Annotated in this window: 56 protein-coding genes and 1 pseudogene (1 of these 57 running past the window's edge); 25 read left to right on the top strand and 32 right to left on the bottom strand. The window is 41.2% G+C overall.

The window, feature by feature from the left end:
• A protein-coding gene (locus CWC04_RS13255; protein ID WP_138685639.1) for a choice-of-anchor I family protein crosses the window boundary here: on the bottom strand, positions 1–1,468 show its 5' portion. 326 nt of this gene lie to the left of the window's left edge; the window shows 1,468 of its 1,794 coding nt (coding positions 1–1,468); its start codon is at positions 1,466–1,468; its stop codon lies beyond the left edge, outside the window.
• An 86-nt stretch (positions 1,469–1,554) separates the two neighbouring features.
• Complete coding sequence (locus tag CWC04_RS13250) at positions 1,555–2,766, bottom strand: acyltransferase family protein (protein ID WP_138685638.1); 1,212 nt, start codon at positions 2,764–2,766, stop codon at positions 1,555–1,557.
• Positions 2,767–2,907: 141 nt separating this feature from the next.
• Here CWC04_RS13250 and CWC04_RS13245 point away from each other — a divergent pair, with 141 nt between their 5' ends.
• Positions 2,908–3,750: a LytR/AlgR family response regulator transcription factor gene (locus CWC04_RS13245; protein WP_138685637.1), complete on the top strand. Its 843-nt coding sequence runs from the start codon at positions 2,908–2,910 to the stop codon at positions 3,748–3,750.
• Positions 3,751–3,778: 28 nt separating this feature from the next.
• Here the strand turns inward: CWC04_RS13245 and glmU are convergent, their stop codons facing one another.
• The 20 genes from glmU to rpmH all read right to left on the bottom strand — a co-directional run bounded on the left by glmU (position 3,779) and on the right by rpmH (position 22,624).
• Entirely contained in the window at positions 3,779–5,137 is a 1,359-nt protein-coding gene (gene glmU, locus CWC04_RS13240; RefSeq protein WP_138685636.1) for a bifunctional UDP-N-acetylglucosamine diphosphorylase/glucosamine-1-phosphate N-acetyltransferase GlmU, read from the bottom strand.
• A gap of 248 nt (positions 5,138–5,385) precedes the next feature.
• Positions 5,386–5,808 carry a F0F1 ATP synthase subunit epsilon gene (locus tag CWC04_RS13235; RefSeq protein ID WP_004588077.1) on the bottom strand — a complete coding sequence of 141 codons (423 nt, stop codon included), beginning with the start codon at positions 5,806–5,808 and terminating at the stop codon, positions 5,386–5,388.
• A 13-nt stretch (positions 5,809–5,821) separates the two neighbouring features.
• A complete protein-coding gene (gene atpD / locus CWC04_RS13230) occupies positions 5,822–7,207 on the bottom strand; it encodes a F0F1 ATP synthase subunit beta (RefSeq protein ID WP_004588076.1) in 1,386 nt (461 codons plus the stop codon).
• A gap of 33 nt (positions 7,208–7,240) precedes the next feature.
• On the bottom strand, positions 7,241–8,101 hold the full coding sequence (gene atpG / locus CWC04_RS13225) for a F0F1 ATP synthase subunit gamma (protein ID WP_004588075.1): 861 nt from the start codon (positions 8,099–8,101) through the stop codon (positions 7,241–7,243).
• 60 nt (positions 8,102–8,161) lie between these two features.
• Entirely contained in the window at positions 8,162–9,703 is a 1,542-nt protein-coding gene (atpA, locus tag CWC04_RS13220) for a F0F1 ATP synthase subunit alpha (protein WP_004588074.1), read from the bottom strand.
• Between the two features lie 14 nt (positions 9,704–9,717).
• Positions 9,718–10,251 carry a F0F1 ATP synthase subunit delta gene (gene atpH / locus CWC04_RS13215; protein ID WP_004588073.1) on the bottom strand — a complete coding sequence of 178 codons (534 nt, stop codon included), beginning with the start codon at positions 10,249–10,251 and terminating at the stop codon, positions 9,718–9,720.
• 16 nt (positions 10,252–10,267) lie between these two features.
• Complete coding sequence (atpF, locus tag CWC04_RS13210; RefSeq protein WP_004588072.1) at positions 10,268–10,738, bottom strand: F0F1 ATP synthase subunit B; 471 nt, start codon at positions 10,736–10,738, stop codon at positions 10,268–10,270.
• Between the two features lie 42 nt (positions 10,739–10,780).
• On the bottom strand, positions 10,781–11,014 hold the full coding sequence (gene atpE / locus CWC04_RS13205) for a F0F1 ATP synthase subunit C (RefSeq protein WP_004588071.1): 234 nt from the start codon (positions 11,012–11,014) through the stop codon (positions 10,781–10,783).
• A gap of 51 nt (positions 11,015–11,065) precedes the next feature.
• A complete protein-coding gene (gene atpB / locus CWC04_RS13200; RefSeq protein WP_138685635.1) occupies positions 11,066–11,923 on the bottom strand; it encodes a F0F1 ATP synthase subunit A in 858 nt (285 codons plus the stop codon).
• A gap of 15 nt (positions 11,924–11,938) precedes the next feature.
• Entirely contained in the window at positions 11,939–12,319 is a 381-nt protein-coding gene (locus CWC04_RS13195; RefSeq protein WP_024032126.1) for an ATP synthase subunit I, read from the bottom strand.
• A 142-nt stretch (positions 12,320–12,461) separates the two neighbouring features.
• Positions 12,462–13,388 carry a ParB/RepB/Spo0J family partition protein gene (locus CWC04_RS13190; protein WP_004588068.1) on the bottom strand — a complete coding sequence of 309 codons (927 nt, stop codon included), beginning with the start codon at positions 13,386–13,388 and terminating at the stop codon, positions 12,462–12,464.
• Positions 13,389–13,408: 20 nt separating this feature from the next.
• Positions 13,409–14,194 (bottom strand): ParA family protein, encoded by a 786-nt coding sequence (locus tag CWC04_RS13185; protein ID WP_004588067.1) that lies wholly within the window; start codon positions 14,192–14,194, stop codon positions 13,409–13,411.
• Positions 14,195–14,208: 14 nt separating this feature from the next.
• Positions 14,209–14,829: a 16S rRNA (guanine(527)-N(7))-methyltransferase RsmG gene (rsmG, locus tag CWC04_RS13180; RefSeq protein ID WP_004588066.1), complete on the bottom strand. Its 621-nt coding sequence runs from the start codon at positions 14,827–14,829 to the stop codon at positions 14,209–14,211.
• Between the two features lie 15 nt (positions 14,830–14,844).
• Positions 14,845–16,734, bottom strand: a complete 1,890-nt coding sequence (gene mnmG, locus CWC04_RS13175; RefSeq protein ID WP_054983815.1) for a tRNA uridine-5-carboxymethylaminomethyl(34) synthesis enzyme MnmG — start codon at positions 16,732–16,734, stop codon at positions 14,845–14,847.
• Between the two features lie 426 nt (positions 16,735–17,160).
• On the bottom strand, positions 17,161–17,610 hold the full coding sequence (gene mioC, locus CWC04_RS13170; protein ID WP_138685634.1) for an FMN-binding protein MioC: 450 nt from the start codon (positions 17,608–17,610) through the stop codon (positions 17,161–17,163).
• A gap of 902 nt (positions 17,611–18,512) precedes the next feature.
• Positions 18,513–19,877, bottom strand: a complete 1,365-nt coding sequence (gene mnmE, locus CWC04_RS13165) for a tRNA uridine-5-carboxymethylaminomethyl(34) synthesis GTPase MnmE (protein ID WP_004588063.1) — start codon at positions 19,875–19,877, stop codon at positions 18,513–18,515.
• 135 nt (positions 19,878–20,012) lie between these two features.
• The gene (gene yidC / locus CWC04_RS13160) at positions 20,013–21,647 is read right to left on the bottom strand and encodes a membrane protein insertase YidC (protein ID WP_024032130.1); all 1,635 of its coding nucleotides are present in this window, start codon (positions 21,645–21,647) and stop codon (positions 20,013–20,015) included.
• A gap of 8 nt (positions 21,648–21,655) precedes the next feature.
• A complete protein-coding gene (gene yidD, locus CWC04_RS13155) occupies positions 21,656–21,931 on the bottom strand; it encodes a membrane protein insertion efficiency factor YidD (protein ID WP_004588061.1) in 276 nt (91 codons plus the stop codon).
• A 125-nt stretch (positions 21,932–22,056) separates the two neighbouring features.
• Positions 22,057–22,482 carry a ribonuclease P protein component gene (gene rnpA, locus CWC04_RS13150; RefSeq protein WP_029772813.1) on the bottom strand — a complete coding sequence of 142 codons (426 nt, stop codon included), beginning with the start codon at positions 22,480–22,482 and terminating at the stop codon, positions 22,057–22,059.
• Between the two features lie 7 nt (positions 22,483–22,489).
• On the bottom strand, positions 22,490–22,624 hold the full coding sequence (gene rpmH, locus CWC04_RS13145; RefSeq protein WP_004335215.1) for a 50S ribosomal protein L34: 135 nt from the start codon (positions 22,622–22,624) through the stop codon (positions 22,490–22,492).
• Positions 22,625–23,240: 616 nt separating this feature from the next.
• Here rpmH and dnaA point away from each other — a divergent pair.
• The 8 genes from dnaA (at position 23,241) to CWC04_RS13100 (ending at position 33,897) form a co-directional block, all read left to right on the top strand.
• On the top strand, positions 23,241–24,632 hold the full coding sequence (gene dnaA / locus CWC04_RS13140; RefSeq protein WP_004588059.1) for a chromosomal replication initiator protein DnaA: 1,392 nt from the start codon (positions 23,241–23,243) through the stop codon (positions 24,630–24,632).
• A 13-nt stretch (positions 24,633–24,645) separates the two neighbouring features.
• A complete protein-coding gene (dnaN, locus tag CWC04_RS13135) occupies positions 24,646–25,749 on the top strand; it encodes a DNA polymerase III subunit beta (protein ID WP_029772814.1) in 1,104 nt (367 codons plus the stop codon).
• A 14-nt stretch (positions 25,750–25,763) separates the two neighbouring features.
• Complete coding sequence (gene recF, locus CWC04_RS13130; protein WP_024032132.1) at positions 25,764–26,858, top strand: DNA replication/repair protein RecF; 1,095 nt, start codon at positions 25,764–25,766, stop codon at positions 26,856–26,858.
• A 12-nt stretch (positions 26,859–26,870) separates the two neighbouring features.
• Positions 26,871–29,297 (top strand): DNA topoisomerase (ATP-hydrolyzing) subunit B, encoded by a 2,427-nt coding sequence (gene gyrB, locus CWC04_RS13125; RefSeq protein WP_138685633.1) that lies wholly within the window; start codon positions 26,871–26,873, stop codon positions 29,295–29,297.
• Positions 29,298–29,437: 140 nt separating this feature from the next.
• Positions 29,438–30,340: a glycine--tRNA ligase subunit alpha gene (gene glyQ / locus CWC04_RS13120; RefSeq protein ID WP_004588055.1), complete on the top strand. Its 903-nt coding sequence runs from the start codon at positions 29,438–29,440 to the stop codon at positions 30,338–30,340.
• Between the two features lie 2 nt (positions 30,341–30,342).
• Entirely contained in the window at positions 30,343–32,412 is a 2,070-nt protein-coding gene (gene glyS / locus CWC04_RS13115) for a glycine--tRNA ligase subunit beta (RefSeq protein WP_004588054.1), read from the top strand.
• A 72-nt stretch (positions 32,413–32,484) separates the two neighbouring features.
• On the top strand, positions 32,485–32,934 hold the full coding sequence (locus CWC04_RS13110; RefSeq protein ID WP_138685632.1) for an early set domain-containing protein: 450 nt from the start codon (positions 32,485–32,487) through the stop codon (positions 32,932–32,934).
• Between the two features lie 438 nt (positions 32,935–33,372).
• Positions 33,373–33,897, top strand: coding sequence for an REP-associated tyrosine transposase (locus CWC04_RS13100; protein ID WP_138685640.1), 525 nt, complete (start codon positions 33,373–33,375; stop codon positions 33,895–33,897).
• 123 nt (positions 33,898–34,020) lie between these two features.
• Here CWC04_RS13100 and tusA read toward each other — a convergent pair whose 3' ends face one another.
• From tusA to fadB, 3 genes are all read right to left on the bottom strand, one after another.
• Complete coding sequence (gene tusA / locus CWC04_RS13095) at positions 34,021–34,260, bottom strand: sulfurtransferase TusA (protein ID WP_004588051.1); 240 nt, start codon at positions 34,258–34,260, stop codon at positions 34,021–34,023.
• Positions 34,261–34,509: 249 nt separating this feature from the next.
• Complete coding sequence (fadA, locus tag CWC04_RS13090; protein WP_004588050.1) at positions 34,510–35,679, bottom strand: acetyl-CoA C-acyltransferase FadA; 1,170 nt, start codon at positions 35,677–35,679, stop codon at positions 34,510–34,512.
• Between the two features lie 4 nt (positions 35,680–35,683).
• Positions 35,684–37,843, bottom strand: a complete 2,160-nt coding sequence (gene fadB / locus CWC04_RS13085; protein ID WP_138685631.1) for a fatty acid oxidation complex subunit alpha FadB — start codon at positions 37,841–37,843, stop codon at positions 35,684–35,686.
• Between the two features lie 295 nt (positions 37,844–38,138).
• Here fadB and CWC04_RS13080 point away from each other — a divergent pair, with 295 nt between their 5' ends.
• The 8 genes from CWC04_RS13080 to CWC04_RS13045 all read left to right on the top strand — a co-directional run bounded on the left by CWC04_RS13080 (position 38,139) and on the right by CWC04_RS13045 (position 45,839).
• Positions 38,139–40,025 (top strand): transglycosylase SLT domain-containing protein, encoded by a 1,887-nt coding sequence (locus CWC04_RS13080; protein ID WP_138685630.1) that lies wholly within the window; start codon positions 38,139–38,141, stop codon positions 40,023–40,025.
• Positions 40,026–40,209: 184 nt separating this feature from the next.
• Positions 40,210–41,532: a Xaa-Pro dipeptidase gene (pepQ, locus tag CWC04_RS13075; protein ID WP_004588047.1), complete on the top strand. Its 1,323-nt coding sequence runs from the start codon at positions 40,210–40,212 to the stop codon at positions 41,530–41,532.
• A gap of 86 nt (positions 41,533–41,618) precedes the next feature.
• A complete protein-coding gene (locus tag CWC04_RS13070) occupies positions 41,619–42,233 on the top strand; it encodes a YigZ family protein (protein ID WP_024032141.1) in 615 nt (204 codons plus the stop codon).
• A 50-nt stretch (positions 42,234–42,283) separates the two neighbouring features.
• Entirely contained in the window at positions 42,284–43,735 is a 1,452-nt protein-coding gene (locus CWC04_RS13065; RefSeq protein ID WP_004588045.1) for a TrkH family potassium uptake protein, read from the top strand.
• Between the two features lie 29 nt (positions 43,736–43,764).
• Positions 43,765–44,427 carry a PilZ domain-containing protein gene (locus tag CWC04_RS13060; protein ID WP_004588044.1) on the top strand — a complete coding sequence of 221 codons (663 nt, stop codon included), beginning with the start codon at positions 43,765–43,767 and terminating at the stop codon, positions 44,425–44,427.
• 463 nt (positions 44,428–44,890) lie between these two features.
• Complete coding sequence (locus CWC04_RS13055) at positions 44,891–45,103, top strand: EF-hand domain-containing protein (protein ID WP_004588043.1); 213 nt, start codon at positions 44,891–44,893, stop codon at positions 45,101–45,103.
• A gap of 129 nt (positions 45,104–45,232) precedes the next feature.
• Entirely contained in the window at positions 45,233–45,445 is a 213-nt protein-coding gene (locus tag CWC04_RS13050) for an EF-hand domain-containing protein (RefSeq protein ID WP_004588042.1), read from the top strand.
• Positions 45,446–45,623: 178 nt separating this feature from the next.
• Complete coding sequence (locus CWC04_RS13045; protein ID WP_138685629.1) at positions 45,624–45,839, top strand: EF-hand domain-containing protein; 216 nt, start codon at positions 45,624–45,626, stop codon at positions 45,837–45,839.
• An 86-nt stretch (positions 45,840–45,925) separates the two neighbouring features.
• Here the strand turns inward: CWC04_RS13045 and trkA are convergent, their stop codons facing one another.
• The 4 genes from trkA to def form a co-directional block, all read right to left on the bottom strand.
• Complete coding sequence (trkA, locus tag CWC04_RS13040) at positions 45,926–47,302, bottom strand: Trk system potassium transporter TrkA (RefSeq protein WP_004588040.1); 1,377 nt, start codon at positions 47,300–47,302, stop codon at positions 45,926–45,928.
• Between the two features lie 75 nt (positions 47,303–47,377).
• Positions 47,378–48,673, bottom strand: coding sequence for a 16S rRNA (cytosine(967)-C(5))-methyltransferase RsmB (gene rsmB / locus CWC04_RS13035; RefSeq protein ID WP_138685628.1), 1,296 nt, complete (start codon positions 48,671–48,673; stop codon positions 47,378–47,380).
• Entirely contained in the window at positions 48,666–49,619 is a 954-nt protein-coding gene (gene fmt / locus CWC04_RS13030) for a methionyl-tRNA formyltransferase (protein WP_138685627.1), read from the bottom strand. Before fmt ends, rsmB begins: the two co-directional genes overlap by 8 nt.
• Positions 49,620–49,640: 21 nt before the next feature.
• Positions 49,641–50,147 carry a peptide deformylase gene (def, locus tag CWC04_RS13025; protein ID WP_004588037.1) on the bottom strand — a complete coding sequence of 169 codons (507 nt, stop codon included), beginning with the start codon at positions 50,145–50,147 and terminating at the stop codon, positions 49,641–49,643.
• A gap of 119 nt (positions 50,148–50,266) precedes the next feature.
• On the opposite strand from def, the gene CWC04_RS13020 reads away from it, so the two are divergent.
• The 6 genes from CWC04_RS13020 (at position 50,267) to hemF (ending at position 55,196) form a co-directional block, all read left to right on the top strand.
• Complete coding sequence (locus CWC04_RS13020; protein WP_138685626.1) at positions 50,267–51,388, top strand: LysM peptidoglycan-binding domain-containing protein; 1,122 nt, start codon at positions 50,267–50,269, stop codon at positions 51,386–51,388.
• Between the two features lie 31 nt (positions 51,389–51,419).
• The gene (gene dprA / locus CWC04_RS13015; protein WP_004588035.1) at positions 51,420–52,511 is read left to right on the top strand and encodes a DNA-processing protein DprA; all 1,092 of its coding nucleotides are present in this window, start codon (positions 51,420–51,422) and stop codon (positions 52,509–52,511) included.
• Position 52,512: 1 nt separating this feature from the next.
• Positions 52,513–52,986, top strand: coding sequence for a DUF494 family protein (locus CWC04_RS13010; RefSeq protein ID WP_004588034.1), 474 nt, complete (start codon positions 52,513–52,515; stop codon positions 52,984–52,986).
• Positions 52,987–53,083: 97 nt separating this feature from the next.
• Positions 53,084–53,659 (top strand): DNA topoisomerase family protein, encoded by a 576-nt coding sequence (locus CWC04_RS13005; RefSeq protein ID WP_004588033.1) that lies wholly within the window; start codon positions 53,084–53,086, stop codon positions 53,657–53,659.
• Positions 53,660–53,680: 21 nt separating this feature from the next.
• Positions 53,681–54,244 (top strand): L-threonylcarbamoyladenylate synthase type 1 TsaC, encoded by a 564-nt coding sequence (tsaC, locus tag CWC04_RS13000; protein ID WP_004588032.1) that lies wholly within the window; start codon positions 53,681–53,683, stop codon positions 54,242–54,244.
• Between the two features lies 1 nt (position 54,245).
• Positions 54,246–55,196, top strand: a complete 951-nt coding sequence (gene hemF / locus CWC04_RS12995; protein ID WP_138685625.1) for an oxygen-dependent coproporphyrinogen oxidase — start codon at positions 54,246–54,248, stop codon at positions 55,194–55,196.
• A 93-nt stretch (positions 55,197–55,289) separates the two neighbouring features.
• Here the strand turns inward: hemF and CWC04_RS12990 are convergent, their stop codons facing one another.
• A complete protein-coding gene (locus CWC04_RS12990; RefSeq protein WP_138685624.1) occupies positions 55,290–55,727 on the bottom strand; it encodes a group II truncated hemoglobin in 438 nt (145 codons plus the stop codon).
• Positions 55,728–55,780: 53 nt separating this feature from the next.
• Between CWC04_RS12990 and aroE the strand changes: the two genes are divergently transcribed.
• Entirely contained in the window at positions 55,781–56,605 is an 825-nt protein-coding gene (gene aroE / locus CWC04_RS12985) for a shikimate dehydrogenase (RefSeq protein ID WP_138685623.1), read from the top strand.
• Positions 56,602–56,862: a DUF1488 family protein gene (locus tag CWC04_RS12980; protein ID WP_024031321.1), complete on the top strand. Its 261-nt coding sequence runs from the start codon at positions 56,602–56,604 to the stop codon at positions 56,860–56,862. Before aroE ends, CWC04_RS12980 begins: the two co-directional genes overlap by 4 nt.
• On the opposite strand, the gene CWC04_RS12975 is transcribed toward CWC04_RS12980, so the two are convergent.
• Positions 56,845–57,381 carry a gamma carbonic anhydrase family protein gene (locus CWC04_RS12975; protein WP_138685622.1) on the bottom strand — a complete coding sequence of 179 codons (537 nt, stop codon included), beginning with the start codon at positions 57,379–57,381 and terminating at the stop codon, positions 56,845–56,847. The genes CWC04_RS12980 and CWC04_RS12975 overlap by 18 nt on opposite strands.
• Before the next feature lie 108 nt (positions 57,382–57,489).
• Positions 57,490–57,671 (bottom strand): annotated as a pseudogene (locus CWC04_RS19755) (hypothetical protein); the annotation flags it as partial.

The raw sequence follows: 57,671 nt of genomic DNA, 5'->3' as shown, positions 1-57,671 counted from the left end.
TTTCATCTTCATTGTTATTAAAGGCTTCACCATGAACCGACGCGGTAATACGACCTATGTCATCGCCTGAGTCAAATACCACCAGCCCATTACTGTCCCAAATAGTAAATGAGCGTGCACCATAGGCATAAAGCGATTCGTATTGACCGTCGTCATTCGTATCACCTTTTACAGTGCTTACCTTCAAGCGGCCTATATCGTCATCGTCGTTATTTAAGTAGTCAAAATTAGCTGCAAGCGTTAAATCTTCAACGCGGCTTTCATCTATATAGGCAAGACAGCCATCATCTTCATCGTAATCTAGGCCGCCCTTTGCTGTGCAGTCTGCTTCATCTGTTACATCAAAGAAGTACTCGCGTGCATCACCTTCATTTGCCGATACTATAAAATTTGCGCCTTTCCAGCTAAAGCTTGAGATTGTATCTGGCTGATACATACCGTAAAGCCCTGGGTACGATTTAAAATTAACACCGCCGTCTTTATCTGATGCATCTATTTGTAAATCTGACCAGTCTTTAAAGCCTAGCGCTTTTAGCTCTACGCTATTATCTTCTAGGTTAATAATAGCGAGACCGTTATTTTCTTGAATTGATACGTAGGCATATTTGTTATCTTTAGAAATGCTGACGTACTCAGGCTCTAAATCCATAGCTACTGTCGTATTTATTACATTTCCGTTAATAGTGCGCCCTGTAGGGTTAGCAAACACAAATCCATCAGATTCAAGTTCAGCTTGCTGACTATTGTAAGTAGTAAAGCCAATATTAGTTGCCGTATCGGCTACTACACCTTCTACTATATTAATTATGCTTACAGAGCCTTCTGGGTCGATACTGTAATCGCCATTAGGTTCACCTTCATTGGCTACAACTACTTTTGTACCGTCGTGGTTAAAAGTCACCATGTCTGGTAAAAAGCCCGCTGGTACATTTTTTATGAATGCGGGTGCATCGCCGCTTATGTCGTAAAATGCAATTTGTCCCGCTTCGCCCACATTTTTAGCAGCCATAGCCACAGCTAGCATTTGGTTGTTTTCATCTATTGCTATGCTGTTGGCATCGCCTGGGGTGTTGTCGTTTAAGGTAAGGGTAATGGTTGATGTTAGGTTAGTTGCACTCACTATCCCTTCGTTATCTTGAACAAGGGCCGCCGTATCAAAGGTGTCGGCGGGTATAATATTAACAACGGCTTCATCACCAGAGCTGTTAATGGCGTAAATCCACTTTTTAGATGCTTGATATGCGACTATTTCGGCTGCACCTTCGGGGCTTTGGGCATTAAGTACAGCGCGGCCTACTAAACTTATATTTAACGCAGAGTTTGCATTGGTGCCGTTAGTACCATTTTGACCCGCTGTGCCTTGCTCCCCTTGGATACCTTGCGTGCCGTCTTGGCCGTCACCTCCATCTAGTGAGCAACCCGTTAATATTGATATGAGTGAAAGTGCTATAAGTGACCTTTTTAACATTGTTATTTTCCTTAGTGTGGTATTGAACAAAATAACAACACACAGGTATGACAAAGCTATGGCACTTTTAATAAAGCTTTTTTAACTTAAAAAACGAGTTTAAATGCTAAGGGGCACACAAGAATAAGGCTTACTGTATAACCTAATAATTTATAAGGCTGGGAATAGCTATTTTGAGTTTTAACACCTATTAAAGGCCTTAATATATCAATACGTGTCACTATTAATGTAATAACCACGCAAATACACCATGTACCAATAACAACCAAGAGTGGTTCAATAAAAGAACCTACCTCTAAAGGCTGCAAAACAAAACATAGGATTATGAGTACACTTTGGTGCAATAAATAAAAAGGAAACACCCAGCTATTAAATGTTTTTAAGTAATTAGTTTTAAAGTTTAAAAAATGCTGTGCGAGTGCAAGCATGGTAAGCACTCCCAGTACTCTTTGAATATTGTATATAGTAGTAAAGATATAACTAGGTAAATCAAATACGTTTTGGTAAGCCATTAATATGTATATACACAGCAGGGTAAAGCTTACACATAACACCCAAAAATAGTGTTTTAGGCTCGCCCAAAAATAATTATGTTTGGCTGACAAATACCCTATAAATAGAAATATAAAGCCGTTAGCCTCCCTTACAGCATCTCCTTCTAAGTAGTTATGTGTAAGCAACATGGCTATGACTAATAAGCTTACCAGTAATGGCTGGCTCACTTTACCTAGCTTGAATAAAGGCGTAAAAAAAGGGAGCTTCATGAATAGTGAAAATAAAATAATGATAAGCATGAACTGCCAAAGAGAGCGTAAATACCATAAATGATTTACGTCTACGTGCGGCCATACCCCAGACTGGTAATTAGCGAACATCTCATTATTAATATCTATAAACGCTAAGTAGAACTGCCAATACGTTATGTCTATTACGCTTTTTTGCGACATTTCTGCATACAACTGAAAGGGAACTATTAACCATAACCCCACCAGCAATGGTAGTAATATAAAAATAGAGCGATTTAAAACAAATAACGCATTTGATTTAACACCTCTCACTTTATCGAGCATAAAGCGAAGTGCTACTCCAGATATAAACCAAATCAGTAGCATTCTCCAAGGAGCAAACACCAACAAAAAATACTCTACGTAGTGAGATATATAAGTGCTTTTAAAGTGAAAGCCCCAGTTTTCGCTGTACAACATGCCAATGTGATAAAAAATAAGTACAGCAAACGCAATGACTCTCAGCCAATCAAGAAAGTAATGACGGTTTGTTACGTGTAATTGTTTATTCATGCTAAAACCAATGTATACCTATTGGTACTAGTAAAACTTAAACGACTCGCAAAAACTATTCATAAGTGCTTATATTACAGGCAATAGTGATAAACGGTGGTATTTAGGGATAAACTCACCACATAAATATAAGCACATACTATGAACCTACAACACTTTCAGCGTTTTCAAACCTTATACGCATCAGTATTACTGTGTGCTTACGTATTAATTAATAATACCGTAAATGCTACAACCCAAATTATGGAGGTAAAAAGATCAGGAGATTTAACATTTTTAATTTGGGAGCCATTTGTATGGGAGTATTCAAGCGCGCTAGGATCTTTGCTTATGTTTCCGGCTTTAATTTGGTTTTTGAATAACACACCTTTTAAATGGCATAAAATACCTACTTCATTGGGTATGTATGTTGGCGCTTCAATTATATTTAGCATGTTACATATTGCTATTATGGTAGGCAGTCGCAAGCTTGTATATTTAGCTTGGGGTCGCTCTTATGATTTTGGTTTGAGTTGGTTTGAATTAATATACGAATATCAAAAGGATGCTATAAGCTTTATATTTTTTATTACGCTCATAAAAGTATATCAATATGTCGTTCAGCAATTAATTGGGGAGGCATCTTCTATAGAAGAAAGCGAGCAACAAGCAACACCCACTCTAAATCGTTTGCTTGTAAAAAAGCATGGTAAAGAGTTTATTGTAAAAATAGACGATGTTGATTGGCTTGAATCATCGGGCAACTATGTAAACTTGTATATTGGCACGTCTATTTACCCTTTAAGAATGACCCTAACAGAACTAAGCAGGCAACTAGAAGAGAAAGGCTTTTGCAGAGTCCATCGCAGCCATGGCGTAAACCTTGATAGAATAGAGACTATTACACCGCTACCTAGTGGCGATAGTGAAATAAAACTTACTACAGGTAAGATGCTTAACTTGTCTAGGCGCTATAAAGAACAGTTTAAACTTCAACTGAAATAAAAAAGGCTACCTAAGTAGCCTTTTATAATTATTTTTTAACTGGCCGTTTCCAGCCTGTTAAATTACGCTGTTTAGAACGTGCTATTGCAAGCTGCTCATCTTCAACGGTACTGGTGATCACAGAGCCTGCACCTACAGTTGCTGTTTCACCAATGTGTACTGGGGCAACAAGTGATGAGTTAGAACCAATAAAGGCGTTATCACCAATAATGGTTTTTGCTTTATTAACTCCATCGTAGTTACAGGTAATAGTACCAGCGCCTATATTCACTTTTTCACCAATTTCAGCATCGCCTAAGTAACTTAAGTGATTTGCTTTAGAGCCTTTACCTAAGCGGGTTTTTTTCATCTCTACAAAGTTACCAATGTGCGAGTCTTCTTCCATTACCGCACCAGGGCGCAGGCGAGCATATGGGCCCAGCGTACATTTAGCCGCTACGCTTGCATCTTCAATTAGGGTATTCGCTTTTATTACAACATAATCGCCTATGGTACAGTTTTTAAGTACGCAGTTAGGGCCAATTTGTACGTTATTGCCTAGGGTTACATTACCTTCAAAAATAACGTTTATATCAATTAATACGTCTTCGCCTGTTTTAACATTGCCACGTACATCAATACGAGCAGGGTCGGCTAGGGTGGCACCATTTAACATTAACTCTTCTGCTTGCCATGCTTGATAAGCACGCTCTAGGCCTGCAAGTTGTACGCGGTTGTTTGCGCCTTCAACTTCCATTGCATGTTCGGGCTGTGCTGAGGTGATTTCTACACCTTCACTGTGCGCCATAGCAACAATATCTGTAAGGTAGTATTCGCCTTGCGCATTATTGTTAGATAGATTGCCTAACCATGTTTTTAAAAGCTTGCCGTTAACCGCCATAATGCCGGTGTTTACTTCGCTGATAAGTAGCTGCTCAGCGCTTGCATCTTTTTGCTCAATAATACCTACAAGCTTGCCCTCTTCTCGTAGCATACGGCCATAGCCATTTGGGTTAGCCAAGGTTACTGTGAGTACTGCTAAGCCATTTTGAGGGGTTGCAGCTAGTAAGCGCTCAAGTGTTGATTGCTTTGTAAGGGGTACATCGCCGTATAAAACAAGTACAGTGTCGTCATCATTAATATGAGGGCTTGCTTGTGCTACTGCGTGGCCAGTACCAAGTTGTTCTGCTTGCAGTACCCAGTTTACGTCGTTATCGGCAAGTTGTTGTTGTAATAGTTCGCCGCCATGCCCGTAAACTAAATTAGTGGTGGTTGCACCAAGTGCCTTTGCGTTATCTATAACATGCTGCACCATAGGTTTACCTGCCACTTTATGCAGTACTTTTGGTAGAGCAGAGCGCATACGAGTACCTTTACCCGCAGCAAGAATTACTGTTGTTAGAGCCATTAAAACAATTTCCTTTTTCCGTTGTTTTAGTGAGGAGTTAATGAAAGTAGCTTAACTAGATTACGCATGTCATTCCATGTATACATACTCAGCCGTATTATAAAAAATAATGGCTGAATCTATCATAAACAAACTATTCATAATAATTACACTTATTGTAACTAGCTTTGCTAACCGATATAAGTGTAAAGCCAAATTACAGGCACAAAAAAGCCCACATAACGTGGGCTTTTAAAAACCGGATAGGCTTACTTTTTACGTAATTGCTGAATTACGCGAAGTTGTGCAATAGCTTCTGCTAGTTGCATAGCTGCTTTTTGATAATCAAATTCAGCTGCTGACGCATTAGCCATTTGGCTTTCTGCGTCACGCTTAGCTTGCTCTGCGGCTTGCTCGTCTAGGTCTTCACCACGAACAGCTGTATCAGCAAGTACGGTTACTATGTTCGGTTGAACTTCTAGTGTACCGCCAGCAATGTAGATGAGTTCTTCTTCACCATGTTGCTTAACTAAACGTACCATACCAGGTTTAAGGGCAGTTAGTAGTGGGGCGTGACCGGCATTAACACCAAGCTCACCTTCACTACCAGATACTTGAATCGATTCAACTAGACCAGAGAACAAGCTCTGCTCTGCGCTTACTACGTCAAGATGTACAGTCATAGCTGCCATACTACCCTCCTAATTACATGCTTTTAGCTTTTTCTTGAGCTTCTTCGATAGAGCCAACCATGTAGAACGCTTGCTCTGGAAGGTCATCAAATTCACCGCTTAGAATGCCTTTAAAGCCAGCAATTGTGTCTTTTAGTGAAACGTATTTACCTGGCGCACCTGTAAATACCTCTGCCACGAAGAATGGCTGAGATAGGAAACGCTGGATTTTACGTGCACGAGATACAAGTTGCTTATCTTCGTCAGAAAGCTCGTCCATACCTAGGATAGCAATGATGTCTTTAAGTTCTTTGTAACGCTGAAGAACTGTTTGAACGCCACGTGCTGTATCGTAGTGCTCTTGACCAATTACTAATGGGTCAAGTTGACGTGAAGATGAATCAAGTGGGTCTACCGCTGGGTAGATACCAAGTGATGCGATATCACGTGAAAGTACGACTGTTGCATCTAAGTGAGCAAAGGTAGTTGCTGGAGATGGATCCGTTAAATCATCCGCAGGTACGTATACCGCTTGGATTGATGTAATTGAACCTGTCTTCGTTGAAGCGATACGCTCTTGAAGTACACCCATTTCTTCAGCAAGTGTAGGCTGGTAACCTACCGCTGATGGCATACGACCAAGAAGTGCAGATACTTCTGTACCAGCAAGCGTGTAACGGTAGATGTTATCTACGAAGAAAAGTACATCGCGACCTTCGTCACGGAACTTCTCAGCCATAGTAAGACCAGTTAACGCTACGCGTAAACGGTTACCAGGAGGCTCGTTCATCTGACCGTATACAAGCGATACTTTATCAAGTACGTTTGAATCGTTCATCTCATGGTAGAAATCGTTACCCTCACGAGTACGCTCACCAACACCTGCGAATACTGAGTAGCCGCTGTGCTCGATTGCGATGTTACGGATAAGTTCCATCATGTTTACGGTTTTACCTACACCGGCACCACCGAATAAACCAACTTTACCACCTTTAGCAAATGGACATACAAGGTCGATTACCTTGATACCAGTTTCTAAAAGTTCTACTGAACTTGATTGCTCTTCGTATGAAGGCGCTGCACGGTGAATAGACATACGGTCTTCTTCGCCGATTGGGCCAGCTTCATCGATTGGCTCACCAAGTACGTTCATGATACGACCAAGCGTTGCTTTACCAACTGGAACTTGAATCGCTTCACCTGTATTTTCTACCGCTGCGCCACGACGTAAACCGTCAGTAGTACCTAGTGCGATAGTACGAACAACACCGCCACCTAGCTGTTGTTGAACTTCTAAAGTCAAACCAGCTAAATCGCCATCTGTTACTTTTAGCGCGTCATATACGGCTGGCACGTTGTCTTGAGAAAACTCAATATCCACAACGGCACCGATAATTTGGACGACCTTACCTAAACTCATGTCTATTCCTCTCGTTAATCTTTGCCTGAAGCATTAAACTGCGGCTGAACCAGAAACAATCTCACTAATTTCTTGTGTGATTGCCGCTTGGCGGGCCTTGTTATAAACAAGCTGTAACTCATCCATAAGGTCGCCGGCATTATCTGTTGCAGCTTTCATTGCAACCATACGGGCAGCCTGTTCAGAGGCAGCGTTCTCAACCACACCTTGGTATACCTGAGACTCAACAAAGCGTACAAGCAAAGACTCTAATATAGCGTCTGGGCCTGGCTCGTATAAGTAGTCCCATGTGTGGGCAGATACTTCTTCTTCAGCTTTTGGCAAAGGGAGTAACTGGTCAATTGTTGGTTCTTGCTTCATGGTATTAACGAAGTTGTTATATACCAGGAATAAACGGTCAATTTTACCTTCAGAGAATGCATCTAGCATAATTTTTACAGGACCAATTACGTCTTGTACTGAAGGCTTATCTCCAAGGCCTGCTTTTTTAGCAAGCACTTGACCGCCAAAACGTTGAAAGAAACTAGCAGCTTTGCTACCTAAAGTTGCAAACTCAGCGTCCACACCTTTTTCTTTCCACGCTTTAATGTCTAATGCAACTTTTTTAAACTCATTTGAGTTTAAGCCGCCACATAGACCACGGTCTGTAGAGATAACAATATAACCAACTCGTTTTACTTCACGTTCTTCTAAGAACGGGTGAGTAAAATCAAGATTTGCTTGAGCAACACGACCAATTACTTTGCGTAATTTGTCAGCGTATGGACGGCTTGAAGCCACTCGTTCTTGCGCCTTTTTCATTTTAGACGCAGCAACCATTTCCATTGCGCTAGTGATCTTTTGAGTATTTTTAATACTCCCGATCTTGCTTTTAATCTCTTTTCCGCTGGCCATGACTCTCTCTCCGAATCAAGGTGTGCTTTAGTAAACTAAAGCGCACCATTAATAACTAAATTACCAAGTTTGCGTAGACTTGAACTTCTCAAGAAGTTCTTTAAGCTGCGCTTCGATCTCGGCGTTGTAGTTACCAGTTTCATTGATTTGAGCCACAAGCTCTGCGTATGTGCTACTTGCATAAGAAAGTAAAGCTGCTTCGAAATCCATAATTTTAGAGATTTCGATATCTTTAAGATAACCTTTCTCAGCTGCAAATAACGACAAAGACATTTCAGCAACAGACATTGGTGCGTACTGTTTCTGCTTCATTAGCTCTGTTACACGCTCACCATGCTCAAGTTGAGCACGAGTTGCATCATCAAGGTCAGACGCGAACTGCGAGAACGCAGCTAATTCACGGTACTGAGCTAGGGCTAGACGGATACCGCCACCTAGTTTCTTAACGATTTTAGTTTGTGCAGCACCACCAACACGCGATACCGAGATACCAGCATTTACTGCCGGACGGATACCTGAGTTGAATAAGTCAGTTTCTAAGAAGATCTGACCATCGGTGATAGAGATAACGTTTGTCGGTACGAACGCAGAAACGTCGCCGCCTTGAGTTTCAATGATTGGCAATGCCGTCAATGAACCAGTTTGTCCTTTCACTTCACCATTAGTGAACTTTTCAACGTAATCAGCGTTTACACGCGATGCACGCTCTAAAAGACGCGAGTGAAGGTAGAATACGTCACCTGGGTATGCTTCACGACCTGGTGGACGCTTAAGTAGTAATGAGATTTGACGGTAAGCAACAGCTTGCTTAGATAAATCATCATATACGATTAATGCGTTTTCACCACGGTCACGGAAGTATTCACCCATAGTACAGCCCGAGAACGGTGCTAAGTACTGAAGTGCCGCAGACTCAGAAGCAGATGCTACAACTACGATAGTATTTGCAAGTGCACCGTGCTCTTCTAATTTACGTACTACGTTAGCAATAGTAGATGCTTTTTGGCCAACCGCTACGTACACACACTTAACGCCTGTGTTCTTTTGGTTGATGATTGCATCGATTGCTAGTGCAGTTTTACCTGTTTGGCGGTCACCGATTACAAGCTCACGCTGACCACGACCAACTGGAATCATCGCATCAATAGATTTGTAACCAGTTTGAACTGGCTCATCTACAGATTGACGTTCGATTACACCTGGTGCAATTTTTTCTACAGGTTCAAAACCGTCGTTATCTAAAGCGCCTTTACCGTCGATAGGAGCACCTAGTGTGTTTACAACACGACCAAGTAAGCCAGCACCAACAGGAACTTCTAAGATACGTCCAGTTGTGTATACTTTTACGCCTTCAGTAAGGTCAGCGTAAGGACCCATAACTACTGCACCAATTGAGTCACGCTCAAGGTTTAGTGCGATAGCATAACGGTTGCCTGGAAGCTCAATCATCTCACCTTGCATACAGTCAGCTAGACCGTGGATGCGGATGATACCGTCAGTAACAGATACGATAGTACCTTCGTTACGAGCTTCACTTACAACTTCGAACTGCTCAATACGTTGTTTGATCAGATCTGAAATTTCAGTGGAATTAAGTTGCATGCTCTTTTTCCCAATTACGATTGTAGTGTTGTGGCTAAGCGGTTTAATTTACCGCGTACTGAGCCGTCGATTACAGTGTCACCCGCCTTAATAATAAGGCCGCCAACAACTGCAGCGTCTTCACTACAATTCAGCTTAACTTTGCGTGCGAAACGTTTTTCAAGTGTCGCTACCAATGACTCTTGCTGCGCTGCAGCAAGAGGGGTTGCCGAAATCACATCTACGTCGATTTCTTTGTCATACTCTGCTTTAAACGCAGCGAATAACTGAGCAACCTCAGGCAGTGCAATCAAACGTCCATTTTCAGCCATCACCTTAACTAGGTTCTGACCTTGTTCGTTGAGCTGCTCAGCACATAAGTTAATAAATAACTCAGCTTGTGCAGTAGCAGTAGGCAATCCAGCTAGAATGGCTGATGCTTGTTCATTGCTGGCAACTTCGCCTGCAAAAAACAACATGTCATTCCAGCTTTCAATCGTGCCTTTTTCAACGGCAAGTTCAAAAGCCGCTTTAGCGTATGGGCGAGCGATAGTAGTCAATTCAGACATGCTCATACCCTCCTAATTACAGCTCAGCGACAAGTTTTTCAACGATGTCACTATGTGCGGCTTGATTGATTTCACGCTCTAAAATTCTTTCAGCGCCAACCACTGCCAGAGTTGCTACTTGCTTACGTAGCTCTTCTGTTACACGGTTACGCTCTGATTCAATTTCAGAGTGCCCTTGAGCAATAATTTTTTCACGCTCTTCTTGTCCACGAACAGTTTCTTCGTCAACAATAAGCACGGCACGCTTTTTAGCTTGTTCAATGATATCAGCCGCTTGAGCTTTTGCATCTTTAAGCTGTTCTGCAGCTTTTTGTTGCGCAAGTTCTAAGTCTTTTTCGGCTCTATCAGAGGCAGCTAAACCATCTTCAATTTTCTTCTGGCGAGACTCAATTGCATCATTAAGTGGTGGCCATACATATTTCATACAAAATAGTACAAACACCGTAAACGCAATTAATTCACCGATAAGAGTGGCTGTTATGTTCACGACCGCTCCTCCTTAAAATAGTAAGCTGTTCAAAAAATAAAATTAAAGTACGAACAGGATTACCATTGCGATACCAACACCGATCATTGCTACCGCATCGATTAGACCAGCTAGGATGAACATCTTAACTTGTAATGAAGGTGCAAGTTCAGGCTGACGCGCACATGCTTCTAGGAATTTACCACCCATGTTACCGAAGCCGATAGCAGTACCGATTGCACCGAAGCCGATAAGTAAAGCAACTGCGATGTACTTAAGACCTAATACTAGTTCCATTTTTTTCTCCAAAGTTTCAATTGTTAAAGTTAAATATAAAAAGTGTATAAATTAGTGATTGTCTGAACTTGCCATGCTTAGGTAAACAATGGTTAGCATCATAAATACGAATGCTTGTAACACGATTACTAAGATATGGAATACAGCCCAAACAAAGTGCAACGGAAGTTGCATTAAACCAACTGCGCCGATAAGTATGAATATCAATTCACCAGCGTATAAGTTACCGAATAAACGCAGTGCTAACGAGAAAGGCTTAGACACTAGAGCGATTGTTTCTAGTAATAAATTACAAGGAATTAAGAAAATCATAGCCACTTTGCTATTAGAGCTAAACGGGTGAAGTGTAAGCTCTTTAATGAAGCCACCAACCCCTTTAATTTTAATAGAGTAACCAATCATCAGAATAAACACGCCCAGTGCTAATGCAGCGGTTAAGTTTATGTCTGTGGTAGGTACAATTTTCATGTAAACGTCGTGTGAGTCCATGCCAAAGGCTTGTTCACCAACTAAACCAGCAAGTGCAGGTAAGAAATCAACTGGGATTAAGTCCATTAAGTTCATTAAGAACACCCAAACAAAAATTGTTAAGGCTAATGGAGCAATTAATTTGCTTTTACCGTGGTAAGTGTCACGTACGTTGTCACCAACGAACTCAACAATCATTTCAATAAAACATTGAAATTTACCCGGTACTCCGGTGTGTGCTTTCTTTGCGGCGCTTCGGAAGGTCCATAAAAATAATAGACCAAGTCCGATTGACCATGCGAGGGTATCTATATTCCATGTCCAGAAACCACTGTCTGCACACGCTTTGTTGAAGGCAAGACCTGAGTCGGTCATACACATCTTAGCGTTTGTTAAGTGATGCTGGATATGGCTTGATATAGTAACTTCTTCTGCAGCCATGTTATATCCCAAAAGTTAATGTTTAAAAAAAACGGGTGCAAACAATCCAGTAAAGAGCACAAATACGTAAACACAAAAAAACGGCACTAAAACGACCGTGGTTGACTTGAGTATCAGTGCAAACAATACGATTGTTAGCATAAATTTTAATCCGTTACCGCGTTTTAACGAGGTATACGCTTGATTTGCTTTGCTTGCACCCATATATCTGAATGCATAAAGCGCAAATACTAGGTGGGGAAGTATTGCTACGCTGCTACCGGCAAGTGCTGATACGCTGGCGTTTACTCCCCAACCAACAAAAATAATTACTGCAGCTACAAGTGCTACGATACCCTGAAGACAAATTAATTTAAATGCGGCAAGCCTATAAGGTCTTGCTAACTTATTAGTCACGTTTAGTTAACCTTTATGGCGTTCTAATTGTTAGGGTGTGAAAACTGGCGAAATTATACTTAATCCTACCAGTTTTGCAACTTGAGTAGACGCTTTGTAACACAAAATAGCTACAAATGTCTCTTATCGGACATGTAAAATTTTAATGGTCGGTATTGCTGTGATTTATACGATTTAAAATGCCATCAAGCTCATCTAAATTGGTATAAGAAATAACCAACTTACCTTTGCCTTTCGCGTTATAATTTATTTCTACTTTAGCCCCTAAGTTGTCGGCTAATTTTTGCTCTAAACGCTTAACATCTGGGTCTTTTTCTGGTGCTTCTTTAGCAGCAACCGGCTCTAAAATTGAGCGTACTAACTTTTCAGTTTCGCGAACAGTTAGCGCTTTAGCTACGGCTAATCTTGCAGCGTCAGATTGTGCTTCACCTTCAAGTGCTAATAAACAGCGTGCGTGGCCCATTTCTATGTCGCCATGCTCTAACAGAATTTTAACATCACTATTTAAATTGTTTAATCGTAGTAAATTGGTCACGGTAGTGCGCGATTTACCCACCGCATCGGCAACTTGCTGGTGCGTTAATTCAAATTCATTCAATAATCTGTTTAAAGCGATAGCTTCTTCCATTGCGTTTAAATCTTCACGCTGAATATTTTCTATCAGCGCAATAGCAACGGCGGCTTCATCTGGCACATCTTTTACAATACAAGGTACGCTTTCAAGCTTTGCTATTTGTGCAGCACGCCAACGGCGCTCACCGGCTATTATTTCAAAGCTATTTTCTGCAACTGGGCGCACCACAATTGGCTGAATAATGCCTTGAGAGCGGATAGAGCTTGCTAACTCCTCAAGCGCTTCTTCAGACATATCTTTACGAGGCTGGTATTTTCCTGAGTGTAAAAACTCAATAGGCAGCTTTTGCAATTCATTCGCAACGGGCTGTGCTGCAGTTTGTACAGCTTCAGTCACATTTACTGTGTCTTGTTCCTTGCTTGAGCTCGGCGCTGGTTTTGATGAACTTAAAAGGGCATCGAGTCCTCGGCCTAAACCTCGTTTTTTAGCAGACATGTTATTTTTTTACCTTAAAGTTAGGCGACTACCGGCGCTGTTTTTTCTTTTCTGCGTAGCATTTCGCCCGCAAGTGCTAAGTAGGCTTTTGCGCCACTTGATGCGCGGTCGTAGTACATTGCTGGTGCACCAAAACTAGGTGCCTCGGCAAGACGCACATTACGTGGGATCACGGTGCGGTATACTTTATCGCCAAAATGTTGTTTTAATTGTTCTGATACATCATTTGCTAATCGATTGCGCGGATCGTACATAGTACGAAGAATGCCTTCAATTTGTAAGTTAGGGTTAACTAACTTTGCAAGTTGCGTAATAGTGTCCATTAATGCGGTTAACCCTTCAAGCGCATAATATTCACATTGCATAGGTACTAAAATAGAATCAGCAGCAGCCATGGCGTTTACTGTTAACATATTTAGTGAAGGCGGGCAGTCGATAAAAATAAATTCGTATTTATCTTGTATTTTTTCAAGCGCATTACGAAGGCGTACTTCGCGTGCAAACAATTCCATTAATTTTACTTCGGCTGCGGTTACATCGCCGTTGGCCGCTATCATATGATACTCACCCGAGGTTTCGGTGATTATCACCTCATCCATAGGTTTTTCTTCAATGAGTAAATCGTAAATGGTGGCGACATCGCCGTATTTGTCTACACCGCTACCCATCGTAGCGTTGCCTTGGGGGTCGAGATCTATTAACAGCACTTTACGCTTCGTTGCAGCCATAGATGCAGCGAGATTAACAGCCGTTGTTGTTTTACCAACGCCGCCTTTTTGATTTGCTAATGCGATGACTTTTGCCACTATGTCTCTGATCCCTAGTCTTTAGAAAGAATAATTAAATGTCGTTGTGCATCAAGTTCAGGCACTACTAGCGAGATTTTATCTTCAAATTTTACACCCTCAGGAAGCGATTCTAGCTCTTCACTAGGAAACACACCTTTAAGCGCTATAAATTTGCCTGAGTGATCAATTAAGTGTGAACACCAATCAACCATATCTTGCAGTGAAGCAAACGCACGACTTAGTACGCCATCTAATTTAACACTTGGTTGATATTCTTCAACTCTTGACTGCACAGGGGTGACATTATTTAGCCCGAGCTCGTGTTTAACTTGCATTAAAAAGCGAACACGTTTACCTAAGCTATCAAGCAATACAAATTGCGTATCAGGTAGTGCAATAGCTAATACAATACCTGGTAAGCCAGGACCTGTGCCTACATCAATATAATGATGACCGGGTAAATGAGGTGCAACAACTAAGCTATCCATAATGTGCTTAATCATCATTTCTTCTGGTAAGCGTACAGACGTTAAATTATACGCTTTGTTCCATTTGTTTAGTAACTCAACGTATTTAACTAATTGCTGTTGTTGTTTTTCGGTTAGCGCAATATCAGTTTGCGCTAACAATGTTGTTAATTGTTGCTGTAACACAGTTTACCTTTACCATTACGCAGTTTTGCGTAATAAGCCTTGCTTCTTCAGATACACTAATAATAGCGAAATCGCCGCTGGGGTGATACCAGAAATACGAGAAGCTTGGCCAATAGTGTCTGGACGCGCATCCGTTAACTTAGCAACTACCTCGTTTGATAAACCCGATACCGTTGAGTAATCGAACTCTTTAGGCAAAATGGTTTCTTCATGACGAAGCTGTTTATTGATCTCATCTTGCTGGCGCGCAATGTAGCCTGCGTATTTAGTATGGATCTCAACTTGTTCAAGTGCAGCTTGGTTTGTAAACTCAGATCCAAGCCCATCAATAGCCATTAAATCGTCGTAACGAATTTCTGGACGACGAAGTAGATCCTCTAAACTTGCTTCACGAGTAAGCGGTGTTTTTAATAAGGCGTTTACTTGATCAACCACAGCATGATCTTTATGGATCCAGGTTTCTTTAATACGCTGTTTCTCTTTTTCGATCACTTCCATTTTTTCGTTAAATGCCTGCCAGCGCTCATCGTTAACTAAACCAAGTTCACGGCCTTTTTCTGTTAAGCGAATATCAGCGTTATCTTCACGCAATAATAAACGGTATTCCGCACGGCTAGTAAACATACGGTAAGGTTCTTTTGTACCAAGCGTTGCTAAGTCGTCTATCAGTACGCCCACGTACGCTTCATCACGACGTGGAGTCCATGCATCTTTGCCTTGTACTTGTAAAGCGGCGTTCATGCCGGCTATTAAACCTTGTGCACCGGCTTCTTCGTAACCAGTAGTACCATTTATTTGGCCTGCAAAAAATAATCCGTCTATAAACTTGGTTTCTAATGACTGTTTTAAATCACGTGGGTCAAAGAAATCATATTCAATAGCATAACCAGGACGACAAATATGTGCGTTTTCAAAACCATCTATCGATTGCACAATTTGTAACTGCACATCAAAAGGTAAGCTGGTTGAAATACCGTTAGGGTAAAGCTCGTACGATGTTAAACCTTCAGGCTCTACAAATATTTGGTGCTTGTCTTTATCAGCAAAGCGCACAATTTTATCTTCTATTGAAGGGCAGTAACGTGGTCCTATACCTTCAATTACGCCAGAGTACATAGGCGAGCGATGTAAATTGTTACGAATAACCTCATGGGTTTTTTCGTTTGTGTAGGTGATATAGCACGGTATTTGCTGTGGGTGATCGCTTTGTTTACCAATAAACGAAAATACCGGTGTAGGCGCATCACCTGGTTGTTCTTGCATCTTGCTAAAATCAACTGTACGGGCATCAATACGTGGTGGAGTACCTGTTTTTAAACGGTCTACTCTAAAAGGTAATTCACGTAAACGATCAGCAAGTGCAATTGAAGGGGGATCGCCTGCACGACCACCTTTAAAATTCTCTAAACCAATATGTATTTGGCCACCTAAGAAAGTACCTACGGTTAATACAACACTAGGTGCGCTAAAACGTAGTCCCATTTGGGTTACTACGCCAACAACTTTGTCGTTTTCAACGATAAGATCATCACACGATTGTTGAAATATTTTTAGGTTTTCCTGGTTTTGTAATGTGTTTTGAATTGCTGCTTTGTATAAAGCGCGATCAGCTTGTGCTCGAGTTGCACGAACAGCAGGTCCCTTTGAAGAATTTAAGGTACGAAATTGAATACCGCCTTTATCAATAGCCTGTGCCATAGCACCGCCTAGCGCATCAATTTCTTTAACCAAATGACCTTTGCCTATGCCACCAATTGCAGGGTTGCAAGACATTTGACCAAGTGTATCCATATTATGAGTTAGCAGCAGGGTATTCATCCCCATACGTGCAGCAGCCAATGAGGCTTCAGTGCCTGCATGTCCACCACCTACTACGATAACGTCAAACTTTTCGTGAAAAATCATTAATGGGATCCTACTTAATCAAACCAGTAAACTTCAAAAGGGAGCGTATTCTACCTAGAAATTAGCAGAAGATAAATGATTAAACAGTGGGCAAGATCTAAGTCACTGATCACTTATAATATAAAGGATCTTTTAAAGAGATCTTTTAATACTATTACTACTAGTGATCGGGTTTTCTGTTGATAAGCTCTATTTATTCATTTAAAACATAAAATTAGATCAGATCTAAAGGTGTTAATATGATCGGATCATCAGGCAAATAAGCTCTGATCAAAAAGGGGGTTTATACACAGCCCAATATCGATTGGATCTTATCCCATGGATAAGCATGCTTAAAAACGCAGTTTGATCAGCGGTTATCCACAAAAGCTATTAAATTATTAGTAAATTGTGGGTAACTTTGTTTATGCATTTTAATCGATCACATTACTTTAATTGTGTTTTCTCTATCCACGAGTCTAACCACTCTAGGGCGGTATCTTCGGGTAATACCTCATCAAGAATATTTAGTTCAAGCCTTGGTGCTATGCATGTTGCGCCTTTGCTGGCCATTAAACTATTTATATTACGCCCAGCAAGGTTATAGGTGTCGTAGCTGGTATCGCCTAAGCCAATGACTGAATATTTAATTGCAGATAAGTCACTTTGCTGATTTAGCTGCTCAATAAATGGTAAAAGGTTGTCGGGGTAATCGCCCGCGCCATAGGTCGATGTGCATATAAGCCAGATTGTATTGTGTTGATCAATATCAGATAAATTAGGTTGATCATGTAGTTCAGCACTTATACCTTGGTTATTTAACTCATCACATAGTTGTTCTGCTACATATTCTGCAGATCCCATTTGACTACCAACGATTATATTTACAGAACTCATATTTAAACTGATCACACATTACTTATTTGCCCGCTATGATAACTGAGTTAGGCTTGCAGTAAAGAAAACCTTTGTAATTTTGTATAACTATTTTTGAGTTGTTTTTACTCTTTGCTGTAATCGCTTGTATAAGTTATTGAATATTAATGAATTAACAAAAACTATTTAAATGTAATCTTCTGATCAAGTTGTTGATAAGGTTGGGGAAAGCTCTGCTTAACTAGTATGCTTTGTAGATCGAAATAAAGCTAAGTCATTGATTTTTTATTATAAGTGAGGCCACCAGCCCACGTTTTTATATAGCTAAGCTGTTGTTGATCATAATGTGGATAGTAATCTTGTTGATAACTTAAAAAGGCGATCAAAAATAATTTTTAAAAACGATCCGATTAAGCAGATCTGCCCTAAAAAAGTGAAAAATAAGTGTAATAAACCACGCTTTTTTATAGATCGTGACGGTTTAAGCTTATAAATGTGCCGCTATTCTTGTTTTATTAGCCATAAAGTAGGCGATTGTGGATAACCTTTTTTAATTAGTCTTATTATTTTTCAAGTTCAGCGAGGAGTTTTGCTGGTGGATCAATTAAAAACGAGGGCGTTGACCTTAATAGTACCGATTACTTTTGCTTATAAATTCACACACCGTAGTTAAAACGATCTACTTAAGGATACTTTTTAGCGTCATATTGGTACTTTTTTAAGCTATGTAGAGCGCCAATTACGCGCTTAACGTGGTGTTTTTTATACTGTGAGAGATTAAAGAGGTGAGTTGAATACGCTAAAATCAGGCGCGTTTTTATTCAATTTTAGCCCCATTTTAGCTTTTTAAATTTTTATACCGGGCATAAAAAAGGGCACTAATGTGCCCTAAAGTAAGTGTTATTTTATGCTGCTTTAGCGAGTTATTTACCAATACAGAACGAGCTAAATATTTTGCCTAGTAGGTCGTCTGAGGTAAATTCACCGGTTATTTCGTTTAAGTACTGCTGCGTTAAGCGTAGCTCTTCGGCTAATATTTCACCGGCGACGTGCATTTCTAACTGCGTTTTACCAGTATCTAAGTGATAGGCCGCATGTTCAAGTGCATCTAAATGGCGGCGGCGCGCCATAAATCCACCTTCTGTTGCGCCCTGAAAGCCAATACAAGCTTTTAAGTGGTCGCGTACAAGCTCAATACCTTGCGCATTTTTAGCGCTTAAACTAATTACTGGGTATTGTTGGTTTTCATCCATACCTACTGCATCGCCCGATAAATCGGCTTTATTTCTGATAACGGTAACACCCATACCTTGCGGTAATTTTGCCATAAACTCAGGCCAAATTGCGTGTGGGTCGGTGTCGGTGGTGTCGGTGCCATCAAGCATAAACAACACGCGGTCAGCTTGGTTTATTTCATCCCACGCGCGCTCTATACCTATTTGTTCAACGCGGTCTGGGCTTTCACGTAGGCCTGCGGTATCGATAATATGCAGTGGCATGCCATCAATATGAATGTGCTCACGTAGTACGTCGCGAGTAGTACCGGCTATTTCGGTTACTATAGCGGCTTCGCGGCCTGCTAGGGCATTAAGTAGGCTTGATTTACCCGCATTAGGGCGCCCTGCGATAACAACGCGCATACCTTCGCGCATAATACTGCCTTGCTTAGCTTGGCTCGTTACTGTGTGTAATTGACTGATGATGGCATCTAAATCGCCCGATACTTTGCCATCGGATAAAAAATCAATTTCCTCATCAGGGAAGTCAATGGCTGCCTCTACATACATACGTAAATGAATAACTTTTTCTACTAGGGTTTCAATGTGTTTAGAAAATTCACCTTGTAGCGATTGTAGGGCGCTTTTAGCTGCTTGCTCTGAGGTTGCATTAATTAAATCGCTAATAGCCTCTGCTTGGGTTAAATCAAGCTTGTCGTTCATAAAGGCGCGCTCAGAAAACTCACCAGGCTTAGCTAAGCGAACGCCTTCTATTTGGCTAATTTCTTTTAATAGCATGTCGAGTACAACTGGGCCGCCGTGACCTTGCAGTTCAAGTACGTCTTCGCCGGTAAATGAGTTTGGGCCTGCAAAATAAATAGCGATACCTTGGTCGAGTTGCTCGCCGCTTAAACTTTTAAAAGGAACGTAGTCGGCATAGCGAAGCTTAGGTACTTTACCTATTATTTTTTCGGCCACGCTTTTAGCAAGGCTGCCAGAAACCCGAATTATACCTACGCCACCACGCCCAGGGGCGGTCGCTTGTGCTGCAATTGTGTCTTGATTGATCATGCTATTTATTTGCCAACGAGAGTAACTTTAATGGCGCTATTGTAACCTATGCATTTATTGGTAGCGAATAGCTGTGGTAAAAAATAGGCAATAAAAAAGGCGACCTAAGTCGCCTTTATATGAGTAGCCGTTAAGCTAGCCTCTTACTTTTATACCTTGCTTTTCCATGCCACGGTAGATGATAAGCATCTGGACAATAGAAATAAGGTTAGACACTAACCAGTAAAGTACTAAACCAGATGGGAACCATAAGAAGAATACAGAGAAGATAACCGGCATAAAGGTCATCATTTTTTGCTGCATTGGATCGGTAACCGTCATTGGTTGTAGTTTTTGCGTCACAAACATACTTGCACCAAATAATATTGGTAATACGTAGTATGGGTCTTTTGTAGAAAGGTCAGTTAGCCAAAGAATGAACTCTGCATGGCGCAGCTCTGTTGATTCTAAGAATACGTAAAATAGCGCTAAGAAAATTGGCATTTGTAGCAAAATAGGGAAACAGCCACCCATAGGGTTAACTTTTTCTTTTTTGTACATTTCCATAGTAGCTTGGCCGAACTTTTGACGGTCATCACCATATTTTTCTTTTAGTGCAGCCATTTTTGGCTGAAGGGCACGCATTTTAGCCATTGACGTGTATTGCGCTTTAGTCAGTGGGTACATTAACGATTTAACGATAATAGTGATGGCAATAATAGCGACACCCCAGTTACCTAAAATGCTGTGTAACCATTTAAGAAGTACAAATAAAGGCTGCGAAATAAACCATAACCAACCGTAATCTACAGTTAAGTCTAAATCTGGGTGAATCGCTTCAAGAATATCTGACTCTTTAGGACCCATGTAGTAAGTCGCATTAAGAGTTTGCTCGCTGCCGGCTTGTACATTTATAGGCGCTGCTTTTGTACCAATAATAGCGGCATTACTTTTAGTAATTAAGCTGTAAAGCGTGTGTGTTTCGTCTTGCTTAGGTACCCATGCACTTACAAAGTAATGCTGAATAAATGCAACGTAACCGCCTTGGGTGTTTTTATTTAGGTTTTTGTCAGCCATATCTGAAAAGCTGTATTTTTCGTACGACTCTTCATCAGTACCGTAAGCTGCACCTAAATAGTTTTGATCTACTAAGCTGCCTTTTTCTTGTACGGTACGCTTAATTTGCGTGTATAGCTGTACTTGCACTGGCGCACTTGTCGCATTATTTACTGTGTACTCTAGGCCTACATCGTATTGACCTTTTTTAAATACGTATGTTTTAGTGAAGCTAACGCCATTACTATCAACATAGGTAAGTGGTACACGTAGCTCATCACCGCTTAGCGTGTAGGCTTTTTGCGTTGCTTGGTAAGTAGGGCGACCATTCGCTGATGCGTCTGGGCCATTTAAACCAATTAAACCACTTTGTGAGAAGTATTGATTGCCATCAAACTCGCCTAGAAGCATAAATGGTGTTTCTTCACCTTTTACTTCTTCGTATTGGAGTAAGTCTGCTTCAACAATGTCACCGCCTTTGGTGTCTATTTTTACTTTGAAAACGTCAGTCGTAATGTCAATAACTGAACGCTTAGCAGCGGTAGCCGAAGCAGGTAAACCTGAATCTGACGATGACGGTATATAATCATCTGACTCTGGTGACGTTGTGTTTAGTGTTTGTGTAGTGGCACTAGGATCGGCTTTAGGTGTGTTGTAGTCATTATTCCATTCTTGAAATAATAAAAACGACACTAACATTAAACCGATTAATAAAAACGTGCGTTGCGATTCCATAACAGCTCTTATTTCTCGTGTTGGTGGTTAATACGGGTTAATTTTTCAGGAACGGGGTCTTCTCCGCCTGAATGTAAAGGGTGGCATTTTAATATGCGTTTAAGTGCTAACCAACTCCCTTTTACAAATCCATGCAAATTAATTGCTTGAATAGCGTAATGAGAGCAGCTTGGATTAAAACGACAATGCGGGCCTAGTAGTGGGCTTATCCACATTTGATAACCGCGGATAAATAACACTAAACAACGCTTTGGAATAGCAACAAGTGGTTTAAGTAACCTCATGGTGTTTATACCCCTGCGTATATTTAGTGAATAGATACCATGTATTTAAAGGCTCAATTAGAGATTTTAAACGCATGATTAAAAGGTGAGCTAAAGATACCCTAATTAACCCTGCAATTCTATTGCTATCGGGTTTGTTTATTAGATTTAGCTGATTTGTTTGGGCGTTTTTTAAAAGGTGGTGGTTTAGGTGCACCAGGTTTGCAGCGTTCATTTATTTTACGCCACAGCTTTGTAAGTTGTTTGGTTATTTCTTCGTTAGACTGCTCATCAATACCACTTTTTACCATAAGCACAATATCGATATTATCGATGGTGTGTTGATTTAAACGAAAACTTTCGCGAGCGAGTCGTTTAATACGGTTACGTTGGCATGCCTTTTTTACACGTTTTTTAGCAACAGTGAGTCCTAACCTAGGTTTATCTTGGTCATTAGGTTTAGCTAAAAGAGTAAATAAAGGAGTTGCAGCCCGAGCGGGTTCGTTAAATATGCGAGAGTAATGCGAGGGAGTTAACAGACGTAACTCCCTGCCAAAGCTAAAGTCTTCCACTTATATATTAAGCAGAAAGAACTTTGCGGCCTTTAGCGCGGCGACGTGCTAATACTTTACGGCCATTTACAGTTGCCATGCGAGCACGGAAGCCGTGTGCACGTTTGCGTTTTAAAACGCTAGGTTGAAAAGTTCTTTTCATAACAATCTCATCCGATCGGTTAAAGTTAAAACATCCTATGCAGGTCGCGATCCTGGCACAGGTGCCATTGCGAGCGCGAGATATTATAGATTAAGCACTTTAAAGTCAATCATAATTGCGCTGTAAACACCGTGTTTATTACATTTTTTGTACGCTAGCTTGATATTTATGGATTAATTTTAAAGCAAAATGGTCTGCTTTTGCGCAAAAAGGCGAATTAATGGCCGAGAGTGACTTAAAGAATGTGGATCGTAATAAAGTAGGGTGATCAACTAGGATCATCATAATTAAGAAGTTTTCCACAGCTGGTGTTTAAAAAGTGAATAAAAGCATGGGAAAACTCATTTAGATCGTAAAATTGGTTCGCGATCTCAGTGTGTTTTTGTTATGATCTGTTATCAGGCTTTAAAATAAAAGTCGCTATAAATCAGTCTGTTAAGATATTTATACACTGATATCAACAATTTTATAAAAATCAATCTTTTACTTGTGGATAAAGTGCCTTCATAATACCCGGTCTTGGGTCGGGTAGCTGGCCAATTGAACGCAATAAATGCATGATTTTTAATCATTATTGATGTGCGGGAATAAAAATTATACCTCTGGGAGTTTAACTGTGTATCTGTCGGTTTGGCAAAGTTGTTTATATGTATTGCAAGATGAGTTGCCTTCGCAACAATTCAGTATGTGGGTAAGACCACTACAAGCAGAAAGTACCGAAGATACCTTAACGATTTACGCACCTAATCGCTTTGTTCTTGATTGGGTAAGAGAAAAGTATTTAAACCGTATTAATGAGTTACTGGTAGAAATTTGTGGTGATGAAGCGCCCGAATTACGTTTTGATGTAGGTAGTAAACCACTACTAAATACTCAAGCGGCGGCGCCAAGTGTCGAAGCCCCTGCATCACCTAGTTCACAGGCACCTGCTAAACAGCAACCTGTAGAACAAAAAGCAGCAGTAGAGCCTGCGCCTAAATCAGGCTATAAATCTAATATAAAAGATAACTATACCTTTGACAGCTTTGTTGAGGGTAAATCTAACCAGCTAGCAAAAGCGGCTGCAACACAAGTTGCAGATAACCCTGGCTCAGCCTTTAACCCGGTATTTATTTACGGTGGCACTGGCTTAGGTAAAACTCACTTATTACATGCAGTAGGTAATGGCATTATGGCTAACAAGCCCGATGCTAAAATTGTTTACATGCATTCTGAGCGTTTTGTGCAAGACATGGTAAAAGCACTACAAAATAACGCCATTGAAGAATTTAAACGTTATTACCGTAGTGTTGATGCGCTAATGATTGATGATATTCAATTTTTTGCTAATAAAGAGCGCTCACAAGAAGAATTTTTTCATACCTTTAATGCATTATTAGAAGGTAATCAGCAAATTATTTTAACCTCTGACCGCTACCCAAAAGAAATTGAGGGCGTAGAAGACAGGCTTAAATCACGATTTGGTTGGGGTTTAACGATTGCTATAGAGCCGCCAGAGCTTGAAACGCGCGTTGCCATTTTGATGAAAAAAGCGCAGCAGAGTAAAATTAATTTACCGCACGAAGTCGCTTTTTTTATCGCTAAAAAATTACGCTCAAACGTACGTGAATTAGAAGGTGCGCTTAACCGTGTAATAGCTAATGCTAATTTTACCGGGCGTCCAATTTCTATCGACTTTGTAAAAGAAGCACTGCGCGATTTATTGGCACTACAAGATAAACTTGTCACTATAGACAACATACAGCGCACTGTGGCTGAGTATTATAGAATACGTGTGTCGGATCTGTTATCTAAGCGCCGTAGCCGCTCTATCGCGAGGCCGCGTCAGGTAGCTATGGCATTATCAAAAGAATTAACTAATCACAGCTTACCTGAGATTGGTGACGCATTTGGTGGACGTGACCACACCACGGTATTACATGCGTGTAGAAAGGTTAAATCACTTCGTGATGAAAGCCACGAAATAAAAGAAGATTATCAAAATTTAATAAGAACGTTGTCATCTTAGGGCTGACTTTATTATGCAAATAACCATTTCAAGAGAACAATTTTTAAAGCCATTAGTGCAAGTATCGGGTGCGATTGAACGTAAACATACGTTACCTATATTATCTAATGTATTGTTAGTGGTAGAAAACGGGCAACTTTCAATGACAGGCACAGACCTTGAAATTGAACTAGTTGCAGGTGTTTTTGTTGGTGATGATATTGCCGATACAAAGTTAACGCTACCTGCTAAAAAATTACTCGATATTTGTAAAAGCCTGCCTGATGGTTCTGAGCTTACATTGAGCTTACAAGAGCACCAACTGCTTTTAACCAGTGGTAAAAGCCGCTTTTCACTTACTACGCTTGCCGCGGAAGACTTTCCTAATTTAGAGCAGTGGGATGGCGAGGTTGAGTTTCAGCTAACGCGTTTAGAGTTACGTAAATTACTTGAAAGCACACATTTTTCAATGGCTAACCAAGACGTTCGCTATTACTTAAATGGCATGTCGTTTGAAGTAGATAATAGCGACATTAAAACAGTGGCCACCGATGGCCACCGTTTGGCAATAGCGCAAAAAGAATTAGGCCAATCGTTAAATACGCAGCGCCAATTAATAATACCGCGCAAAGGTGTGCAAGAAATTATGCGCCTTATGGTTGCCGATGAAGAATTAGTTACTATTCAATTTGGCGCTAACCATATTCGTATTATCGATGTGGAATTTACTTTTACAAGTAAGTTAGTAGATGGCCGCTTCCCTGATTACCGCCGCGTATTACCGCGTGGTGGAGATAAAGTAATTACCGCTAACCGTGAATGGTTACGTAATGCGTTTCAACGAGTGTCTATTTTATCTAACGAAAAATTTAGAGGTGTGCGTTTAAACCTCGCTAATGGCTTACTTAAAATTACGGCTAATAACCCTGAGCAAGAAGAGGCTGAGGAAATAGTAGAAGTAATGTATGAGGGTGATGAGCTAGAAATTGGTTTTAATGTATCGTATGTATTAGATGTACTAAATACATTAAAAACAGAAGATGTACTATTTACATTAGCAGATTCAAACAGCAGCGCACTTATTGAAGGTGCGGGCGATGAAGAAGCGATGTACGTGGTTATGCCTATGCGATTATAAGATACCCATTATAAATGAGTTTAAGTCACTTGAGCCTCAAGTATTTTCGTAATATTGAGGCACTGACGCTAGAACCAGTCAACGGCGTTAATATAATTTATGGTGAAAACGGCAGCGGAAAAACCAGCCTTTTAGAGGCTATTTATTACCTTTCTCACGGCAAATCTTTTCGAACACCTAAACATAAAAGTATTATTCAACATCAGCAAGATCAGTTTGTAATACATGGCCGCAAAGCGCTACACGACTTGTCTATTCCTATTGGAATTAGTAAAACCCAAAGTGGTGAAACTAATTTAAAAATACAAGGCAAAGCCAGTAGAAAAATCTCTGAACTTGCACAGTTAATGCCTGTGCAAATTATTACACCCGAAAGCTATTCATTGTTTTTTGGTGGCCCGAAAGAGCGACGTAAGTTTTTAGATTTGGGTTTGTTCCACGTGGAACATGAGTTTTTTTATTTATGGCAATCGTTTAATAAAGTGCTTAAACAACGCAATGCATTATTAAAAAGTAAGCCAAAGAATTATTTTGACCAAATTAGGTTTTGGGACAAAGAATTTGTTAGACTGGCAGAACAAATAAATAAATTAAGAATGGCGTATATAAGTAGGTTTAAGCAGCAGTTTTTTGATAAAATGTGTGCAGAATTAACGCTTATACGCGATTTAGAAATCAACTTTAATGCAGGCTGGAAAGACAGTGAGTCTTTGAGTGATGCATTAGAGCAAAACTTTGAGCGAGACGCTCGCCAAGGTTTTACAAGTAAAGGCCCTCATAAGGCCGATTTTAGTTTTAGTGTCGCTGGCAACAGTGTAGAGAATACGTTTTCACGCGGTCAATTGAAGTTATTGCTTTATGCGTTAAAAGTAACGCAAAATAGTTTAATTGAGTCAGAGACAGATAAGCAATCTATATTGCTAATAGATGATCTACCTTCAGAGTTAGGCGAGGATACAAAAGAGAAAGTGGGACAATTATTGGCTCATTGCAGTTCTCAAATTTTTATTTCTTCAATTTTGTCTGAAAGTATTTCTGCTGTGGTGGAACCCATGCAACGAGAACTACAAATGTTCCACGTGAAACATGGCAACCTAATAACAAGATAAGTGGGATTAACCATGTCTGAGAATTATGATTCGTCGAGTATTAAAGTACTTAAAGGATTAGACGCAGTAAGAAAGCGTCCTGGAATGTATATAGGGGACACCGATGATGGCACAGGCTTACACCACATGGTGTTTGAGGTCGTTGATAACTCTATCGATGAAGCCTTAGCAGGTCATTGTGATGATATTTATGTAACGATTCACTTAGACGGTTCAGTCTCTGTAAGAGATAACGGTCGTGGTATCCCAACTTCTATCCATGAAGAAGAAGGTGTGTCTGCTGCCGAGGTTATCATGACGGTACTTCATGCCGGTGGTAAGTTTGATGATAACTCTTATAAAGTATCTGGTGGCTTACATGGTGTTGGTGTATCGGTAGTAAATGCATTATCAGAAAAACTAACTCTTACTATTCGTCGTGAAGGCAAATTGCACGAGCAAACTTACAGCATGGGCGTACCTAACGCTCCATTAGCTGTTATTGGCGATGCTGACACTACGGGTACTGAACTGCGTTTTTGGCCAAGTGGCGAAACATTTACAAACCTTGATTTTCATTACGATATTTTAGCCAAGCGTTTACGTGAGCTATCGTTTTTGAACTCTGGTGTAAGCATCATCTTATCTGATGAACGCGAAGAAAATAAAACCGACCACTTTAAATATGATGGCGGTATTCAAGCGTTTGTTGAATACTTAAACCGCAATAAAACACCTGTACATAAAGGTGTATTCCATTTTACTCACGAGCGTGAAGAAGATGGTATTAGCGTTGAAGTTTCAATGCAGTGGAACGATGGCTTCCAAGAAAACATTTACTGTTTTACTAATAACATTCCACAACGTGATGGTGGTACTCACTTAGCCGGCTTTAGATCTGCGCTAACACGTACACTTAATAACTACATGGAAAAAGAAGGCTTTAACAAAAAAGCTAAAACAACCAGTAATGCAACGGGCGATGATGCGCGTGAAGGCTTAACTGCGGTTGTAAGTGTTAAAGTACCTGATCCTAAGTTCTCATCACAAACTAAAGACAAGCTAGTATCAAGCGAAGTTAAATCTGCGGTTGAGCAAGCAATGGCTGAAAAGTTTTCTGATTTCTTATTAGAAAACCCAATGGATGCCAAAATTGTTGTTGGTAAAATTATTGATGCAGCACGAGCACGTGAAGCGGCCCGTAAAGCCCGCGAAATGACTCGTCGTAAAGGCGCTATGGATTTAGCAGGTTTACCTGGTAAATTAGCTGACTGCCAAGAAAAAGACCCATCATTATCTGAACTATACATAGTGGAGGGTGACTCAGCTGGCGGTTCAGCCAAGCAGGGTCGTAATCGTAAAAACCAAGCAATTTTGCCACTTAAAGGTAAAATCTTGAACGTAGAGAAAGCACGCTTTGATAAGATGCTTTCTTCACAAGAAGTAGCAACGCTAATAACAGCCCTAGGTTGTGGTATTGGCCGTGATGAATATGACCCAGAAAAACTACGTTACCACAGCATCATTATCATGACCGATGCGGACGTGGATGGTTCTCACATTCGTACATTGCTACTAACATTCTTCTATCGCCAAATGCCAGAAATTGTTGAGCGTGGTTATATTTACATTGCACAACCGCCACTTTATAAAGTGAAAAAAGGTAAGCAAGAGCGTTATATTAAAGACGATCCTGCACTTGTAGAGTACCTAACATCACTTGCACTAAATAATGCAGCGCTTTACACAAGCGAAGATGCAAGTGCAATTGAAGGTGAAGCGCTTGAGCAAATAGTACAAGATTACCAAAACACAGTTAAAGTCATTGAGCGCTTAAAACGTAAATACCCTAACACGGTAATGGAACGTTTGATTTACCAAAGCGAGTTAAAAGTAGAAGACTTATCTAACGAAGCTAAGGTAATTGAGTGGACTAAAGAGCTTGTTGATGACTTAGTTGAACGTGATGAAGATGCGACAATTTTCCACGCTGGAACAGAGCATGATGCAGAGCGCAACTTGTACTTCCCGGTTGTGAATATTCGTCAGCACGGTGTGGATAAAGCACACGTATTACACTACGACTTTATTGCATCACGTGACTACCAACGCATTGCTGTTACTGGCACGAAGATCGCAAACATCTTAAAAGAAGGCGCATATGTTCAACGTGGTGAGAAAACAAAACCTGTTGATAACTTTGTGGATGCTTTGGAATGGTTGATCGCAGAATCTAAGCGCGGGATCTATATTCAGCGCTATAAAGGATTAGGCGAAATGAACCCTAGCCAACTGTGGGAAACCACAATGGATCCTAGCGCTCGTCGTATGTTACAAGTAACAATTGAAGATGCTGTAGCGGCAGATCAATTGTTTGCAACATTAATGGGCGATCAAGTTGAGCCTCGTCGTGAGTTTATAGAAACCAACGCACTTCGCGTAGTTAACTTAGACGTGTAAAAAATTATACTTACATCTTAAAAGGAGCCTAATGGCTCCTTTTTTATTTTAACAACCGCACAAACTGCTTAAAACCTGCGTGTGCACAAGGTATACTGAGGGTAATTTTCACGCTACTTTCAGATAGTAAAAAGCCAAATATGCAAAAATATGACGTTAAAACCTTTCAAGGTTTGATCCTGGCTTTACAGGATTATTGGGCGCAGCAAGGCTGTGTCATTATTCAACCACTTGATATGGAAGTGGGCGCAGGGACATTTCACCCGCAAACATTCTTAAAATCTATTGGCCCTGAGCCAATGTCGAGCGCATACGTACAACCGTGTCGCCGTCCTACCGATGGCCGCTACGGCGAAAACCCAAACCGCTTACAGCATTACTACCAATTTCAGGTAGTTTTAAAGCCATCACCAGATAACATTCAAGAGCTTTACTTAGGCTCACTAGAAGCGATGGGAATTGATACCCTAACGCACGAAGTACGCTTTGTAGAAGATAACTGGGAATCGCCAACACTAGGCGCATGGGGCTTAGGTTGGGAGATTTGGCTAAACGGTATGGAAGTAACGCAGTTTACTTACTTTCAGCAAGTAGGGGGCTTAGAATGCTCTCCTGTAACCGGTGAAATTACTTACGGCCTAGAGCGTTTAGCAATGTACATTCAAGGTGTAGACAGTATATACGACCTAGTATGGGCAGACGGTCCATTAGGGCGTGTAACTTACGGCGATGTATTCCATCAAAATGAAGTAGAACAATCTACTTACAACTTTGAACACGCAAACGTAGATGACTTATTTGCACAGTTTGATAAATGTGAAGCTGAGAGCCAAAAGCTAATAGAAGCAAATTTACCACTACCTGCTTACGAGCAAGTAATGAAAGCATCGCACGCGTTTAACTTACTCGATGCGCGTCATGCAATCTCAGTAACCGAACGTCAGCGTTATATTTTACGCGTTCGAGCGTTATCAAAAGCGTGTGCACAAAGCTATTACGATGCACGTGAAGCGCTTGGTTTCCCGCTGTGTAAGGATAAGTAAGCATGTCAGCACAAAATTTATTAGTAGAAATTGGCACCGAAGAGCTGCCACCAAAAGCACTGCGCAAATTAGCAGAAGCCTTTGCCGCAAACTTAACTGCAGAGCTTGAAACACTAGAGCTTGGGCATGAAGGCGTAAGCTGGTATGCATCACCTCGTCGTTTAGGTTTACAAGTAAAAGCGCTTGAAGCAAAGCAGCAAGATAAAGAAGTAGAAAAGCGTGGCCCTGCAACTAAAGCAGCGTTCGATAGCGAAGGTAACCCAACTAAAGCAGCAATGGGTTGGGCACGTGGTTGTGGTATTGACGTAAGTGAAGCACAAACTCTTGAGACCGATAAAGGCGCTTGGCTTTTACATATTGCTAAAGTAGCAGGACAAGAAACCAAAACGCTGATGAGCGATGCCATTGCAAAGTCGTTAGCAAAGCTGCCAATACCTAAGCCAATGCGTTGGGGCGCAAATAAAACACAATTTATTCGCCCAGTTCATACCGTAACTATTTTATTTGGTGATGAACTTATTGAAGGCGAAATTTTAGGTAAGCAAGTAACTAATCAGTTACAAGGCCACCGTTTTCATCATCCAGAAAAAATCACCATTAACCATGCAGATGACGTGTTCGACGTATTAAAATCAGCCTACGTTATTGCTGATTACGAACAACGTAAAGCGCAAATCCGTGCACAAATAGAAGAAGCGGCAAGCGCAGTGAATGCGGTTGTTGCAATGGATGAAGACTTATTAGAAGAAGTTACTTCACTAGTAGAATGGCCAGTAACGTTAACGGCAACATTTGAAGAAGCATTTTTAGATGTACCTGCCGAAGCGCTAATTTACACCATGAAGGATGATCAAAAATACTTCCCGCTATTAGATCAAAACGGCAAACTTTTAAATAAGTTTTTGTTTGTATCTAACATCGAAAGTAAAGATCCAAGTGTAGTTATATCTGGTAACGAAAAAGTAGTGCGCCCACGTTTAGCTGATGCGCAGTTCTTCTTTGAAACAGATAAAAAGAAAACTCTAGAAAGCCGCCTAGAATCACTCGATACTGTTTTATTCCAAAAGCAGTTGGGTACGCTTAAAGATAAATCTGTACGTATTAGCGAACTTGCCGGCTACATTGCAGAGCAACTAGGCGCCGACAAAGACCTTGCAAAACGTGCTGGCTTATTAAGTAAAACAGACTTAATGACCGAAATGGTAATGGAATTTACCGACGTGCAAGGTGTAATGGGTATGCACTATGCACGCTTTGATGGCGAAGCAGAAGATGTAGCTATTGCACAAAACGAGCAATACATGCCGCGTTTTGCAGGTGACAATTTACCTACAAACCTAATCAGCTGTGCAGTAGCAATTGCAGATAAGTTTGATACGCTGGTGGGTATTTTTGGTATAGGCCAAGCACCAAAAGGTGACAAAGACCCATTTGCACTTCGTCGAGCTGCCATTGGTGCACTGCGTATCATGGTAGAAAAAGAGCTACCGCTTGATATTTTAGACCTAGTAGCAAAAGCACAAACACTGTTTGGCGAAAAGCTTACTAACCTAAATGTATCAACCGACGTATTTGACTTTATGCTAGGGCGCTTCCGCGCATGGTATCAAGACGAAGGCATTGAAGTAGATGTTATTCAAGCAGTACTGGCACGTCGTCCTACTAAACCTACTGACTTTGACCGTCGTGTTAAAGCAGTAAGCCACTTCCGTACGTTAGACGCCGCAGAAGCGCTTGCAGCAGCGAATAAGCGTGTAGGTAACATACTAGCTAAAAATAACATTACCACTGAAGGTGATGTTGATGAGAGCCTATTAAGCGATGACGCTGAAAAAGTATTAGCATCACAAGTAGCAAAATTTGCAACTGAGCTTGCACCACTTTACGCCGATGGAAACTACCAAGAGGCATTAAGCCAATTGGCTGGTATTCGCCAAAGTGTTGATAACTTTTTTGACAACGTCATGGTTATGGCCGACGATGAAGCTGTAAAGCAAAATCGCCTCGCACTATTAAGCCAGTTAAGCCGCTTATTTTTAGATATTGCAGATATATCTGTACTACAAAAATAACACCGCTTAAGCCAATAAAAAGCCAGCGTATTGCTGGCTTTTTAGTTTTAACAGAACGAAGGAAACCCATTAATGATGCCAATGAAACGAATTTTAACGCTTGCCATAGCCGGCTTACTCACAGCGTGTACTAGCCAAGTGTCTATTAACGACGTACTGCCACAGCAAGAGCTGGATAAAACAGTTTACCTAAGAGGCGATTTTACGCTTTGGGATGCAGAGCCTCAGTACCAGTTTATGCCAGTAGGCGGCGCGCTTTACCAAGCAGAAGTTAAATTTAGTACCCCAGGTAAAGTGTACGAATTTAAAATAGCCGATGCCGACTTTAGTGAAGGCTATAACTGTGGCTACAGCGATACCCAACCAGCAGGACAAAAACTAACGCTCGGCCAACGCGTGCTTGCAGACTGTAATACTATTTATAATTACTTTAGTTACTCACCTGCAATAAAAGGCACATACATAGTAAGTATTGATTACAGTGACTATGATAAGCCGAAAGTGACGATAACGAAGAAGTAAGAGCTGTAAGCTATAAGCCGTCAGCTTTTAGCTGCCCGAGTGGGCTTATAGATTTGTGACAAGGACGTTGTAGGTTGGGTAGAGTGAAACGAAGCCCAACATATGCGGCGAATAGAACTGTGCTGGTGGTTATCAAATACGTTGGGTTTCGTAAAACTCAACCCAACCTACATCAATAATAATTTTTATTGACTGCTATAAATATACAATCAAATCAATGAGCTTAGTTAGTATTAATTACAGTCGTAAACCAAAAGCGCGATAAAAGATAAGTAGATTTTAAGTAGGTTGGGTAGAGTGAAACGAAACCCAACATATGCGGCGAATAGAACTGTGCTGGTGGTTATCAAATACGTTGAGTTACGTAAACTTGTCTTGATTATAATTAACAAAACTAATCTATACTCTTATTTATCTGTTTATTTTATGGATAAAAATATGCGTTATAAACGTATGTTAGAGGCGGGCGCATGTTATTTTTTTACGGTAAATTTAGAAGATAGATCTCAGCCTTTGCTTGTGGAAAATATAGAGTTATTACGCCGTGTATATTCAAAGGTGGCAAAAAAGCATCCAATAAAGACGATTGCAATTGTTATCATGCCCGATCATCTTCATGCTATTTGGCAATTACCTAAAGGTGATAGTAATTACGCAATGCGTTGGCGACTTATAAAATCAGGTTTTTCTCGAGAGCTGCCAGCAACAGAGTTTTGTAATAAAAGTCGAATAGCGAAAGGAGAGCGCGGGATTTGGCAGCGTCGCTATTGGGAACATAAAATTAGAGATGAAGAAGACTTAAATAATCATATTAATTATATTCACTACAACCCGGTGAAACATAACCATGTTATTAAAGTGAGTGATTGGCCATTTTCAAGCTTTCATCAATACGTTAAAAATTCAAAACTAAGCCAAGATTGGGAGTGCAATAATGATTCATACACTTTGTATGATGAATAAAATTTCGGTGTTATAAAACAAGTTGGGTTTCGTAAAACTCAACCCAACCTACATCTGGTTTAAGTTCTTAACGATGCGTTAAATATTCAAAAATAACCCAACTTACTAAACCAACTTTCAAACCTATAAACCTTTCTTCACCACATACCTATACGGTGCTTCATCGGCGTCTGTGGCCACCAGCGTGTGATCCATAAATGTACAAAAACTTGGAATATCGCGAGTGGTTGATGGGTCATCAGCGGTAATTAATAACGTTTCACCGTCGTTCATCTTACGAATTGCAGCGCGTAACATCATTACAGGTTCTGGGCAGCGTAGGCCCATGGCGTCTAATTGGTGATCGGGATTATCAAAGCTCATAAAAAGTTACCTGTAAAAATAGTCGCGGCTTGGTTTGGTCGGGTAGTTTAGCGCAATTAATCTGTTTGGTTAACTGTTTTGCATATAACGGGTAAGCGTAATACAGTAAAAAATAATCTGGTTTAAATTTAATACACCCGATCACATTATTCATATCAGCAATAAGCTGGTGGAATAAAAAAAGGCGAACTAACTTGCGCTAGTTCGCCTTTTTAATCACCAAGATGGTTTACATGTTGAAGTTAATACTTAGTCTTGAACACGTTCAAATACAGTCGCGATGCCTTGGCCTAAACCAATACACATAGTGGCTAGACCATATTTTGCATTTTTATCTTCCATTAAGTGAATAAGCGAGGTGCTAATACGCGAACCTGAACAACCTAGTGGGTGACCAAGTGCGATTGCGCCGCCGTTTAAATTCACTTTTTCATCAACCACGTCTGCTAAACCTAAGTCTTTAAGTACAGGCAGTGATTGTGCTGCAAATGCTTCGTTAAGCTCTGCTACGTCAATGTCATCAATAGTAATACCAGCTTGTGCAAGTGCTTTTTTACTTGCTGGTACTGGGCCGTAACCCATGATTGATGGATCGCAACCGGCAACAGCCATTGCTTTAACGCGTGCACGAATTGGTAAGCCAAGCTCTTTCGCTTTTTCTTCGCTCATTACTAACATGGCTGATGCGCCATCAGAAAGAGCAGAAGACGTACCCGCAGTAACCGAGCCAGAAGCCGGGTTAAATACTGGGCGAAGCTGAGATAAACCTTCAACCGTTGTTTCAGGGCGAATTACTTCATCATCTTCAACTAAAATTAAAGAGCCATCAGCTGCGTGACCTTCCATTGCTAAAATTTCGCGGCGGAAACGGCCTTCAACTGTTGCAGCATGTGCACGTTGATGTGAGCGGTATGCAAATTCGTCTTGCTGCTGGCGGCTAATTCCGTGAATAGTAGCAAGGTATTCAGCTGTTAAGCCCATAGAACCAGAAGCTTGTGCAATTGATGTAGCTAAGCCTGGGTGAAAATCGTTACCGTGAGTCATTGGAACGTGACCCATGTGCTCAACACCACCAATAAGGTAAGTGTCGCCAGCGCCTGTCATAATAGCGCGTGCTGCGTCATGCAATGCTTGCATTGACGAGCCACATAAACGGTTAACGGTTGTAGCAGGTACTGAGTGTGGAATACCTGCAAGCAGTGATGCGTTACGTGCAACGTTAAAGCCTTGCTCTAATGTTTGCTGTACACAGCCCCAATAAATATCGTCAATTGATGCAGGGTCAACTGCTGGGTTGCGCTCTAATAACCCTTTCATAAGGTGAGCACTTAAATCTTCTGCACGCTTGTTTTTAAATACGCCGCCTTTTGAGCGACCCATTGGTGTGCGGATACAATCTACAATTACTGGATTATTCATGATATTAACCTTCCACCTTATAGAAAACACGACCTTCTTCGGCCCATTTGCGAGTTTGCTCTGATACTTGGTAAATCGCACCTAGGTGAGCATATTTGTCTGCTGCTGCAACAAAGTTAGCTAAACCTGTTTGATCTAAGTAACGGAACGCGCCGCCTCTAAATGGAGGGAAACCAACGCCGTATACAAGGGCCATATCAGCTTCTTGAGGAGAAGCAACAATGCCTTCTTGTAAACAAAGAAGCACTTCGTTGATCATTGGGATCATACAACGGTCGATAATTTCTTGTTTATCAAATTCTTTCGGTGCATCAGTAATTGGCGCTAGTAGCTCAACTGCTGTTGCATCAGTTGATTTTTTAAGACGACCACGACGGTCTGTTTCGTACTTGTAAAAACCTGCTTTGTTCTTTTGACCAAAACGTTTTTCGTTAGCAAAAACAGTCACCGGATCTTTTTCTGCGCGTGCCATACGCTCAGGGAAGCCGTCAGCCATTACGCCAGTACAGTGATACGCCGTATCAATACCTACAACATCAAGCAGGTAAGCCGGGCCCATTGGCCAGCCAAATACGTTTTCCATTACTTTATCTACTTTTGCAAAGTTAGCGCCTTCAACAACTAATTTGCTAAAGCCTGCAAAGTAAGGGAATAAAACACGGTTTACAAAAAAGCCTGGGCAATCGTTTACAACAATGGGAGACTTGCCAAGTTTAAGCGCGTAATCAACAACTGCATTAATTGTTTTATCAGAGGTTTTTGCACCACGGATAATTTCTACTAATGGCATTTTTGGCACTGGGTTGAAAAAGTGCATACCACAGAAGTTTTCTGGTTTATCTAACGCTTCTGCAAGTAAGTCTATACAAATAGTCGATGTGTTTGATGTAAGTACTGTGTCTTCTGGCATGTTCTTTTCAAGGTCAGCTAATACCGCTTGCTTAACTTTAGGGTTTTCTACAACCGCTTCAACAATAATGTTGGCGTTTTGTAGGTCTGCATCGTTAAGCGTTGGCTTAATTTTACTAAGCGTTGCCAGCATTTTTTCCATTGGCATATGGCCGCGTTTAACTTTTGCACCCAGTAGTTTAGATGCTTCACCCATACCTAAATCAAGCGCATCCTGTTGGATGTCTTTCATTACAATTGGGGTACCTTTATAAGCAGACTGGTATGCAATACCGCCACCCATAATACCTGCGCCTAATACAGCCGCTTGTTTAATTTCTACATCGCTGTGCTTAGCAAGTTTGCGTGCTTTACCTTTAATAAACTGGTCATTTAAGAAAATACCGGTTTGCGCAGCTGCTTCGTTAGTGCGCGCAAGTTTTGCAAAGTTAGCATTTTCGATTGCCATTGCTTCATCGCGAGTACAGTTGGCCGCTGCTTTAATAGTGCGAACTGCCATAACCGGAGCAGGATAGTGGCCTTTGGTTTTACCCATTACCATACCTTCCGCCATCGCAAAGCTCATGCCTTGCTCAACACGGTTTAATTTAAGTGGCTGAAGTTTAACATCGCGCTTTGCCTGCCAATCTAGTTTGCCGGCAATTGCTAATTCAAGTGTTGCCAGGCTTGACTCTAAAAGTTTGTCAGCACTAACTACGGCGTCAAACGCACCTACTTTTAGGGCATCAGCGGCACGGTTTTCTTTGCCTGAGGTAATCCAAAGCATGGCGTTATCTGCGCCAATAATGCGTGGTAAGCGTACTGTGCCACCAAAACCAGGCATTATACCTAGTTTAACTTCTGGTAAGCCCATTTTAGCGGTTTCGCTTGCAACGCGATAATCGGTAGCAAGTGCCCACTCACAGCCGCCGCCAAGTGCCAAGCCATTTATAGCGCTAAGAGTTGGGAATGGTAAGTCTTCGATTGCGTCAAAAACGTCGGTTGCGTTTTTGATCCACGTTACTAATTCTTCTTCTGGTTTAGTAAATGTTGGTAAAAATTCGAAGATATCTGCACCAATAATAAAGTGATCTTTATCACTGGTGAAAATCATGCCTTTGATATCAGAATTAGACGCTAATTCTTTTAATGCTGCTGCACAATCTGAAAGAGTTTGCTGAGATAGTGTGTTTACAGAGCCTGCAACACAAAACTTAAACTCGGCGATGTTTTCCTTTAGGAAGCTAACTTCAAAGGAATCGCTTTTATATAACATTATTATTCTCCCTAGTTGACGAACTAAGACTGGTACGATGAGTTTGCATTTCGACCAGTGTGCTTGCTTTAAAATTAAAATGCAACGAAAAATTTAACTCGGTTACAAACGGTTGGTTAAAATATAGCTGGTTTGGTGCTAAGGTGTACTGGAATGTGATAAAGGTACTCATTAATTATTATGAGTGCGTAAATTAAATGTTGTTCATACTTTATTAAAGGCACTCTCATTATTGTTTTAGTGTCTCAAACTGGAAATTATTAACCCTGACAGGTCGTTAAACCTAAAGGATATTATGAAAAAATTTTTATTAAGCGCTGTGGCAGCTGCCTTTATTCTTCCTTTTAGTTCTGCCCAAGCGAGTATCGATAATGACGCGTTTTTAGATGCTGAAAAAAAAGTGCGCTATGGGAGCTACCAAGACTTTAAAGAAGCAATAAGCGGGTTAGACCACCCGCTAAAGCCGTATGTCGAAAAAACATATTGGCAACGCCATCCCAATTTTAAATACCAAAGCGAAATTGAAGATTACCTAACCATTTATGAACATACCCCGCTTGAGTGGCCGGTACGTAAAGCGTGGTTAGAGTATCTTGAAAAAAACAATAAAAAAGCAGCTTATATAAAAAACTACCGAGAAACGTCTAACGCGGCGCTAACATGCACGTTTTTAGATTTTCAGCTTGATTTAGGGGCGCCAGAAAAAGCCATTTTTAATCAGGTTACCGATTTATGGACGGTGGGTAAGTCGCAACCGAATGAATGCGACCCGCTATTTTCGCTTTGGCGCAAAAAAGGCTATTTAAATAATGAACTTATATGGAAGCGCATAACGCTTGCAGCGCAGGGCGGTACGCAAAGTTTACTCCCTTATTTAAAAACGTTGTTACCTAAAAACGAGCGTTACTTAGCCGATTTATACTTAAAAGTACGCCGCGACCCTAGTGCGGCCGCAGGCTTGTATCGTTATAAAACTAAGTCGGCAAAAGAAGCGCAAATAGCCATTTATGGTGTTAAGCGTTTAATTTGGCGCGATAAAGCGCTGGCTTTAAGAGCCTGGCAAAAGCTAGAAAAAATGTTTACCTACAGCGATGAAGAAAAAGCAGATTTATATTACACGTTTGCTTTATCACTTGCTTCAAGTGGGCATAAACAGGCCAGTTTTTGGCTTAATAAGGTGCCAAAAGCGCGACAAGACAGAAAGTTAATTCAGTGGCAACTTGGTAATATGCTTAAAACCCAAGACTGGGAAGGCATAGCGGCTTTTTTTACAGGTAAAGATGATTTAAGTTTAGGCCAGCAATATTGGCTTGCTTATAGCTATGCTAAGCGAGGCGAGCAACAAAAAGCAGACGAAATTTGGACTAAAGTGGCCGCTAACCGCGATTACTATGGTTTTTTAGCGGCAGCTCGATTAGGACTGCCGGTTGATTTAAACAATCAGCCTTTGCAGGTTGATCAAAAACTAGTAGAGAAGGTGAAGAATGCGCCGGGCTTTAAACGTGCAAAAGCACTTTACGAACTCGAGCGTTTTACCTCTGCACGCAGAGAATGGAATTACTTAACGAACACCTCTACTGATGAAGAAAAACTAGCTGCCTCAAAGGTTGCAGCGCAAAACAATTGGCACGATAACGTTATTTTCACGTTAGCTAAAATTAAAGCATGGGATTATGTTGAACTGCGTTTTCCGTTTGCATTTCAAGATATATTTGAGCGCTACAGTAAACGCAGCAAAATAGACCCCGCGTGGAGTATTGCAATTGCACGGCGCGAAAGCTCGTTTGCACCAGATGCGCGTTCGCATGCAAATGCGCGTGGTTTAATGCAATTGCTTCCTAGTACGGCAGAATACGTTAATAAAGCAAGGGTATCGAGTACGCGTTTGTACCAACCTAAAACCAATATACGCTTAGGTACTAGTTACTTGCAGTACTTAAAAAAGAAAAACAAAGGTAATGAAATACTTGCTACGGCATCTTATAACGCAGGGTATCATCGTATTAAACGCTGGTTACCTGACGAAGCCATACCAGCAGAGCTATGGGTTGAGCTGATCCCGTATAGAGAAACGCGAGATTACGTAAAAAACGTGTTTGCTTATCGCCAGGTTTATCACACCCGGATGGGACGAGAAGGAAACGTGCTCGCGCCGTTACTCAACATGAAAATGGGCGGGTAAATTATGTAATACTAATTGCCTAAAATATTTAGCCATTCTAGCGTGCTAAATAAAGGGCTAATAACGTAACACGATGGGTATAAGTATTAGGGGGATATTTACATGTTAAATATCCCCCTTTTTTGAGCGCTTTACGTTTAAGTGGTAGACTCAAAGCAAGTTAAATTTAACAGATGGATTAACAATGGATAAATTAGCCGTTTTATATGCAGAGCATATTGCCACATTACAACAACGTACGCGTACAATTTGTGACCGTGAAGGGCTCGAGGGTTTAGTTATTCACTCAGGCCAAGCTAAGCGCCAGTTTTTAGACGACATGTATTACCCATTTAAAGTTAATCCACACTTTAAAGCATGGCTTCCTGTTATTGATAATCCACATTGTTGGATTGTGGTAAATGGTAGCGATAAACCTAAGCTTATTTTTTACCGCCCAGTTGATTTTTGGCACAAAGTACCAGATGAGCCGCGTGATTTTTGGGCTGAGTACTTTGATATAGAATTATTGCTACAGCCTGATCAAGTTGAAAAACTATTACCTTACGATAAAGCTAAATACGCTTACATGGGCGAATACCTAGAGGTAGCGCAAGCGCTTGGCTTTAGTATTATGAACCCTGAGCCGGTACTTAACTATTTTCATTATAACCGCGCTTATAAAACGCAGTACGAGCTTGAATGTTTACGCCAAGCCAACCGCATTGCGGTAGATGGACATAAAGCAGCACGCGATACGTTTTATAATGGAGGTAGCGAATTTGATATTCAGCAAGCGTACCTTATGGCTACACGCCAAAGCGAAAACGAAATGCCGTATGGCAACATAGTAGCGCTTAACGAAAACTGCGCTATTTTGCATTACACACATTTTGAGCCAAAAGCACCGCTTACTCATAATTCGTTTTTAATCGATGCTGGCGCAAACTTTAATGGGTATGCCGCAGATATAACCCGTACGTACGATTTTAAAAAGCAGGGCGAGTTTGCTGAACTAGTACAAACTATGACGGCAATACAAATTGAGCTAGGCAACGCATTAAAGCCAGGCATGTTATATGGCGATTTACACGTTGATTGTCATAACCGTATTGCGCAAATTCTTAGCGACTTCAATATTGTAAACTTACCCGCAACAGAAATTGTGGAACGTAAAATTACCTCAACATTTTTCCCTCATGGCTTGGGCCATCACCTTGGCTTACAAGTGCACGATATGGGCGGCTTTATGCGTGATGATAAAGGCACCCACCAGCCATCGCCAGAAGGGCACCCATTCTTGCGTTGTACTCGTAAAATAGAGAAAAACCAAGTGTTTACTATTGAGCCAGGGCTTTACTTTATAGACTCATTATTAGGTGATTTAGCGCAAACCGACAGTAAGCAGTTTATTAACTGGGAAAAAATTGAGTCGTTAAAACCATACGGCGGTATTCGTATTGAAGACAATATTATTGTTCACGAAGACAGCCTAGAAAATATGACTCGTGATTTAGCGCTCGATTAAGCTAATAAAGACTAGCTCGCCAATACGCGCTAAAATACGCGAATGCAAAGGGGCCTTTTGGCCCCATTTTTAATTGAGCTTTAATTATGTCTGAATATAAATACCCCGCCGATGATGTGTTTCATCAAGAAGAAATTAAAAAAAGCACCTTTATAGTTCATATCGCGCATACGCCAGACCTACAGGCTGCTAAAGCATTTATTAAAAGCATTGAAGAAAAGTACCCAGATGCTCGTCATAATTGTTGGGCGCACGTAGCGGGTAACCCAGGCGGAAGTCATGTTTATGGTTTTTCTGATGATGGCGAGCCAAATGGTACCGCAGGAAAGCCCATGCTTAATGTGCTGGTGGGTTCTGGACTTGGCGAAATTACTGCGGTTGTCACCCGTTATTTTGGCGGTATAAAGCTGGGCACCGGTGGGTTAGTGCGTGCCTATGGTGGGTCGCTTAATAATGCACTTTCGCAGCTAAAAACGGTGACTAAAGTACCGAGTATCGAGATTGTAGGCCAAAGTGAATACAGCATGCAGGGCGCAATAGAGCAATTGTTAAAAACCAATTATCAAGTACTTAATATAGAAAAACAATTTACTGCTAATATTGAATGGGTTATTACTATTGATAGCCGCCAAGCAAAACAGGCCATTAAAGATATTTTTGATTTAAGCCATGGCGCAGTTGAGTTAACTATCAAAGAGTAAGACAATAACTTACACACTTATATTTACTAATAATAAAAGCGATAAGCTACATGCAATTTCGTACCATCATAAAAATCCTTGGCCAACTTGTTGCGCTGTTTAGTATTACCATGGTGCCGCCTGCGGTGGTGTCTTTATTTTATAAAGATGGTGGTGGTGTTCCCTTTGTATTAGCGTTTATATTTAGTGTGGTTATTGGTTTAACAGCTTATTACCCAAACAGGCATGAAAACGGCGACTTAAAAGCACGCGAAGGCTTTTTAATTGTTGTACTGTTTTGGCTGGTACTAGGGGCGTTTGCATCGTTACCGCTGATTTTTTTACAAGAACCTAATTTGTCTATGGCCGATGCGGTGTTTGAGGCCTTTTCTGGCCTTACAACCACTGGGGCCACGGTACTTACCGGAATTGAATACCTGCCTAAGTCTGTTTTGTTTTATCGCCAGCAATTACAGTGGTTTGGCGGTATGGGTATCATTGTACTTGCTGTTGCTATACTGCCCATGCTTGGGGTCGGTGGCATGCAATTATACCGAGCTGAGATCCCAGGCCCAGTAAAAGATTCAAAAATGACCCCCCGTATTGCCGATACCGCAAAGCACCTTTGGTACATTTATGTGTCGTTAACGGTAACCTGTATGTTGGCGTATTGGGCGGCAGGTATGGAGTGGTTTGATGCTATATGCCATGCGTTTTCTACAGTGGCGATTGGCGGTTTTTCTACTTACGATGCCTCAATAGGGCACTTTGATAGCCCTGTCATTAACTTTATATGTGTTTTCTTTTTAATTATTGCTGCGGTTAACTTTTCACTGCATTACGCGGCGGTAGCCAGTCGTAATATTCAGGTATACATTCGCGACCCTGAATTTAAAGTTTTTTTACTGATACAGTTAGCGCTGGTGGTGATTTGTTTTACGGTGCTCTCATCTAACGAAATATTTGCCGATGGTGATGAAACCCTCGATCAGGCTTTATTTCAGGCGGTGTCTATGAGTACCACAGCCGGTTTTGCCACCGATAACTTTTCTACTTGGCCGCTGTTTTTACCTATATTGCTTATTTTTTCGAGCTTTATAGGTGGCTGTGCAGGTTCAACCGGTGGCGGTATGAAAGTTGTACGCGTGTTTTTACTTTACCTACAAGGCATACGTGAGCTTAACCGCTTAGTTCACCCACGTGCTATATACTCTATTAAGCTTGGTCGTAAAGCCCTGCCCGATAAAGTAGTTGAAGCGGTTTGGGGGTTTTTCTCAGCGTACGCATTGGTATTTATTATTATAATGCTGGCGCTAATGGGAACCGGCATGGATAACATTACCGCGTTCTCTGCTACAGCGGCATGTTTAAATAATTTAGGCCCAGGCTTAGGTGATGTTGCCTCGCATTATGGGGCGGTGAGCGATGGTGCCAAATGGCTATTAACCATTGCCATGGTATTTGGTCGCTTAGAAATATTCACCTTACTCGTGCTATTTACGCCGACCTTTTGGCGTGGGTAATAATATATAAATGATGCTTAGGAACAGGCATGCCACATTCTAATTTAGATAAATTACACCAGTTAACAACAGGGCGATTGGTCGACTTGGAAATTGTTACGCCTACCAGTAGTAAACGCGTAAAAACAGAGTTTATTGGCTTGCTAGAAAATAAATTTATTATTTTAAATTACCCAAGTTCAAAGCGTTTACCTGCTGCAAGTGATTACCTACGTGACGGTGTAATGGTGGTGGTAAGAGCGGTTATAGAAGGCAGTGGCGGACAAGTAATAGCATTTAGGCAGCAGCTTATGTCGGTTGCCTCACACCCTGCTAGGCTCATTTTTATTAATTACCCTACGCAAGTGCAGTTATTTGCACTGCGCGCGCAAACACGCATACCTACCTTATTACCTGCAAAATTAACTCTCAGTGACGATAGAGTACTTGAAGGGGTGATTAAAGACATCTCGCTTACCGGGGTGATGTTTGATGTACGCGGCGATCAAAACGATGAAAATATTAAAGATATGCAATGCACGGTGACGGTTGATACCAACAATAAAGCATTTACTGGCGAAATATGCAGTGTAAAAGAACACGCCGCAGGAGTTAATTGTGGTATTAAACTTTTAGCCAGTGAAGATGAAATGAAGGCATTTATGAAAGAGCACTTTATCGATCCCGCGATGCTTGAGCTGCCATTAGAATAAGCACTTTCGCTTAATAGCAACAAATGGCCATTTTTTACTTGAGTGGCAGTCATATTTTTTAAAACTTCACAAAATAATTTTTATTTTCTATAAAAATCAGCTGTATAGATTAGTTTTACGAGTGAGTTATTTTAATACGTTAGCTCCCCTCACGGCTAAAATTTAGTCTCTTTTTTCGATAAATCTTCATCCTTACAATTTACGCCGAAAATTGTAGCTTTTTTCTCTTATGTAACTAGCTGTTTTTATTGTATTTAAAAACTTAGCTTTACCCTTTGTTGCTAGTTTGCAACATAAAATCCCCGCAAATTTATCAAAAATAGCCAAGTGCTCTTTTAACTAATTGAAATTAATGAGCTTTTAAAACTTGGCATTCAAGTTGTAATAGTCTGGCTGTACTGAACAATAACGTGATTTAAAGTAAAACACTTAATCGCACACATATACTTGAAGGAATTATATTATGAAAAGCATTAATAAAACTTTAGCACTTATCGCCCTTGCTTCATCATCAGCGGCATTTGCAGCAACCGATTTTGATACGTTAGATGTAGATGGCAGCGGCACGATTAGCAAATCAGAGGCATCAATTGATGCAAAACTGATGAGCATGTTCTCAGAATTAGATACTGACCAAGATGGTGAGCTATCAAAAGAAGAATTTTCAGAAGCTTAAAGTGTGGTAACAATCCTGAGTTGCCAATGACAACCTAAGTAGGCAAGGGAGCTTACGAAAAAGGATTACAAGGATTGCGTACACCACGTAGTGAACTTAACTAATTTGTTTATATTGAAGGATTAAATTATGAAGCATTTAAATAAAGCACTCGCATTTATGGCTATTGCCTCTTCTTCTGCTGCATTTGCAGGGACTGATTTTGACACGCTAGATGTAGATGGCAATGGCGCCATCAGCCAAGCTGAAGCATCGGTTGATGCGGATTTAATGGCTGAGTTTGTTGAGCTTGATACCGACGGAAATGGTGAGCTTTCAAAGCAAGAGTTCTCTAAATACTAGGGTGTGATGATCTTTGCCAATTGAGCGCAGGGCAGCGCATGTTCACTTAGCAAAGAGTCATTTGCTCTAATCCAATGTGCATTAAAACTTAATAATGCACATTGGCAAAAGCACTTTTTAGTTAATTTTTAAACCCATGGATCTTAGAAAAGGATTTCCTCTTAATTAGGACACAACTATGAAAACATTAAATACAGCACTTGCCGTTATCGTATTAGCTTCTTCATCAGCGGCGTATGCTGCAGTCGACTTTGCCTCGTTTGATGCCGATGGTGATGGTGCAATTTCAAAGCAAGAAGCGCAGGTAAATTCACAGCTAGTGAATATTTTTGACCAGCTAGATACTGATGGTAATGGTGAAATTTCTGAGCAAGAGTTTTCAAAAGTACAGTAATTAGTAAGCTGCTAAGCAGGGTTGCCTAGCATTAAAAAAACATACTCCACTAAAGCCGCCTTAGTCAGCGGCTTTTTTGTGTTTAACTATAAAAATATAGCGCTAACTTGGAATAGCTTTTCTACTACGTTGATATGCTTTTTATCGATTAAAAACATAATAACGTGATCACCAGACATAATAACGGTGTCGTCGTGGGCAATCAGTACGTCGTCATTACGTACAATAGCGCCAATCGTTGTACCTGCAGGTAGCTTGATATCGGCAATCGCACGGCCAACTACTTTTGATGTGTTTTCATCGCCATGGGCAACGGCTTCAATGGCCTCTGCCGCGCCTTTACGTAACGAGTACACATTAACAATATCGCCACGGCGTACGTGTGTAAGTAGCGCCGAAATAGTTGCTTGTTGTGGTGATATAGCAATATCTATTTCACCCCCTTGCACTAAATCTACATACGCACCACGCTGAATAAGCACCATGGTTTTTTGTGCGCCCATGCGTTTTGCAAGCATGGCCGACATTATATTTGCTTCATCGTCGTTGGTTACGGCAATAAACACATCAACTTGCTCTATGTGCTCTTCAGATAGTAGTTCTTGGTCTGAGGCGTCTCCACAAAACACGACGGTGTTATCTAGCATTTCAGAGAGTTGCTCAGCACGCTCTTTACTGCGCTCTAGTAACTTAACGCTGTGGTTTTTTTCCAGTGAGCGAGCAAGGCCTGCACCAATGTTACCACCACCGGCTATCATAATTTTTTTGTAAGAACGCTCAAGCTTTTGTAGCTCGTTCATAACTGCGCGAATATGCTTAGTGGCAGCAATGAAAAATACTTCATCGTCCGCTTCTATTACCGTGGTGCCCAGTGGCTTTATAGCTTTACCTTGGCGATAAATTGCTGCTACACGGGTTTCTACATTCGGAATATGCTCTTTTAAAGCAGAAAGCGCATAACCCACTAATAAGCCACCGTAGTAAGCTTTTACAGCCACAAGAGAGAGCATGCCATCGGCAAATTGCAGCACTTGCAACGCGCCTGGGTAATCTATTAAACGGCGAATATATTTGGTAACAAGTGCTTCGGGGGCAATATAGTGATCAACCGGGAGGTCATCGTTATGAAATAGTTTTTCGCGGTATTTTAAATATTGCTCTGATCGGATACGGGCTATTTTAGTTGGCGTATTAAAAATACTATACGCGACTTGGCACGCCACCATATTAACTTCATCTGAGCTGGTTACCGCAATAATCATGTCGGCGTCTTCAGCACCTGCACGTCTGAGCACATCTGGGTGTGCACTGTGCCCCGTGACCCCTTGTAAGTCGTACTTATCTTGTAGCTCTCGTAAGCGGTTGCCGTCTATATCAACAACGGTTATTTCGTTTTGTTCGCCAACTAAGTTTTCAGCAAGCGTACCACCGACTTGTCCGGCACCGAGTATGATTATTTTCATTATTTACCCGAATTACTGTTTAATTAAAAAAATAGCCATTTACTGTTTAATAAATGGCTATTGAGTGTACGGCTATTAGGCTTTTTTAACTAGCTTAGCGTAATAAAATCCGTCGCTTTCACCTGGTAGTAATTGTAAACCAGGGTTGGTAACTGTGTCGTTGTCGTGCAGTGGTATATGCTCAACGTCACTATTATTAGCTAAAAATTTAGCGACTTGCTGTTGGTTCTCTTGCGGCAGTACCGAACAGGTTGCGTATATCATTGTGCCGCCTGGTTTAAGTAGCGGCCAAATGCTATTGAGTATATCGCTTTGTAGTGTGGCTAAATCTTCAATGTCTGATGCGCGGCGAAGCCATTTAATATCTGGGTGGCGGCGTATAACACCGGTTGCCGAACAAGGGACATCTAATAAAATGCGGTCAAACTGTTGCTCATCCCACCAGGTGTGTGGCTGCGAAGCGTCTGCACAATGTAGATCTGCGCCTAAACCGATACGGGTTAAATTTTGTTTAACACGTTCTAGGCGAGTAGCGTCACTATCAAGTGCTAATACTTCTGCATCGGCAAGCTCTAATATATGACATGTTTTACCGCCAGGTGCTGCACAGGCATCTAAAATGTATTCATCAGCTTGAGGTGCTAAAAAGCGTGCGGCTAATTGCGCTGCGGCGTCTTGTACAGAGCAGGCGCCCACATCAAATTCTGGCAACGAAAATACATCACGCGGTTTAGCTAGTTTAATACCATCAACAAACTCAGGGTTTAACGTGTGCTCTATATCGTTAGCCGTTAACATTTCGCTGTATTGTTGCGTGCTGTATTGGGCTTGATTGACACGTAACCACATAGGGGCTTGTTGTTGGTTTTCTTCAAGAAGCGCTTCCCAGTTGTCTGGGTAGGCAGCTTGCACTTGTTTAATAAACCAATTTGGATGGTTATATAAACACACTGGTATTTGCTTGGCTTTTTCTTCAAGCTCGCTTTGTTGGCGCTGAAAACTACGCAAAATAGCGTTGATTAAGCCTTTTAAGCCTAATGCACGCATTTGGCCAAGGGCATTAACGGTTTCAGAAATGGCGGCATGCGGTGGCACGCGCATATGCTGCAGCTGATAGATACCGACATACAACAAAAACTGAAAAATACGACGCTTACCTTTAAGTGGCTGCTCTACTAAATGTTGGCAGTAGTTTTCAAGGCTAGGTAGGTAGCGCAACACGCCGTAACAAATTTGCTGTAATAGCGCTTTGTCTTTAGGGGGCAGCCCTTGGCTGGCAAATGGTAGCTCTTGATTTAGCGAAGCGCCTTTATCAACCACGTTATATAAAGTTTCAGCGGCAAGCGCACGTACGTTTTGAACATTACTCATTGTTTTCGCCTAATACGGTGCCAGGAGTTACCCAGTCACTGCGACCGTTTAAAAAGTCGCTAATTGCCATTGGTTTTTTACCTTGGGGTTGCAGCTGTGTAATACTTAATGCCTGCTTGCCACACGCCACTACAATGCCGTTTTTATCGCTTGATAAAACAACGCCCGCACGGCCTGTTTGCTCCACGACTGAGGCTTGGTAAATTTTTACGCTGTGCTCACCCATTTGAGTAAAACACACTGGCCATGGATTAAATGCACGAATATTACGCTCAATTTGTACGGCATCCATCGTCCAATCAATATTCGCTTCCTCTTTTGAAAGCTTTTTAGCGTAATTTGCCAACTCGTCGTTTTGCGGCTCTGCTATAAGCTCGCCATTGGCTAACTTATTAATGGTTTGAACAAGTGCTCTGGGACCAAGTTCAGCCAGTTTAGTGTATAAACTGGCACTGGTTTCATCCGCAGCAATAGGGCAGCGGCTAATGTGCAGCATGTCGCCGGTATCAAGCCCTTCATCCATTTGCATTATGGTTACGCCGGTATCTTCATCGCCAGCCCAAATTGCGCGCTGTATAGGCGCAGCACCGCGCCAGCGCGGTAAAATAGAGCCATGCACATTTAAACACCCTAAGCGTGGTGCCTCTAAAATGGCTTTTGGTAAAATTAAGCCATAAGCCACCACAATCATGATATCGGCATTTAAGCTTTTAAGCTCAGTGAGTGCGTCTTCATTTTTTAATGATTGTGGCTGAAAAACAGGTAGTTCATGTTCAAGCGCAAGCGCTTTTACTTCACTGGCTTTTAATTTTTTACCACGCCCAGCAGGGCGATCTGGTTGGCTGTAAACACCAACAATTTGGTGTTCGCTTTGAATTAACGCTTGTAGGTGACGAGCGGCAAAGTCCGGCGTACCGGCAAATATAATGCGTAGTGGTTTTGTCACTGAGTTTTCCTAAGGTGCTTATTACTTCGCGGCAAATTTAGCTTCTTTTTCAAGCTTTTTGCGAATACGTTGACGCTTTAATGGCGATAGGTAATCGATAAATAGTTTACCTTGTAAGTGATCTAGTTCGTGTTGAATACAAATAGCTAATAGCTCATCTGCATCTAGTACAAATTCTTCACCATTTTCGTTAAGAGCAGCAACGGTTACGGTTTCAGCACGGTCTACTTTTGCGTAAGAGTTAGGCACTGATAAACAGCCTTCTTCGCTAATTGTTGCACCATCTTTTTTAATAATTTGTGGGTTAATTAAAACCAGTGGTTCGTCGCGTTCTTCTGATACGTCGATCACCACAATACGTTGATGAATATCAACTTGTGTAGCAGCTAGCCCAATGCCGTTTTCATCGTACATTGTCTCTAGCATGTCTTTTACAATTTGGCGAACGTTGTCATCAACCTGTGCAACTTCTTTTGCTACCGTACGTAAACGCTCATCTGGAAATCTTAAAACTTCTAACCTAGCCATAGTTACCTTTTTACACTTGTGCTTAATTTAGGGTATTGTATGCTCTTATTTTAGCCATTCGCGTTCCCCTTTAACAGGTTTTGGTCAATAATAATGAAAAAACAATACAAGGAAGCCCAATGAAATCTCAATTGGCTGCAATTATGTTTGCACTAAGTACTGCTTTTCCTGCAGTCGCTGATGTTTTACAAATAAAAAAAGATGCTCCAAAACAATATGTTGTAAAAAAAGGCGATACCCTTTGGGATATTTCCGGCATTTATTTAGAAGAACCGTGGCTGTGGCCAGAGTTGTGGCAAATGAACCCGCAAATAGACAACCCGCATCTAATTTACCCAGGCGATGCACTCGCGTTAGTGTTCGACGCCGACGGTAACCCGCGTTTGGTGATTAATAAAGCGTACAGAAAGTTATCGCCGCAAGGGCGTATTACACCAAAAGGCAATAACGCCATTACCACTTTGCCACTTGAAATAATTAAACCTTATTTAAGTTATGAGCAAGCGATTAACAGCGATGACATAGATGATAAGCCGTATATTTTAGGGGCAAACGAAAATACTAAAACGCAAACTCTCGGGCATATTTTATACGTTAAGGGCGATTTAAAAGTACATAAAGCGTATGCTATTTATCACAAAGGCGAACCTTACATAGATACACAAACCGGTGAAGAGCTAGCTACTCGCGCTACTTATGTCGGTATGGCTCGTGCATTTAGAACGGGCGATGAAAGCAATGGCGTACCATCGTCTTTAAGGGTTGAGTCAGTTAAACAAGAAATACAACAAGGCGATTTTTTACTCCCTGCTATGCAAGGCCAAATGTTACCAGCGTACTTTAATATGCATCGTCCTAAGCAAAGTGTATCCGGCAGTGTTATTGACTCGCCGCGCCAAGTAAGAGAATTCAGCACAATGGATGTAGTGGTGCTAAACTTAGGTGCTGAGCAACAAATTGAAGTTGGTCATATCCTCGATTTAGAACGCCAATCACCCACCGTTATTGATGGCCCTCGGGGACCGCGTTATCCAGAGGATTCGAGCAAATTTGAAAAGCTTTTATCTGATGCAGGTGAATTATTTGGCAGCGAGCCAGATGAAGACACCACAACATGGACAATGCCACATGAAAAAGTGGGTGAGTTAATTGTATTTAAAGTGTATGACAAAGTGAGTTATGCATTAATAACAAAAAATCAGCACCCAATTCGCGTTGGAGATAGTGTAGTAATTCATTAAGTTGTAGCGAGTCGGTGCTCTAGGAGAGAGCATGGATCAGTCATCTGGCAAGCTAGCCCACTGGCTTGCCTTTTATATGTGTAAAGGCTTAGGTATTAAAACACTGTTAGCCTTATCACATACTCACCCCCTCGAATCATTATTTGATTTAAACCAAAGTGAATTACAACAGCTTGGCCTTACCCAAAACCAAGCCTGCAACTTACTCAATACCAATTGGCAGCAAGTAAACCATTACGAACAACAAATACAGCAGCTTAATATTACTGTGGTGTGTATTTTTGATGCGCTATACCCAAACGAGCTAAAACACATAGCCAGTGCCCCTTTACTGTTATTTTGTAAAGGCGATATATCGCTGTTATCTAGCCCGCAAGTGGCTATTGTTGGCAGTAGAAACGCGACCCCTACTGGGCTTGAAATAGCTTCGGAGCTTGCTTATCAGCTTACTTTAGCCGGTATTACTGTTACCTCGGGCATGGCGCGGGGAATTGATGGTGCCGCGCACAAAGGCGCATTGGCCAATAATGGCAAAACAATTGGTGTATTAGGGACTGGGGTTGATATTTACTACCCCAAACGCCATAAATTATTAACAGACCAAGTATTAGAGCATGGCTTATTAATAAGCGAGTTTTTACCGGGTACCGCCGCTAATGCGCATAACTTTCCACGCAGAAACCGTATTATATCAGGGCTGTCTTTAGGCGTGGTTATTGTAGAGGCTGAAATTAAAAGCGGTTCATTGATCACGGTACGTTACGCTATTGAACAAAATAAAGAAGTGTTTGCAGTACCTGGCTCTATTAAAAACCCTTTATCGCAAGCGAGTCATTTTTTAATAAAGCAGGGCGCTAAGTTAGTCGAAAATGTAACAGATATTTTGGATGAGGTGAGCTTTTCTTATCAAAGCGGTCTATATAATAAAGAGGAGCCTGTAAACAAACAGTCACAGTGTGAGGTGTTAAATAGTATAGGGTATGAGGTAACCAGTGTTGATGAAATTGTACGTCGTGCCAAGTGGCCAATTGATAAAGTGCTGGCAAGGTTGCTCGATTTAGAGTTAGACGACGAAATAGAGCGAGTGTTAGACGGGTATATAAAGCTAAGCACAGGAAGGTAATATGTTTGATATTCTCATGTATCTTTTTGAAAACTACATTCACAGTGAAGCCGATATTTATATTGAAGAAAACGAGCTTACCGATGAATTACTTCGCGCGGGCTTTAATAAGACCGAAATTTTTAAAGCGTTAAACTGGCTTGAACAATTGGCCGATTTACAACGCAGCGACGAGTCGCCCTATTTAATTACAAAGCCTCACCAAGCAATGCGCATTTTTACCGATAGCGAATGCAAAATGTTAAACGTTGAATGCCGTGGCTTTTTGATGTTTTTAGAGCAAATAAGGGTCGTTAACAGTGTAACCCGTGAAATGGTTATGGACCGCCTAGCCGCATTAGATAAACCTTATATTTCGCTCGATGACTTAAAGTGGGTGGTGCTTATGGTGTTATTTAACGTACCTGGCTCAGAAGAGGCTTACGAGCAAATGGAAGACCTTATATTTGACGAACCCACCGAACTTCTACATTAAAATTGTATGCCAAACCACTTAAACATATATGCACAGCTTGTATCTTTAAGTGGTTTGGGTATATTAGGCGAAAATTCAGCAACCCATTAGGAACCTCATGAGTAAAATCGACCATTCGCTTTTCTCGGCGGATAAACACGCCTTAGAAAAAGAATACGAAGTCTGCCCACAATGTGGTTCTGAATTAGTGATCCGTAACTCTAAAACAGGTCCGTTTTTGGGTTGTGCTAGTTACCCTAAATGCGACTTTATTCGTCCATTAGCGCATCACGACAGCAACGAAATAAAGGTTCTTGAAGATTCAGCCTGCCCACAGTGCACAAAACCGCTGGTGGTTAAAAACGGCCGTTATGGTATGTTTATTGGGTGTACAGGGTACCCTGAGTGTCATTATATCGCCCACGATGACGAACCTAATAATAACGATGATGAATTACCTGGGTGTCCTAAATGTAAAAAAGGGCAGCTAGTTGCACGCAGCAATAAATTTGGTAAAACGTTTTACTCATGCGATTGTTACCCAAGCTGTAAATATACTCTAAATAACAAACCAATAGCCAAGCCATGCCCTAAGTGCGATTGGCCGCTTGTTATTGAGAAAAAAATGGCCAATGGTACTGTGCTACAGTGCCCACAAAAAAGTTGCCTGCATAAACTTACCACTACTGATTAATATAAATTTCTGGAGCATATTTTGTCAGACCTTTCTACATTGCCTACGGCTATATCTTGCTTAGAACAAGGTGAAGTTATTTTATATCCTACTGAAGCTGTCTATGGTTTAGGGTGTGATCCAGATAATCAGCAAGCTGTTGAGAAGTTGCTAGAAATAAAACAGCGTCCCGTTGAAAAGGGCCTTATTCTAATCGCCGATAACTACGGCCAGTTATTAAAGTATGTTGACGATGTAAAGCTGCCAATGGACAAACGCGCTGATATTTTTTCTAGTTGGCCCGGTGCTATTACCTGGGTAATGCCTGCAGCTAAAAATACGCCTAAATGGTTAACAGGGCAGTTTGATACGATTGCCGTTCGGGTTACTGATCATCCAAGTGTTAAGCGCTTATGCCAGCAATTAGGCAAGCCTCTTGTCTCTACTAGTGCTAATTTAACCGGACAGCCAACGGTAACAAGTATTGAACAAGCCAAGCAGCAATTTGCAGATAAGGTAGGCTGTTACATTGATGAGCCCTTAGGGGGCAACACGCAGCCAAGCACAATTAAAGACGCCATGACTGGCAAAGTATTTAGAGGTTAATATGCAAAGCGAATTATTGGAACAAGTAAAAGCGTATTTTATGGCTTTGCAAGACACCATTTGCCAAGGTTTAGAGCAGGCCGATGGCAGTGCAAAATTTGTAGAAGATAGCTGGCAACGTGCCGAAGGCGGTGGCGGGCGTACGCGTGTTACCACTAACGGCAATGTAATAGAGCAAGGCGGCGTTAACTACTCGCATGTTTTTGGTGCATCTATGCCGGGCTCTGCGACCGCTCATAGGCCTGAGCTTGCAGGGCGAAGCTTTCATGCATGTGGTGTTTCATTAGTTATTCATCCAAAAAACCCACATGTTCCTACAAGTCATGCCAATGTACGCTTTTTTATAGCTGAAAAAGAAGGCGAAGAGCCTATTTGGTGGTTTGGCGGAGGGTTTGACTTAACGCCTTTTTACCCCGTTTTTGAAGATGTACAGCATTGGCACCAAGTCGCACACGACATTTGTGCACCATTTGGTGAACAAGTGTATCCAAAATACAAAACGTGGTGTGATGAATATTTTTACCTAAAACATCGCGACGAAACACGCGGTGTAGGCGGCTTATTTTTTGATGACTTAAACGAGCTAGGGTTTGAGCAGAGCTTTGCATTTATGCAATCGGTTGGTAATGGTTTTTTAGATGCTTACTTACCTATTATTGAGCGTCGTAAAAATGATGAATACACGCAACAGCAGCGTGACTTTCAATTGTATCGCCGCGGTCGTTACGTAGAATTTAACCTTGTGTGGGATAGAGGTACTTTATTTGGCTTACAAAGCGGTGGGCGCACAGAGTCTATATTAATGTCGATGCCACCACTGGCGCGTTGGGAGTACAATTATAAGCCCGCGCCCGACAGCGCAGAGGCTAATTTGTATCAATACTATTTACGTCCACAAGAGTGGCTAAGCAATAAACCTACTGATTTGATAGCCAGAGAGTGGCAGTTATAAATATTAAATTAAGGTAGGAATTGTTTAATCCGCAAAGGTCAATAAACCCTAATAAAAGGCGCTTAACAGCGCCTTTTTGCTAAGCCGTTACAATTAGTGCTCATTAATCATATGGGTGGCAAGTTGTCCAAAAGACTGCTTTAATCCTTCGCGCAGTAGGGGGTTGTCTACTTCTATATCGAGCGTTTTATTCATGCAATACATCCACTGATCGCGCAGGTCTTTATTTATAGTAAAAGGCATATGGCGTTTACGCAGCATAGGTTGGCCGTGTTTTTCAGTAAATAGGCTAGGTCCGCCTAACCAACCTGATAAAAACTCAAAAAATACTTGGCGAATTCTATCTAATGGCAGAGGATGCATATCATATAATGGTTTGGCGTATTCATCGCTGGCCATTATGTCGTAGAATCTATTAGCAATAGCACGGGTACCTGCTTCTCCACCAATAATTTCATACGGTGTTTTCTCAGGAGTGGGCGCTGGTTGCTCAGGAGCTGGTTTAGATTTTGAAAAAAGTCGTTTAATCATATTACTTATCATCGTTAATAGGCAGTGTATAGCTGCAAAGAGGTTGCTTTAAAATGGACAAATATGCGGTTTTTGGAAATCCAATCAAACATTCAAAATCCCCCGCGATACATAAACAATTTGCTGTATCTTTGGGTGAGCAAATCGACTACCGCGCAATATTAGCACCTATCGATCACTTTGAAAAAACAGTAACCACCTTTTTTGAGCAAGGCGGTATAGGTGCCAACGTTACTATGCCATTTAAAGAGCAAGCGTATGCCATGGCTGATGAACTCACCCCACTTGCTAAAATTGTTGGTGCAGTTAATACACTTAAAAAACGCGATGATGGCACTTTATTAGGCGATAACACCGATGGCGTGGGCTTTGTTAATGATTTACTTGCCAATGAAGTGACAATTGCCAATAAGCATATTTTAATTATTGGTGCTGGTGGCGCAGCAAGAGGGGTAATACTACCGCTACTTGAGCATAACCCAGCTGAAATAACGATTGTTAATCGCACGGCAAAAAAAGCGCAAGACTTAGCGCAACTATTTGCTGAATATGGCAAGGTAACAGGCTATGGGTTTGATACATTACCAGTAAGCAATTACTCACTTATCGTAAATTCTACCTCTAGTAGTATGAACAACGAGTTACCAGCACTTGACGAAAAACACCTAAGTCAGTGCGCAGTGGCATACGATATGTTTTACTCCCAGCAAAATACCGTATTTATGAACTGGGTTGCAGAGCATAATAACCACGCTAAGCTGTTAGATGGCAGTGGTATGTTAGTAGGCCAAGCCGCACAGTCATATTATGTATGGCGTAATAAAATGCCCGCCATACTTCCTGTTGTTAAAGCACTAAAACAAGGCATGCTTAAATGAATCAAGCCATACAGTTTATAGATAGACTCGAGTTTAGAGAACCTTCCCACCAACTAGTCTTTTTTGCACAAGTAACAGGGATGCTGGTGGAGTGTATTATAGATTTACGAAAGCTAGGGCTTCAAGATGAAAGCCATGCAACGCAGCATTTTGATAAATACCGATTTGATTACGAAGAATGTGCCGAGCAACTTATAGAAGATGAAAGTTATAACTCGGCAGGGCAGATAGAAGTGAATCTAGTTGATCTCTGCTAAATACTCGTCTTTTAATTGCACATAGTTATCTGCAGATACTTTTAAAAAGGCAAGCTCTTGCTCTGTTAATGGGCGAGCTTGCTTTGCTGGACTACCAACATATAAATAACCAGACTCCAATCGTTTATTTGGCGGCACTAATGACCCCCCACCAATAATAACGTCGTCCTCTACTATTACATTGTCCATTACAATAGCGCCCATACCAACAAGTATACGATTTCCAAGCGTACATCCATGCAGCATCACCTTGTGTCCTACTGTCACATCATCACCAATAACAAGTGGGTAACCATCTGGGTTACTTTTAGTCGCACGTGATAAATGAAGAACACTACCGTCTTGTATATTTGTACGTTCACCAATACGTATATAGTTAACATCTCCTCGCGCTGCCACTAAAGGCCATACGCTACAGTGGTCACCAATAGTAATATCTCCTACCAAAACAGACGATTCATCAACATAAACAGACGAATTAAAAGAAGGAGTCACACCTTTATAAGAACGGATAGCCATATATATACCTTTTAAATACCAGTTATAGTCGCTTGAGTGTAACAGCAACACTTAAATATAGGCCAGAAAAGGCCTGTTTTGATTATAAAACTACCAGTTATAGAGGGTTTAGTTCACATATTGACCGAACAGTGCTTTTTTTTGGTTTTTCTTTAAAAAAGTGCTTGCGTAAAAATCTGTTCTCCCTATAATGCGACCCCACTGAGACGGGGAACGCCAACGCATAGCGAGGAAAGAGCTGCTCACAGAGTTAAGTAAAACTTCGGTTTTAAATCTTCTAAAAAGAAAGT

The sequence above is a fragment of the Pseudoalteromonas sp. S2893 genome, from assembly GCF_005887105.1.
In the GTDB taxonomy this organism is placed as follows: domain Bacteria; phylum Pseudomonadota; class Gammaproteobacteria; order Enterobacterales; family Alteromonadaceae; genus Pseudoalteromonas; species Pseudoalteromonas atlantica.
This window is presented reverse-complemented; position numbering and strand designations above follow the sequence as displayed.

Bases quoted from the DNA above. Each gene is read 5' to 3' on its own strand.
- mnmE (WP_004588063.1), bottom strand. From the start codon at position 19,877: ATGATCAATCAAGACACAATTGCAGCACAAGCGACCGCCCCTGGGCGT.
- CWC04_RS13065 (WP_004588045.1), top strand. From the start codon at position 42,284: ATGCAATTTCGTACCATCATAAAAATCCTTGGCCAACTTGTTGCGCTG.
- atpG (WP_004588075.1), bottom strand. From the start codon at position 8,101: ATGGCCAGCGGAAAAGAGATTAAAAGCAAGATCGGGAGTATTAAAAAT.
- fadB (WP_138685631.1), bottom strand. From the start codon at position 37,843: ATGTTATATAAAAGCGATTCCTTTGAAGTTAGCTTCCTAAAGGAAAAC.
- rpmH (WP_004335215.1), bottom strand. From the start codon at position 22,624: ATGAAAAGAACTTTTCAACCTAGCGTTTTAAAACGCAAACGTGCACAC.
- fadA (WP_004588050.1), bottom strand. From the start codon at position 35,679: ATGAATAATCCAGTAATTGTAGATTGTATCCGCACACCAATGGGTCGC.
- pepQ (WP_004588047.1), top strand. From the start codon at position 40,210: ATGGATAAATTAGCCGTTTTATATGCAGAGCATATTGCCACATTACAA.
- CWC04_RS13110 (WP_138685632.1), top strand. From the start codon at position 32,485: ATGATGCCAATGAAACGAATTTTAACGCTTGCCATAGCCGGCTTACTC.
- CWC04_RS12980 (WP_024031321.1), top strand. From the start codon at position 56,602: ATGAATCAAGCCATACAGTTTATAGATAGACTCGAGTTTAGAGAACCT.
- CWC04_RS12975 (WP_138685622.1), bottom strand. From the start codon at position 57,381: ATGGCTATCCGTTCTTATAAAGGTGTGACTCCTTCTTTTAATTCGTCT.
- CWC04_RS13070 (WP_024032141.1), top strand. From the start codon at position 41,619: ATGTCTGAATATAAATACCCCGCCGATGATGTGTTTCATCAAGAAGAA.
- atpD (WP_004588076.1), bottom strand. From the start codon at position 7,207: ATGAGTTTAGGTAAGGTCGTCCAAATTATCGGTGCCGTTGTGGATATT.
- gyrB (WP_138685633.1), top strand. From the start codon at position 26,871: ATGTCTGAGAATTATGATTCGTCGAGTATTAAAGTACTTAAAGGATTA.
- hemF (WP_138685625.1), top strand. From the start codon at position 54,246: ATGCAAAGCGAATTATTGGAACAAGTAAAAGCGTATTTTATGGCTTTG.
- CWC04_RS13055 (WP_004588043.1), top strand. From the start codon at position 44,891: ATGAAAAGCATTAATAAAACTTTAGCACTTATCGCCCTTGCTTCATCA.
- tusA (WP_004588051.1), bottom strand. From the start codon at position 34,260: ATGAGCTTTGATAATCCCGATCACCAATTAGACGCCATGGGCCTACGC.
- CWC04_RS13235 (WP_004588077.1), bottom strand. From the start codon at position 5,808: ATGGCAGCTATGACTGTACATCTTGACGTAGTAAGCGCAGAGCAGAGC.
- CWC04_RS13060 (WP_004588044.1), top strand. From the start codon at position 43,765: ATGCCACATTCTAATTTAGATAAATTACACCAGTTAACAACAGGGCGA.
- CWC04_RS13020 (WP_138685626.1), top strand. From the start codon at position 50,267: ATGAAATCTCAATTGGCTGCAATTATGTTTGCACTAAGTACTGCTTTT.
- mnmG (WP_054983815.1), bottom strand. From the start codon at position 16,734: ATGATTTTTCACGAAAAGTTTGACGTTATCGTAGTAGGTGGTGGACAT.
- glmU (WP_138685636.1), bottom strand. From the start codon at position 5,137: ATGGCTCTAACAACAGTAATTCTTGCTGCGGGTAAAGGTACTCGTATG.
- CWC04_RS13250 (WP_138685638.1), bottom strand. From the start codon at position 2,766: ATGAATAAACAATTACACGTAACAAACCGTCATTACTTTCTTGATTGG.
- atpB (WP_138685635.1), bottom strand. From the start codon at position 11,923: ATGGCTGCAGAAGAAGTTACTATATCAAGCCATATCCAGCATCACTTA.
- rsmB (WP_138685628.1), bottom strand. From the start codon at position 48,673: ATGAGTAATGTTCAAAACGTACGTGCGCTTGCCGCTGAAACTTTATAT.
- trkA (WP_004588040.1), bottom strand. From the start codon at position 47,302: ATGAAAATAATCATACTCGGTGCCGGACAAGTCGGTGGTACGCTTGCT.
- CWC04_RS13080 (WP_138685630.1), top strand. From the start codon at position 38,139: ATGAAAAAATTTTTATTAAGCGCTGTGGCAGCTGCCTTTATTCTTCCT.
- dnaN (WP_029772814.1), top strand. From the start codon at position 24,646: ATGCAAATAACCATTTCAAGAGAACAATTTTTAAAGCCATTAGTGCAA.
- recF (WP_024032132.1), top strand. From the start codon at position 25,764: ATGAGTTTAAGTCACTTGAGCCTCAAGTATTTTCGTAATATTGAGGCA.
- glyS (WP_004588054.1), top strand. From the start codon at position 30,343: ATGTCAGCACAAAATTTATTAGTAGAAATTGGCACCGAAGAGCTGCCA.
- yidD (WP_004588061.1), bottom strand. From the start codon at position 21,931: ATGAGGTTACTTAAACCACTTGTTGCTATTCCAAAGCGTTGTTTAGTG.
- CWC04_RS13010 (WP_004588034.1), top strand. From the start codon at position 52,513: ATGTTTGATATTCTCATGTATCTTTTTGAAAACTACATTCACAGTGAA.
- CWC04_RS13050 (WP_004588042.1), top strand. From the start codon at position 45,233: ATGAAGCATTTAAATAAAGCACTCGCATTTATGGCTATTGCCTCTTCT.
- CWC04_RS13190 (WP_004588068.1), bottom strand. From the start codon at position 13,388: ATGTCTGCTAAAAAACGAGGTTTAGGCCGAGGACTCGATGCCCTTTTA.
- def (WP_004588037.1), bottom strand. From the start codon at position 50,147: ATGGCTAGGTTAGAAGTTTTAAGATTTCCAGATGAGCGTTTACGTACG.
- CWC04_RS13005 (WP_004588033.1), top strand. From the start codon at position 53,084: ATGAGTAAAATCGACCATTCGCTTTTCTCGGCGGATAAACACGCCTTA.
- aroE (WP_138685623.1), top strand. From the start codon at position 55,781: ATGGACAAATATGCGGTTTTTGGAAATCCAATCAAACATTCAAAATCC.
- CWC04_RS13045 (WP_138685629.1), top strand. From the start codon at position 45,624: ATGAAAACATTAAATACAGCACTTGCCGTTATCGTATTAGCTTCTTCA.
- CWC04_RS13100 (WP_138685640.1), top strand. From the start codon at position 33,373: ATGCGTTATAAACGTATGTTAGAGGCGGGCGCATGTTATTTTTTTACG.
- dprA (WP_004588035.1), top strand. From the start codon at position 51,420: ATGGATCAGTCATCTGGCAAGCTAGCCCACTGGCTTGCCTTTTATATG.
- glyQ (WP_004588055.1), top strand. From the start codon at position 29,438: ATGCAAAAATATGACGTTAAAACCTTTCAAGGTTTGATCCTGGCTTTA.
- atpE (WP_004588071.1), bottom strand. From the start codon at position 11,014: ATGGAACTAGTATTAGGTCTTAAGTACATCGCAGTTGCTTTACTTATC.
- atpH (WP_004588073.1), bottom strand. From the start codon at position 10,251: ATGTCTGAATTGACTACTATCGCTCGCCCATACGCTAAAGCGGCTTTT.
- mioC (WP_138685634.1), bottom strand. From the start codon at position 17,610: ATGAGTTCTGTAAATATAATCGTTGGTAGTCAAATGGGATCTGCAGAA.
- yidC (WP_024032130.1), bottom strand. From the start codon at position 21,647: ATGGAATCGCAACGCACGTTTTTATTAATCGGTTTAATGTTAGTGTCG.
- CWC04_RS13245 (WP_138685637.1), top strand. From the start codon at position 2,908: ATGAACCTACAACACTTTCAGCGTTTTCAAACCTTATACGCATCAGTA.
- CWC04_RS12990 (WP_138685624.1), bottom strand. From the start codon at position 55,727: ATGATTAAACGACTTTTTTCAAAATCTAAACCAGCTCCTGAGCAACCA.
- atpA (WP_004588074.1), bottom strand. From the start codon at position 9,703: ATGCAACTTAATTCCACTGAAATTTCAGATCTGATCAAACAACGTATT.